Source organism: Nocardioides astragali (genome assembly GCF_024436375.1).
Lineage (GTDB): Bacteria > Actinomycetota > Actinomycetes > Propionibacteriales > Nocardioidaceae > Nocardioides > Nocardioides astragali.
In genome coordinates this window covers 532,013-587,555 of record NZ_JAFMZM010000003.1, presented here as the reverse complement: position 1 = coordinate 587,555, position 55,543 = coordinate 532,013, and the positions used below count along the sequence as shown (strand labels likewise).

Sequence of the window (55,543 nt, the reverse complement as noted above, 5' to 3'; positions counted from 1 at the left end):
CGAAGGTGTTGTCCACCAGGACGGGTACGTCGCCTGCGGCCGCTGCGACGGCAGCGATGTCGACGAGCTCGAGCGTCGGGTTGGCCGGGGTCTCCAGCACCACCAGGCACGTGTCGGCCCGCACCGCGTCGGCGACCTCCGCCGGGGAGCAGTAGGTCGTCTCGACCCCGAGCATCCCGGAGGCGAGCAGGTGGTCGGTGCCGCCGTACAGCGGCCGGACGGCGACGACGTGCCGCCCCCCGCCCTCCGCGGTGGCGGCCAGCACAGCGGCCGTGACCGCCGCCATCCCGGTGGAGAACGCCACGGCCGCGGCGGTGTGCTCGAGCGTCGCCATCGCCTCCTCGAAGCGGGCGACCGTCGGGTTCCAGAGCCGCTGGTAGACCAGGCCGCCCTCGGTCGGGTGGCCACCGGTCGCCATCGACTCGTACGACGCCCCGCCGACATCGATCGTGGGCAGCGGGTTGGTGGTCGACAGGTCGAGCGGCAGGGCGTGGACGCCCAGCCCGGAGAGGTCGGCGCGACCCGCGTGGACGGCGAGGGTGTCGAGACTGGTCATGCGCTCACCGTGGTGGAATCCTCGTCCCACCACAACTGTCACCGAAGAACTGCCGGGCGATGAGCGACCACGCCGAAGAACACGGAGTCCGCACCATGACGAAGTCACCGCCAACGAGCGATCCTGCAGCCCTCGACGCGCTCGACCGCCGGCTCCTCACCGAGCTGGCCGTCGACGGGCGGATCACCAACTCCGCCCTGGCGCGGCGCCTCGGGGTCGCCGAGTCGACCTGCCTCCAGCGGGTCCGGGCGCTGCGCGAGCGCGGCGTGATCCGCGGGGTGCACGCCGACATCGACCTCGCCGCCGTCGGCTATCCCATCCAGGCCGTGGTCAAGGTGCGCCTCGGCAGCCACAACCGCGACCACGTGGCGAGCTTCCACGAGGTCATCGCCCAGGTGCCGGGCGCGCTGCGGATCCTCCACGTCGGCGGCGAGGACGACTACCTCATCCACGTGGCCGTCGCCTCGACCCAGGAGCTCCGCGACCTCGTCCTCGAGCACGTCAACGTCCATCCGGTCGTGCGGCACACCGAGACGCAGATCGTCTTCGAGGAGATCCCGGGCGTCGGCGTCCTGTGATCCTGGCCACCTTGCAACTCGTTGCATAGGTGCGGCACCATGTCCGCATGGCCCTCGAGCACGCCCTCCTCGTCGCACTGAGCGAGCGACCCGCGAGCGGCCTCGAGCTCACCCGCCGCTTCGAGAAGTCGCTCGGGTTCTTCTGGCACGCGACCCACCAGCAGATCTACCGCGTCCTCGCCCGCATGGAGTCCGACGGGTGGGTCACCGTCGAGGTGGTCGAGCAGGACGGCCGCCCCGACAAGCGCGTCCACACCCCGTCCGCCGAGGGGAGCCGGGTCCTGGCCGAGTGGCTGGCCACGCCGATGCCCGTCGAGGCGTTCCGCAGCGAGGTCGCCGTCAAGCTCCGCGGGGCGGCGTACGGCGATCGCGCCCAGCTGACCCGCAACCTCCTCGCCGCCCGGGCCGACCACGCGACGCGGCTGGCGCAGTACGAGCAGATGGAGCGCGAGCAGTTCCCCGATCCCGCCGGCCTCGACGCCGCGCTGCGCGACCGCTGGTTGGTGCTGCGCGGCGGCATCCGGATGGAGCGCTTCTGGATCGAGTGGATCACCGAGTACCTGGACGCCCACGCCAAGGGCAACGATGGAGAGGCACCCGCATGACGCACCCCCGCTATCCCCACCTCCTCGAGCCGATGACGCTCGGCGCCGGACCCGGCGCGCTGACGCTGCGCAACCGCGTGGTGATGGGGTCGATGCACACCGGGCTCGAGGACCACCCGTGGGACATCGGCAAGCTCAGCGAGTTCTTCGCCGAGCGGGCGCGGGGCGGGGTCGGCCTGATCATCACCGGCGGCTACGCCCCCACCAAGCGCGGCTGGCTCAAGCCGTTCGCCTCCGAGATGACCAACCGGCTCCACGCCATGCGCCACCAGCGCGTGACCGGCGCGGTGCACGACGCGGGGGGCGCGATCGCGCTGCAGGTGCTGCACGCCGGGCGCTACGGCTACCACCCGCTGTCGCAGAGCGCGTCCGACAAGAAGTCGCCGATCACGCCCTTCAAGCCGCATGCAATGTCGACCAAGGAGGTCGACGCCACGGCGACTGCCTTCGCCAAGAGCGTCGCCCTGGCTCGCAAGGCCGGCTACGACGCGGTCGAGATCATGGGGTCCGAGGGCTACCTCATCAACCAGTTCCTCGCCGCCCGCACCAACGACCGCGACGACGAGTGGGGCGGGTCGCCCGCGCGCCGCATGCACTTCCCCGTCGAGGTCGTACGCCGCTCGCGCGAGCTGGTCGGCGACGACTTCCCCATCGTCTACCGGATCTCCCTGCTCGACCTGGTGGAGGGCGGGCAGACCTGGGAGGAGACCGCCGAGCTGGCGCTGCACCTGCAGGCCGCCGGCGTCACCGTCTTCAACACGGGCATCGGCTGGCACGAGGCACGCGTGCCGACGATCATCACGCAGGTGCCGCGCGGTGCGTGGCGCTCCTACACCGCACGGCTCAAAGAGGTCGTCGACGTCCCAGTGTGCGCGTCCAACCGGATCAACACCCCGGAGCTCGCCGAGGAGATCCTCGCCGCCGGCGAGGCCGACCTGGTCTCGATGGCGCGACCCCTGCTCGCCGACCCGGCCTTCGTCGCCAAGGCGATGGACGAGCGCGCCGACGAGATCAACACCTGCATCGCCTGCAACCAGGCCTGCCTCGACCACGTGTTCGTCAACCAGCGCGCTTCCTGCCTGGTCAACCCGCGCGCCTGCCACGAGACCGAGCTGGTGCTCACTCCCACGATGCGCAAGCGGGCCGTCGCGGTCGTCGGCGCCGGCCCGGCCGGACTGGCCGCGGCCACCAGCGCGGCCGAGCGCGGCTTCGCGGTGACCCTCTTCGAGAAGTCGACCGAGCTCGGCGGCCAGTTCCGTCTCGCGATGGCGGTGCCCGGCAAGGAGGACTTCGCCGACACGCTGCGCTACTTCACCCGCCGCCTCGAGGTCCTCGGCGTCGACGTACGCCTCGGGACCGCCGCCACCCCGGACGACCTGGCCGGCTTCGACGAGGTGATCGTCGCGACCGGCGTCGAGCCGCGGATGCCGGCGATCCCGGGCATAGACCACGCATCCGTCGCGTCGTACGCCGACGTGCTGAGCGGCGCGGTCGTGCCGGGCAAGCGGGTCGCGGTGATCGGCGCCGGCGGCATCGGCGTCGACGTCAGCGTCTTCCTCACCCACGAGCACGAGGACCTCGATGACTGGATGGCGCACTGGGGCGTCGGCGACCCCGCCCTGCACGAGGGAGGGCTGACCGAGGCCAAGCCGCGTACGCCGTCGCGCGAGGTCACGCTGATCCAGCGGAAGACCACGCCGATCGGCATCGCCCTCGGAAAGACGTCAGGCTGGGCGCACCGCGCGGTGCTCAAGCAGTCGAGGGTGACCCAGATCAGCGGCGCGAGCTATGACCGCATCGACGACGAGGGCCTGCACCTCACCGTGGACGGCGTCTCACACGTGGTGGAGGCCGACACGATCGTGGTGTGCGCCGGCCAGGACTCGGTACGGGACCTGTACGACGAGCTGGGGCGTGGGCACCTGATCGGTGGCGCCGACCTCGCCGCCGAGCTCGACGCGAAGCGGGCGATCAAGCAGGGGACCGAGGTCGTCGCGGGGCTGTGAGGTGAGGGCGGCCGGCCGAGCGCGGTAGGCCCACTCGCACGACGCCGCCCCTTCCCGATGGGAAGGGGCGGCGCCACGTCGACCTCAGCTGGCGATCTTCTTGGTCCGGCGCGTCGTGACGGTGACGGGCGTGCGCCCTTCAGCCGTGGCCACGATGCGCACGGAGATCCTCTTGCCGAGGAGCTTGCTGGTGAGGAGCAGACGGTTCTTCGTCGCGTGCTTGATCTTCTTGCCGTTCGCGAGCCACTGGATCTTGAGCTTGACCGAGGTGGGGTTCCAGGTCCCCTTCGTGACTCGCAGACGCTGGCCGACCTTCAGCAGTCCCTTGATCCGCGGCATCTTCAGCACGGTCACCGCAGCGGCTGCTGGAACCGCTCCTGCGGAGGCTGCCGTCACCGTCTGCGCAACGGTGGGGGCGGGGACCGGAGTCGCGGTCGTGGTGGGCGTCGGGTCCGGCGTGGGGTTCGGGTTCGGGGTGAGGTTCGGGTCCGGCGTGAGGTTCGGGTCCGGGGTGGGGTCGGGGTCCGGGGTGGGAGCCGGGGTCGCCAGCTCCACGTCGTACCGCTCGACGGTCGGGACCGTCACCGTGTCGGCGTCGACGATCGCTGCGTGGTCGTTCCAGTACTCGGTGACCCCGGAGACAGGGTCGCGGAAACCGAGCGTGTAGTCGCCTGCGGGGAGACCGCGGACGTCGAAGGTGCCATCGGCCGCGGTCACGACCATGTTGTAGGACGTCCACCCGGCAGCCTCGTCGACGTACGCCGTCACCTCGGCACCAGCGAGGGGCTTGTCGTCACTGCCCGTCACGGTGCCCAGCAGGTGAGCACCGCCTTCCAGGGCGACCGTCGCGAGCGTGGGCATGCCGCCGCCAGTGAGGTCCACGGGGATGGCGTCCTCGACCCGGGAGGCGTCGTTGTAGAACTCCGTGGTGAAGGCGCCCGTGGGGTCGTCGAACCGGACCCGGTACCAGCCGTCGTCGAGCTTGCCGACGTTGTACTTCCCGTCGATGCCGCTGACCGCGTCATCCACCGGGACCCACTGGCCGGTGCCGGAGGGGTCGGCCAGGGTCGTCACCACGATGCCGGCGAGACCGACGCCGTCCACGTTGGTCACGACACCCTTGATGCGGGTCGGCTTGGCAGCTTGCGCCGGACCGGCAGCGAGCATGGTGGACGTGATGCCCAAGGCGACAGCGAGAGCGGCTCCCCCCAGCTTCTTGTACATGTGCATGGTTCCTCCGAAGTATGTGAGGCATCGCTTGACGATGCGTATGCCGCACACTGGATCGGCAGGAGGCTTGAGGAGGACGAACGGATTCCTTGTGAACGTTCAGTGGCTTGCGCTTACCCTCGCGTCACCCAGCAGTTGACAACTGGACCAGACCAGGCGAGCTGGAAAGCTTCCCGTGTCCTCACGCGGGCACGTCGCTTCGGGGCACGATCGGTCCGTCATGCCCAGGGATCCGTTGTCTCGCGCAACATCCTCATCGTCTCCTCCAGGTCCCGCATCCGCGCGGCACCAACGTGTTGCTCCCACTCCTGCAGCGCCCGTGCGACCTCGGCGTCTGCGACGTCCCCGAACGCGCGACCACGCGGACTGAGCCGCACCAGCTTGGCTCTGCCGTCGCGCGGATCAGCGACGCGAACGACGTAGCCCGCGCGCTCGAGCTGGTCCACCAGGAAGGCCGCCGACTGCTTGGCGATGCGGGCGCGCGCCGCCAACGTCACCACTCGGCTTCCGTGGGGGTCGATCTGGGCCATCAGCCGGGCCTGGGTCGGCGTCAGGTCGGTCGCGCCGGCCGCGACCACGGCGTCGTACGCCCGGGCCTCCAAGGACCGGGCGGCCACGTACATCAGCACGCCGACGTTCAACTGCGGATCACCTGTTGACGTCTCGTCCACCATGCGCTCATATTAGACAGAGAATATGACTACTTTGGGAGGCGCGCGGTGGACAGCGACACGATCTGGCGTCACATCGACACGCAACGCACAGTGCTGGCCGACGTCTTGGAGACGCTCCCGGACGGCGCTTGGCGAACCCCGTCGCTGTGCGCCGCATGGACGGTCCGCGACGTCGCGGCACATCTCGCCCTCTCGCATGCCGGCCTCCGCGAGCTGCTCGGCGCGGCCGCCAGGTCCGGTTTCCGCTACAACGCAACGGTGCGCGACGCCGCCCTTCGAAGCCCGTTGAGTCACGAGCAGATCATCGACCGGTTGCGCAGCTTCGTCGGATCCAGGCGCACCGTGCCGCTCGTGTCCGAGAAGGAGCCGCTGCTCGACGTCTTGGTCCACACCCAGGACATCTGCCTCCCGCTGGACATTGACCGTCCGATGCCGACCGACGCCGCTGTGGTCGCCCTCGAACGGGTGCTGTGGTGGTCCCGGCGCTTCCCCATCGGCCCCCGACTCCGCGACGTCCACCTGGTCGCGACCGATGTGGCGTGGGAGACGGGAGCGGGCCGCCGGGTGGAAGGTCCGGTGCAGTGGCTGCTCCTCGCGGCCGCCGGCCGCGTCGTGGCCCACGATCACCTCCGAGGCGAGCTACGCAGCTTGGCCTAGATCCTGCCCCTCAACGGGCACGAGGATCGAAGGCTTCGCTCACGTCGCCGGGTGATCCGGGGAGGTCCCACCAGCCGGCACAGCGCGATCGAGCAGACCTTCAGCGATGAGGTCAGTCAGCTGCTGGATGCGAAGCGGCTTCTGCACCAGGGTGTCGACCCCGAGCTCCTGGAGGACGCCTCGCTGCTCGCCCGTCCAGGCGCTGACCACGACGATCCTCATGTCCGGGGCGACGTCCGGATGGTCGCGCAGCCAGCGCACCACCTCGACCCCGTTCATCCGCGGCATGCTGAGGTCCAGCAGCATCACGTCGAACGATTCCCGCTGGAGGCTGTCGAGAGCTTCCAGGCCATCCTTCGCAATGGATGCGCGGTGTCCCGCCCGCTGCACGAGGCGGCAGAACACGTCGCGGATCTCCTCGCTGTCGTCGACGACGAGGAAGTGCAGCGTGTGTGCCTCGGTGCTCACGGGTCGAGCCCCCCATAGATGTCCCGGATCTTCTGCTCCTTCGCGCCAGCTGCACGGTGGTCGCCAGCCGGACGGCACCCGCCGACGGTTCGATCTGGTGAGTCGACGGGCCTGCCCGCGGTCCGCTGATGCACACCGCGGGCAACCCTCCGTGGCACACCTGACCCTGGGGGTCAGGTCATGCTCGCTCCTGAGCCTAAGGAGGGTCCGAACGGTTGTCAGACGAACGAGGGAAGTGATGGCGGGCAGGGCGCACCGGCAGCGACTTAGGCTGGCTTGATGGAAGCGGATAACGGCGACATCCGCCGCGAGGAGTTCGTCCACCTCGTCGACCTCTCCCACGACCGCGTCCTGATCGCGTGGGGAGCCTTCTGGTTCCGCCGTGACCAGTCGGCCGCGCGGTGGAACATCCTGGACGACTCCGAGCTGCGCGGCGTCGTCGGTCGACAGACGTCCATCGGGCACGACGCCGAGCCGTTCGGCGATGCCACTGTCGAGGTGCTCGACGCCGGTGGCATGGTCGTCGCCGAGGCTCGGACGGCCGACCGGACGTGGGTGTGGGTGGATGGCCTCGATCCCGACACGACGTACCGCTACCGGATCCACGTCGGCGGTCGCGAATGGGCGCCGGGCTCTCGTTGGGACTGGGTGCCCAACGCGTCGGGCGGCTACGACCTCGGCCCGGGCAAGGCGTACGACCTGCAGTTCCGCACCTTCCCCGCCCCGGGCACCGCGACCCCGCTCATGCGCTTCGTCGCCATGGGCGACTACGGCGTGGGGATCAAGTCGGACAGCGAGTGCAGCCGCCGGCAGCGCCGGATCGCCGAGGTGCTGGAGGAGCTGGTGCGGCACCACGACGTCCGCTTCGTGCTGTCGCTGGGCGACAACATCTATCAGGGCGAGCAGGGTCAGGTGGACGACGAGAGCGGCGGGGAGGACGACGACTGGTACTCCAGCTTCTTCCAGCCCTACCGCTACGTCATCTCCCGGGTCCCGGTGTTCCCGGCCATCGGCAATCACGACACCACGGACACCGAGGGCAGCGACGACCGTGCGCAGATGGAGGACAACTTCCACGTCCACGAGCGCTTCGGCAAGCAGCAGGACCGCGCGTCGGTGGGGCCGGGGCTGTTCTACCGCTTCGGCTATGGCAAGGACCTCGAGCTGATCTGCATGGACACGTCCCAGGACAGCGAGGACCCGGAGTACCACCGCTTCTTCCAGGTGCCCGACCACGAGCAGTGGCTGGAGGACGCGCTGGCCGTCGCCGACCCCGGCTGGCGGATTCCGTTCTCGCACCACCCGCTGTTCTGCGCCGGTCCCGAGCACGGGAACGACCAGGAGATGATCGATGCCTTGCTGCCACTGTTCGAGCGCGGCGGAGTCCGGCTCGTGCTCGCCGGCCACGAGCACAACTTCCAGGTCTCCGAGGTGGACGGCCGCACGTACGTCGTCTCCGGGGCGGGCGGCAAGCTGCGGGAGGAGGTCCCCGAAGGCTTCGACGACGCCCACACCACCGCGTGGGCGGCCCAGGCGCACCTGCTGGTCGTCGAGATCGACGGGGACGAAGCACGCCTGACGCCGATCTCGGGCCTGTTGCCTGACGGATCGCTGCATCCGATGACCGCGCTCACGAAGGACAACGAGGTCGTACGCCCGCCGTTCGTCGTACGAGCGCCGTGAGGGGCGGGCTCCAAAGCTCTCTGGCGCCGGGAGCTAGTTCGGACCTGCACCTTCCCGTGACAGCTCCGCCCGCCACCAAGCGCCGCCATCGATCCGCTCGAGCTGGCGCAGGACGAGGTCGCTGTTCGCAAACATCTCGACCTCCGCTCGCGTCAGCGGCCATGGCGGTCCGGTCACCTCGGAGCCCTCCTCCCGAGCGGTCGCCAGGACCAACAGCGTGCCTTCCGGAGCCACCAGCGCGGCGATGCTCCGCGCGGCGACGGAGTGCTGCGCAGGCGGCATCGACTGCACGGTGAGACTCTCGACCACCAGATCGAACCTGCCCTCCCACTCGCGAGGAAGGTCCAAGACATCGGCGACGAGGTAGGTCACCCCGGTGGCCGGATGCTTCCGCCGCGCCCCTGCGATCGCCGTCGGCGCGAAGTCGAACGCCGTGGTCCGGAATCCCCGGAGCGCAAGGAACTCGGCGTCGGCTCCGTAGCCACAACCGACCACCAGGGCCTCGCGGCCGTCTCCCGCGAGCTCACGCGTCTCAGCCCATTCCACGAGCTGTGGTCGAGGGCCGCCGTAGTCCCAGGGCGGTGTGGCGGCACCACCCTCCGCGCCCGCATAGATCGCCTCGAACATGTCCGATGGCCCGCCCGCCGTCACAGCTCGAGATTACCCACCGCGCGTGTCCCGCGGTACCGGCCAGCAGGACTCCGGGAGTGCCTGATGAGCGGCCCTGCTCCCAACCCACGATCCGGTCGCGCCGCCAGTCCCAGTCCTGATCGTCGTCAAGGGTCAACGTATCGCCTATGGACCTCAGCTGGTGAGCACACCCGCTGCGGTGCTCGACTACTGAAGTGCTCCGCAGACTGACTTGATGGCGGGAACCAGGACGCGGTAGCCGGTCCCGTTGAGGTGGACCCCGTCCTCCGCGAAGGCCTGCGCGCCCAACGATTCGAGCAAGAGGTCCGTACGCACGAGGTGGCCGCCGACAGCTTCACAAACCTCGATCACGGCCAGCCGATACTCATCGATCACCGCGTTGGTGCGGTCTCGTGCCCTTGTCGAACGTCCCTCAACCACTCCCGGCGGAGCGACAAACACCCAGCCGCGCGGCGAATGCGATGCCACGAACATCGAGAGGGTCTGCACGAACTCGGACACCGGAACTCGCTTCCACGGAGCAGCGTCATTCGTGCCCACCGACATCACCACGGAGTCTGAGCCATGCAGACCGACCGCATCTGCCTGCCGCAGCAGATCGCGCGCGGATGCGCCACCCTCGGCCACATTGCGAACCTCGCCAGGAAGCGTCTGGAGCTCCCGACGCAACCTCGCCAAGTGGCTGTCCCCGATCAACACCGTGCGCACGGATGCCACCGTAGAAGAATGCGTCAGGGCAAGCTCCCGAGGACTCGCGTCGGTCGCCAAGCAGCTGTCCGGGACGTGCCGCGATGCGGGGCGTCAGTCAGGCATCGAGCGGCGTTCTCCGACGCGTACGTCAGTGAGCGGGAAGGCGAGCGAACCTGCGCCCACCCACCACTCCATCACGTCGTAGGTGAGCCTCCCCGCTACGACAGAAGGGTCGCCGTCCGACAGCCGTGCGGCCTCGGCCATGCCGCAGGTGAAGATCGACATCCCCCGGTAGGACGGGTCGCTCTGCTCGTCGAACGGCCCGTTCGCGACAACCAGTCCTCGCCTCACCAGGTCGGCGCGATAAGCCAGATGGCTGGCCTGCAGGTCGTCGAGCTCCTCGTCCGACATCTCCGGTGCATCGGCCGGCCGTCGCAAGACGACCACCGTGTAGACGTCGAACGACTCGGGGATGTTGCTGTCGCTTGGCATCCGTTCGCTCCTCCCCGACCATCAGGCCGATCCGGTGGCCCACGCCCGCGCCACGCGTTCCTCCAGCGGACGCGGGTAGCGCTGCACGCCGTTCGGCAGGTCTGCCGTCTGCCCGTTCAGGATGGCATCGAGCCCGAGCAGCATGATCGCCGCGAACGGATCGAACAACTGGGGAGCCCCGATCCCGAGCCCGGCTGCGAGGTTGACCAGGCTGCCCCGATTGAGCAGGTACAGCGCTCGACCGTCGATCTCATAGCGCTGGAGATGTCGTCGGATCGGGGTGCTCGGATGACGGTCCAGCCAGTCGACATCGATCTCGCGGTCGCTGTGGCCGACATTGACGAGGATCGCGCCGTCGGCGACCTGCGACAGCTGGGGCTCGCCCAGCACGCCGTCGAACCCGGTGGCGGTGACGATCACGCTCGCGGAGCGGAGAGCGTCGGGCATCTCGGCGACACGACACCCGTCGTGCTGGGCCTGGACGAGCCGCACTGGATCGAGATCGACGACCGTCACGAGCGCGCCGAGGTCCCGGGCGCGGGCAGCGACCCCCTGACCCACCGGCCCGAACCCGACCACGACCACCTCGCGCCCGTACAGAGCAAGCCCCGTGATCGCCGTGAAGGCGGGCCACGTCTCGACACCGACGTGGTGACGGTTGTGGATCAGGTCCTTGAGCGCGATCCCGTTCCAGTCGAGCACCGGGAACGGGATCTGCAGTCCGTCGAGTCGATGCAGTCCGGTGGTCGTCGCCTCGAGAGCTCCCGCCGGCCGATGGCCGGCAGCAGCCGTTGCGACGATCAGGTCTCCGCCCATGTCGCACAGCGCATCGGCCGGTTCGCTGACGAGCCAGGCCAGCGACTCGTCGAGCTCACCGGCGCTCATCCCGGCACGCGCCCGCACCTCCACCCCGATGGAGGCCAAGTGGGCCGCGGTGCGATCGTCGGTGCTGTCGGGGTTGCACGGCGCCAGCCGCACCCGCGCGCCAGCCTCGACGAATGGAGTCATGATGGGAATCGTGTCGGCCAGGATGTGCTGGCGGCAGGCCACCGTACGGCCGCTGAGGTCGGACGTCGCCACGGCTGCACCCAACGAGCTCGTGATCGGCGTGGTCCACTCGATCCACTCCAGCTCGGCGGCGTCCATCACCCAAGTACACCAGTTCACGGGCAGGGCAGCCGTGCCGATGTCAGCACACTCGCTAGCGAAGTGCCTGTCGTGCGCTCGCGACCGATCGAGGATCCAGCCACCGTGGCACCGACGCTCGGTAGGCGTCGTACTCGGCGCCGAAGTTGGCGAGCAGCGCAGGCTCCTCGGCGGCGATCTGCACGCGGTCGATGACGACCGTGAAGGCCGCGACCGGGAGCAGGGCCGCCCAGGACCCGAGGCGCATCGCGTTCGCGACGAGCAGGCCGGCCATGCCGACGTACATCGGGTTCCGGCTGACCGCGTTGACGCCTGTCGTCACCAGTGCGGTCGCTCGAGAGGGATCGAACGGCTCGACCGTGGTGCCCAGGCGACGGAACTGTCGCGCCGACGCAGCCGCCATGCCGATCGAGGCACCTGCGATCGCCGTGGCAACCACGGCGCGGGCGGCCGAGGGCGGCGGCTGCGCGCTCGTGGCCAACGGTCGCTGGGCGAAGCCCGCGGCCAGCGCCAGGAGCGGAGGGGGTGGACGCTTCACGTCACCCACCCTGCCACCGGACCAGGCCGTCGTCGACGTCTCCGGCGCGAGCAGTCCGGGGGCGTTGACACCCCACCCACGCTGCGTATCTTCAGAGCTACCACCGCGACGCTGGAGACTTCCTCATGCCGGGCCGACGCTACGCATCACCGTGATAGGCGACGTGATCCTTCTCGGTTCCACCTCGTGCGTGTTCATCGGCACCGTGTTGAGGATGTGGGACTCGATGGCTGAGGCCGACAAGGATGTCGAGTTCCTCCCGCGCACGTCTGGCGAAGAGCTGCACTACTTCTTCAGGTTCTTCACGCTGCTCGACAGGCTGGAGCACGCGGTGGCCCCGGATCGGTACGCGTACTACCTGAGGACAGCGCAGGGCTGGTTCTTCCTGGCGGTGGGTTCCTTCGGAGCCGTGCTTCTCGCCATCGGCCACGTCTTCTTCTCCTGAGTGCGTAGCGCACACCAAAATGTGGCATTGACTTTGCGGCGGTCGCGGGCGCACCGTGACAGGTGGGGGAATCCCGACCGGAGGATGCCATGCGCCTGATCACCCCACTCATCTCAGCGGTCCTGGTGTCGGTGCTCGTGGCCCCCGCGATCGCCGCTCCCCGACCTTCGTCAATCCCGATCCCCGACGACTTCCAGCCGGAAGGGGTCGCGGTCGGCGAGGGCAACACCTTCTACGTCGGCTCGTTGCGCGACGGCGACATCTATCGCGGGGACCTGCGCAGCGGCGACGGCGCACGGTGGGTCGATCACGACGCCGAGGACGGCCGGGTGACCGTGGGCATGCGGGTCGACAAGGCACGGGACTGGCTCGTCGTGGCCGGCGGCCCGACCGGCCACGCGTGGGTGTACGACACCGACAACGGGACGACCGTCGCCGACCTGGTGCTCGGTCCGCCCGGCACCACCTTCTCCAACGACGTCGCGATCACCAGTGACGCGCTCTACTTCACCGACACGTTCGCGCCAAGGATCTACAAGGTGCCCATCGCGGCGAACGGCACGTTCGGCGCCACGCAACCGATCACGGTGACCGGACCCGCCGCTGCGACCGGTGGCTTCGGGCTCAACGGCATCGACTCGACGCACCGCGGCTGGCTGCTGGTCAATCACACTGGCCTCGGCATCCTCGCCTTGATCGACCCGGCGACCGGAGTGAGCAGGCAGATCCCCTTGACCGGCCCGGCCCTGGTCGCGGGCACGCTCGACGGCCTGCAGCTCGAGGGCCGCACGGCCTGGGTGGTGCAGAACTTCGAGAACTCGGTCGCGCGGGTGGAGCTGTCGCCGGACCTCACCAGCGGGCGGGTCGTCGAGGTGATCACCTCGGACCTGTTCCGGGTGCCCACCACGATCGCGCGACACGGGAGCACGCTGGTGCTGGTCAACGGGCGGTTCGATCTAGGCTTCCCGCCGCCCTTCGGGCCGGGGGCGCCTCCGGGCACCGACTTCGACGTGGTGCAGATCCGCCCCTGACACACGCCTCGGGACCCGTCTTGGCAGAGACTGTTGCTACGACGCAGCCAACGTCCCCAGCCGTGCGAGCAGCCCGGCCTTCTCCTCGGGGGTGAGCGGGACCTCGAGAGTCACCAGCCACTCCTCGAGCTCACCATCGTGGAGCGGCCGGTGCTCGGTGGGCTGGCCGGGCGTGCGGATGGTCAGCGACTCGTGGGTCACGGTGACGTGGCGACCGGGGAGGTGCTTGGTGAGGATCAGGCCGGTGCTGAAGTGCGAACCAGGGAAGGTGCTCGTGTAGTGGTGCCCGATGACGACGTCGACCGGCTTCACCTCCAGCTCGTCGGTCGTGTGGGCGACCTCCCAGCCCTGGTCGCGGAGCCGGAGCAGCGCCCAGTCGCCCGCATCCGTGCGGCGCAGCCGGTGGCGCCAGCCCGGGAGGTAGTCGTCCTCCGCGCCGTCGACCATCGGGATGGGACGCAGCAGACTCATCCCGAAGCCGGGGTCGCACAGCAGCCGCTGACCGTCGAGGACCACTTCGACGACCATGTGGGTCCGCCCCTGCTGGGCGCCCGCGTCGGGGTCACCGACCCGGCCCAGGTGACGCCGCACCTCGTAGCCCAGCCGTTCCAGGGCGGCGGCGAGGATCGTGGAGTGCTCGAAGCAGTAGCCGCCGCGGCCGCGGACGACGAACTTCTGCTGGAGCTCGTCGAGGGAGACGCCCGGATGACGGCCGAGCAGGACGTCGATGTTGTCGAAGGTGTAGGTGCGCACGTGCGCCTCGTGCAGCTCGGCCAGCGCCTCCGGACCCGGCTCCCGCGCGGCGATGCCGAGCCGCGCCAGGTAGCCGTCGAGGTCGAGCCGGTCGATCTGCCATGGGTCGGACGACATGGCCCCAGTCAACCGCATCCGCGGTGAACGCCCGGCGCGAGAGCTGGAAACCCGATGGCCCTTCCTCCGACCGACGCGCCCCGTTCATCGCGCCGTCACCGACCTCGGATGAGGTGTCGGCCATGACCGCCCTCAGGACCCTCGCCGCAGCAGCCGCACTCGCCCCGCTCGTCATCGGCCCGGGCGTCAACGCGAACCCGTACGCCGAACCCGATCCTGCTCGCGCCACGCTGGTCGGCTGGTCGGCGCTGCCGACGGAGACGTACGTCCCGGGCAGTGCAAGCAGCGGCTACTGGACCACAGGCAGTGCAACGGTGCCTGCTCCCTACCCCGGCCAGCCGGTGCAGGGCTTCTCGGCGACCCATGCGCTCGGCGGCGGCGACTACCTGGTGATGAGCGACAACGGGTTCGGCACCAAGGCCAACAGCGCCGACTTCGAGCTCGCGGTGCACAGGATCCGCCCGGACCTCCGGACCGGCAGGACGGCGTACAAGAGTCTTGAATTCAACCTGCGCGACCCGGCCCGCCACATCCCCTGGACGATCTGGCGCGACGGCGGGTGCAGCTCGTCCGGGTCGCTCCCCTCGGGCTACGTCTGCCCCGCCCCTGACCGGATCCTGACCGGGTGGGACTTCGACCCGGAGTCGATGCAGATCGCCAAGGACGGGACCTTCTGGTTCGGCGAGGAGTTCGGGCCCTACCTCCTGCACACCAACGACCGCGGTGAGCTGCTGGAGCCGCCGATCGCCACACCGGGGGTGACCTCGCCGTCGAACCCGGCCCCGGGTGGCGCGACACCCAACCTGCCCAACAGCAAGGGCTACGAGGGCATGGCGATCGAGCCCAACGGTCGCGTGCTGCACCCGATGCTGGAAGGCGTGGTGGACGAGGACCGTGCCGCCGACCTCGGCGCCGACCTGCGGATCTACACCGTGGCGAACGGAGCGTTCGAGGAAGGCTTCCTCCGGTATCGGATGGAGTCCGCCGCGCACGCCTTGGGCGACTTCATCATGATCAACGGCCACCAGGCCCTGGTGATCGAGCGCGACAACCTCCAGGGCTCGGCCGCAGCGTTCAAGCGGATCTACCTGGCGGACCTGTCGGACCAGGACGACGACGGCTACGTCGAGAAGACGTTGCTGGTGGACCTCATGGACGTGCGCAACCCGCGTCGGCTCGGGGGCAACGGCTCGACCTTCACCTTCCCCTACGTCACGATCGAGGACGTCGAGATCATCGACCAGCAGACCATCGCGGTCATGAACGACAACAACTTCCCGGCCATGGGTGGCCGCGGAGCCGACGTACCGGATGTCAACGAGCTCCTCCAGATCCGGCTCGACGAGCCGCTCAAGGTGCATCCCCGCCTGCTGCCCCGCGGCTGACTCATCACGTCAGTCACAGACGGCCTTGGCGATACTGACCGCCATGCCCCTTCGCCTGCACCACATCGTGATCGATGCCCACGACCTGCCCTCGCTTGCTCGATTCTGGGCTGATGCTCTCAGATGGCGGATCCTGTCCGTCCGCGACAAGGAAGTGGTCGTCGGGGCGGACGTCGATGCCCCGGTTGGCCTCTGCTTCATGCCTGCCGGGTCGACTCGCAAGACCGTCAAGAACCGGGTGCACATGGACCTCACGACGACGGCAGACGATCGCGACTCAGAGATCGCGAGGCTGATCGCGCTCGGTGCTCGTCGGGTCGACGTGGGGCAGACCGGTCGCGAGTCCTGGGATGTGCTCGCCGACCCGGAAGGCAACGAGTTCTGCGTCGTGAGGCCCAAGAGCACCTTGGTGAGCTGACGAGCCGTCCGCTCAGGCAGCCGCCGGGACCGCCACCCGCCGCCCCTCCCTGGTCGGCAGCCACCGCACCTCACCGGCGGTCTCCACCGACGATCCGTAGACCAGCAGCGCGAGGAAGACGCCGTACACCGGCAGGTGACCCACCATCTCGGTCTGCCCGAAGAGCAGGAGCGTGGCGTTGAACGGCACCATCGCGACCAGCACGGCGACCTGCGGGAAGGCGCCCGAGATCACCAGCAGGCCGAAGAGCAACTCGGTCGCTCCGGCGATCGCGACGAACGTCTCCGGGGACACGTGGATGCCGACGAGCGCGAAGACGTCCAGCGCCGGGTAGTGCTCGAGGGTGTCGATGGCCATGCCCGGGTTGGTCAGCTTCTCCGAGAAGGCGAGCACGATCAGGGCCGTGCCCACGCCCAGGCGCAGCCACAGGAGTGCCAGCCGCAGCTGCGCACGCGACGGGTGGGCCGCGCCGTGGGCGTCGGGCCCGGGCGGTACGACGACGAGGAAGGCGGCGACCGCGGCGAGGTTCGCGCACTCCCCCAGCGCGGTGAGGCCGGCGACCAGCGCGAGGGCGGGCGCCAACGCCAGCACCAGGGCGGCGGCCGTGCGCAGCTGCCAACCGGTCACCAGCCAGATCCCGAGGGCTGCCTCGACGAGCAGCAGCGCGTTGCCGCCGGCGCCCTCGAGGTGGTCGTTGGAGGGCGTGATGAACGCGCCCGTCGCCGCGAGGGCGAGGAGCGCGACGCCGAGGTGGATGCCCAGCAGGCGCGGGATCCACGGCATCAGCCGCCCCAATGGCCGCAGGAACGGCAGCTCCGGGCGGTCCAAGCGCAGCGCCGCGAGCCGCCACAGGACCGTGACCGCGACGACCGCGCCGGTGAGGACGAGGGGAAGGGGCGAGAAGAAGAAGGACCAGTCACCCGCCTGCTGCGACTCGACGAACCAGCGTTCGTGGGTGGGCAGGACAGGCGTCAGGGCCGGGAGAGCGAGGGTCATGCCCCAAGCCTGATCGGGGCGACTCCCGCGCGGGAGCGGCGAAGGTCCGGACCTCGACGGGACCTTGGTCCTGTGTGGACGCACGTACGGTTTCCCCATGCTCAACCGCCTCTCCGCCGACTCCCTCCTGGCCGCCGCCGGCGTGCGCACTCGCGCCAGCGAGCGCACGGACGCAGGGTCCCTGGCGCGACCGAGCGGTCCGCCCACGACGCGCACCGCACTGGGCGAGCTCGGCTCGGCGCTCGATGCCGTACGCCTGGCCGGTGCCCTGCCCCGCCTCTCCGCGGCTCCTCGCGGCGACGGCCACCTGGTCGTCGACATCCCCGGCTGGAGGGCGCCCGAGCTCACCGGACTGCCGCTGCGGCGCTACCTGAAGCGATTGGGGCACGACGCCCGCGGCTGGGGCTTCGGCACCAACACCGGCGACCCCCTCCGCGACGTCGAGCGGCTGGGCGCGCGCGTGCTCGAGCTCGTCGAGGAGAAGGGGACGCCCGCCTCCCTGGTCGGCTGGAGCCTCGGCGGGGTGATCGCCCGCGAGGTGGCGCGCCGCCACCCGGAGGCGGTGCGCCGGGTGATCACGTACGGCACCCCGGTGACGGGTGGGGCGGCATACACGACGATCGCGCGTGCCTACGGTGGCGGGGTCGACCCCGACGCGGACCGGGTGGCCCGACGGCTCGATGCGACCTCGCCGATCCGGGTGCCGCTCACGGTCCTGTTCTCGAGGCGCGACGGGGTGGTGTCGTGGCAGGCCTGCATCGACCGCCGGTCGCCGTCGGTGGAGCACGTCGAGGTCTCCTCGACCCACCTCGGCATGGGCTTCGACCCCGACGTGTGGGCGATCGTTGCGGACCGGTTGGCTGCCGGACCCGAGTCGCGCTAAGTCACTCCGTCGTTGCGAGCTCGATGTAGCCGCTCGCCATGTGGCCGGTCACCGTCTCCCCTGTCAGCCCGGCGCTGCGCAGGAGCCGGAGGACGGCCTCGTTGTCCGCCATCATCTCGGCCCGGAACCGCTTCACCCCCACGTCACGTGCGCGCCCGCCCAGTTCGCGCACGAGAACGGTGGCCAGCCCGCGGTTGTGCCAGGAGTCCGCGACCGTGATCGCCAGCTCGGCGTCGTCGGGAGCCGTCGGATAGCGGATGAAGCGGGCGACGCCGATGATGTGGGTCTCGTCCTTCGGGGAGAGGGCGACGTACGCCTCATGGTCGACGTGGTCGACCTGGCTGAAGTAGGCCGCCTGGCTGTCGGTCAGTCGCGGCGTCCCCGTGAGGAAACGCTGGTACTGCGACTTATCGCTCATGAGCGCGAAAGCACGCTGCAGCTCGGAGGCGTCCGTGCTGCGGACGGGTCGGATCCACACCGTGTCGCCGCTGCGCAGGTGCACTTGGCGCGGAGCCTCGTCCATCGGGGAGCGCCTAGCCGAGCGGCGGCAGCGTGACGACCTGCCCCGCATAGCTCAGGCCCGCCCCGAAGGCGATCAGCAGCGCGAGGTCACCGGGCTCCGCCTCCTCGTGCCGCAGCATCGCCTCCATGGCGAGCGGCACCGATGCGGCCGACGTGTTGCCGGCGTCCACGATGTCGGTCGCGACGGCGACGGAGTCGGGGAGCGAGATGTTCTTCGCCAGCGTCTGCGTGATGCGCAGGTTGGCCTGGTGCGGGATGAACGCGTCGAGGTCGTCGACCTTGACCCCGGCCAGGCGGAGCGCCTCGTGGGCGACCTCGGCCATCGCGAACGGCGCCCACCGGAAGACGGCCGTGCCCTCCATCTGCACCACCGGGTGGTCCGCAGTCGACGTGGTGGGACCGCCGAGGCAGCTCGGGGTCTGGGTGATCACGTGCGCCTGCGAGCCGTCCGAGCCCCACGCCGTCGGGCCGATCCCGGCCGCGTCCGACGGTCCCACCACGACGGCGCCGGCACCGTCGGCGAAGATGAACGCCGTGCCGCGGTCGGTCGGGTCCATGAATCGGCTGAGCTGCTCGACGCCGATGACCAGGACGTGATGCTCCGCTCCTGAGCGGACCATCGAGGACGCGAGGTTGAGGGCGTGGCAGAAGCCGGCGCACCCGGCGGAGATGTCGAATGCGGCCACCTTGAGGCCCAGCGCGGTGGCGACCTGAGGGGCTGATGCGGGGGTGTGCTCGGGGTGGGTCGAGGTGGCGACGATGACGCAGCCGACCTGGTCGGCACGTACCCCGGCGGCCTCCAACGCCCGCTCCGCCGCGACGGTCGACATGCCGATGAGGGTCTCGTCGTCCCCTGCGAAGCGCCGCGTCCGGATTCCCGACCGGGTCTGGATCCACTCGTCCGAGGAGTCCAGGACCTCGCAGATCTCGTCGTTGGTGACGACCCGCTCAGGCCGGTAGACGCCCAGCCCGAGCATGGCCGCGTGGGTGAGGTCGGTGGGCTGCTGGATCGTCATGCGGCGAGGACAGGGCAGGACGGTCCGGGGGCTACCGGTCGCCGTCGGGCTGGGTCTCGGGGATGGGCGAGTCCGGGACCTGGCCCGGGTCGATCGGGTCGATGCTGGGGTCTCCGGACGGCACGACCTGGGGGTCTGACTCGGGTTCGATCGGGGTGGTGGTCATCCCCCAGTCCTACGCCGCCGCGGCAGCAGTGGCAATGGTTTCCACCCCTAGTGATGGGGCCCCGAGGAGACGGCGTGGGTCGGCCCCGCCCCAGGGAGGGACGGGGCCGACGGGCCGCTCAGCGGTGACGGGTCAGCGCAGGACGCCGCACAGGGCCGGGTCGGTGGCCTCGGCGGGCAGGCTCGGGTCGAGCTCGCTGGCGCCGGCGCCCTCGAAGTCGTAGACGCCGTTGCCGTTGTGGTCCACCCCGTGGATCACAATGACGCCCTTGCCGCTCTTGATCGCGCGGAGAACGGCGCCCGGAGCGAAGTTGACGACCCGCTCGTACTTCTCGATCCCCTTGGGCGTGGTCGGGAAGCGGTCGACGGCCAGCCCGCTCTTGGGGCTGGTGTCGCCGGACGTCGTCAGGGACTTGAGGATCGGCCCGTAGTCCGGGACGCCCTCGACCACGTTGAGGCGGTGGTCGTTGTTGGCATCGTCGAAGACGTTGGGGCACTCGTTGCGCGCCTCGGCACCGAAGTGCAGGTGCTGGGCGTGCGGGAGGTTCTTGGCCAGGCGACGGGCGTCGATGCGTACGTGTGCCTTGCGGCCCCTGAACTCGACGTGGGCGTGACCGCGCGCACCGGAGTCGTTGAGGGACTTCAGCTGGGCGTCGAGCTGGACCGTACGCGCTGCGGCGGCGGGCCTGGAGGACACGGAGGCGCTGCTGGCCTGGACGCCGGCGACGCCGACCGTGCCGGCAAGGACGAGACCGCCGATTCCGGCGTAGAGCTTGCGATGCTGCATGGGAACTCCTGGGGGTGGCGGGAGAGCGATGGTTCGACCCTCGACCGGCGTGTTCGTCACCCCAAGCAGTGCGGATTGGTCGGCGGTGCAGCTCCGCCGACGTCGACGCTCGTAGGCGTCGGTGCGATCAGGTGTGCCTGCCGCCCCGGCGGCGCTCCTGCACCTTGCGCGCCGCCTCCCTGATCTTGGCCTGGTTGTGGGGCTTGCGCGCCTCGTCGTACACCTTCTTGGCGATGCCGAGGGCAGCGACCTTCTTCACGATTCCCATGAATCGAACGTAGCCCGATCCGGCAAACCGCACTCGTCCCGCCGAGGGGGCCGGTTTGGGGCTCGCTGCCGCGGGAACCCTCTCCTCGACTCACGAAAGGGGTTCAATTGACGGTCCTGAGGGCACCCCTGGCCGCCCTGCTGGGCGCATCCCTGGCCGCGTCGCTGGCCGCTTGCAGCGACGCCACGCCCGGTGCGCTCGACTCCGACGCCACCGACCTGGCGGCCGCGAGCGGCGTGTGGCGTGACCCCTGGGTCGCCCCCACCACGGCCATGGCGCCCGGCCCCGGCCTCGGCACCAACGGCCGGGTGACCCGGGTCGTCGGCGCGCGCACCACCTCGTACGACGTCCCGGCGGAGGCCGCGGCGTCCGCTGAGCTCGCCGTCGCCACTGCGTCCGGATGGGCTCCCACGTCCAGCTCGTGCAGCGGCTCGGTGTCCGTCGCGCTCGCCGGCCCGGACGGTGCCCTCGCCTCGCTCGTCGTCACTCCGTCCGGGGGCAGCGCGGCGGCTAGCGTGGTGGCACTCACCCGCCACCACCTCGACGACGACTGGTCCGTGCCCGACACGATCGACCGCACCTGCCTCGACGGCGGCCCCTCCGACCTGGCCGAGCTGCCCGAGTCGTCCGAGCCCGTGCGGGCGGCGGAGCTGCCCGACGTCGACAGCGCCGGATGGCAGACCGACGGGCTCGACGACGACGACGCCGCCCTGCTCAACGAGGTCAACGCCGACCTGGCGGCGAAGGGCCTCCCCGAGCTCCCGCCGATGCAGCTCCACACGGGGGAGAACTGGCGGCGAGCCCCGGCCGCGCAGGCGAGCGTCGCGGCCGACGGGCTGGACGCCGTCGGGCGCACGCTCGAGGGCTGGACCCTGACCTGGACGGCCTGTGGGGGTGGGGCGCCGACGCGAGCGACGTACGTCAGGTCGTTCGACCACGGACCTGCCGTGGCCTACGTGACCGTCGCCGACACACGCGCCTCGCTGCGGTTCACGCTGCCGATCCCGGAGGCGCCGGTCGACGACTCGGTCGCCGGACTCGCGCAGCTTGCCGACACCCCGTGCCGGGGCGAGGTCGAGGAGCTCACCGTCGTCGGCACGCCCGCGGTCCTCCCCACCGAGCTGACCCCGGTCGCCGACTGACCTCGCCGCAGCCGCGCGACCGTCGCCGCGGAGGCTCCCCTGTCAGGGAGCGACCGCGAGACCGGTCAACCGGCGGGTCATGGTGAGGATGTCGTCGCGGACGACGGGCAGGTCCCGGTTGGCGCCGACCAACCGGTCGTAGACGATCCCGTCGATGCACGCCACAAGCCAGTCGGCGCGCTCGCGGGCGTCCGGGGCGCCGAGGCCCGCCAGGACGTCGGCGACCCTCGCCCGGATCGCGCGCCCGCCCACCCGCAGGACCTCCGCCACGTCGGGACGCCGGAGCGACTCCAGCGAGAGCTCGTAGCGGGCCAGGTGTCGCTCGCGCCCGGCGGTCAACCAGTGGCACACGAGGTCGCCGACCGCCTCGGCGAGCACCTCGGCGTCGACCGCCGCGAGCAGCGGCTGCATGAGGTCGAGCTCGGCATGGTCCTGCTCGACGAGGTCCGCCAGGCACGCCGACAGGAGCGCGGAACGGGTCCGGAAGTAGTACGACGTCGAGCCGGGCGGCACCTCGGCCGCGGCATCCACCGCGCGATGGGTGAGGCCCCGTCCCCCGGCGGTCGCCAGGACGTGCAACGCCGTCCGGGCGATGTGTCGGCGTCGGTCGAGCTCCACGGCGCGGACTCTACCGTCGTAGAGTTCCCACCAAGGCTCTACGTCTGTAGAGTCACCGCCATGAGTGCAGACACACGGGGTCCCGTGGTCGTCGTCGGCGGTGGCATCGGTGGCCTGGCGACGGCCCTCGCCCTCCAGCGGGCGGGCCGTCCCGTCCGGGTGCTCGAGCGCGGCGCGCGCCTCGACGGAGGCGGGGCCGGGCTGGTGCTCTCACCCAACGCCCAGCGCTCACTGCGAGCCCTGGGCGTCGAGGAGGCGACCAGGTCCCGCGCCACCGTCCTGACGCGGACCGTCGTGTGCCAGCCGGACGGCAGGGCGCTGGCACGCGTCGACCTCGACGGACGTGGCGCGAGCGGCGCACTCCTCGGCGTCCACCGAGCCGACCTCGTAGAGGTGCTCGCTGCGGCACTGGACCCCGGGACCGTCGAGCTGGGCCACGAGGTCGCCGACGTGATGGGCGTGGAGGCCGATCTGGTCGTCGGCGCGGACGGCATCCGCTCCGTGGTGCGCGCGGCGATGGACGTCGACGTCCGACCCACCCACCGCGGCTACACGGTCTGGCGGGCGTTGGTGCCCTCCGGCCAAGACCTGGCCGAGCCGGCCACCCTCGTCGAGACCTGGGGACGAGGAGAGCGCTTCGGCGTCGTGCCGGTCGCCGACGGCTGGACCTACGTCTATGCCTGCGTCAACGCCGACGAGGGTGAGCCGGTCGCCGACGACCTCGCGGATCTGCGACGGCGCTTCGCGGGATGGCACGCGCCCCTCCCTGCCCTGCTCGCCGCGGTCGAACCAGGCACGCTCCTGCGCCACGACATCCGCGACCTCCCGCCAGGACGTACGCCACTGCACCGCGGCCGGCTCGCCCTGGTCGGCGACGCGGCCCATGCCATGGAGCCCAACCTGGGCCAGGGAGCCGGCCTGGCCCTGGAGGACGCGGTGGTGCTCGCCCACGCCCTCGCGACCGCGCCCTCCCTCGACGCGGCGCTGGCGGGCTACGCCCGAGCCCGGGCGCCGAGGGTCGCGGCGCTGGCGCGCCAGTCCCGCCGCGTCGGCCGCCTGGCCCAGCACGGCCACCCGGCCCTGGTCGCCCTGCGGGACCTCACGCTGCTGGCCACGCCGCCCGGCCTGGCCCGGCGCGCGTCCGGCCGGGCCACGACCTGGCAGCCCCCGATCCCATCCGCAACCGCACCCAGCCCTCAGGAGATCCGTTGACCACCCAGGTGCCGCCGCAGCGCACGATCCGTACGCTCGCCCCCGCCGTCGCCGGCTGGCTGCTCGTCCTCACCGGCTCGGGCCACACCGCCCCGGTCGTGGTGGGGTCCGGCTCGCCCACCGCGAGCGAGAGTCGCGCGCACGAGACGATGGCCGCCACGTCCGTCGTCATCGGGGGCTCGAGCGCAGCTACTGGGACCTGTTCCAGGGGTTCAGCCTGATGATGGCCCTGATGATCGTCGGCCTCGGCGCCCTGCTGCTGCTCGTGCTGCGGCGGGCCCCGCAGCTGGTGCTCGAGTCGCGCGGGCTGCTCCTACTGGTCGTGGCCGTGCTGCTCCCGGCGCTGCTGATCAGCGTGGTGCTGCTCCCGCCGCCGCCCATCGTGCTCCTCGGCATCGCGACGCTCGTCGCCCTCGCGGCGCTGCTCACCCCGGGTCGTACGGCGACGACACCGCAGTGCGGCACAATCGCAGCGTGACCACCATCTCCGTCGCCGGCCTCGGCTATGTCGGCCTGTCCATGGCAGTGCTGCTGGCGCGCCACAACACTGTCGTGGGGCTCGACCTCGACGAGGCCCGGATCGAGCGGCTCACGCGCGGCGAGAGCCCCATCCACGACGACGACATCTCGCGCTTCCTCGTCGAGGAGGACCTCGACGTCACGTTCACGACCGACCCCGCGGAGGCGCACGTCGGTGCCGACTTCGTGGTGATCGCGACGCCGACCAACTACGACCCGGTCACCAACTACTTCGACACCCGCTCGATCGAAGCCGTCATGCAGGACGTGCACCGGCTCAACCCCGACGCCACGATGGTCGTGAAGTCGACGGTCCCGGTGGGCTACATCGAGGACGTACGCACTCGCGCAGGGATCGACAACATCATCTTCTCCCCCGAGTTCCTGCGCGAGGGGCGAGCGCTGCACGACAACCTCCACCCGGCGCGGATCGTCGTCGGCGAGGACTCCGAGCGGGCCCGCGCCTTCGCCGAGCTGCTGGTGAAGGGCGCCGACGCCGACGACGTACCGGTGCTGTTCACCGAGCCGACCGAGGCGGAGGCGATCAAGCTGTTCGCCAACACCTACCTCGCGATGCGGGTGGCCTTCTTCAACGAGCTCGACTCGTTCGCGCTGTCGCACGGGCTCGACTCGCGCCAGATCATCGACGGCGTCGGGCTCGACCCGCGGATCGGCACGCACTACAACAACCCGTCGTTCGGCTACGGCGGCTACTGCCTCCCCAAGGACACCAAGCAGCTGCTCGCCAACTACTCCGACGTCCCGCAGACCCTGATCTCCGCGATCGTGGAGGCCAACACCACGCGCAAGGACTTCATCGCCTTCGACATCATCGACCGCGCGCCGAAGGTGGTGGGCATCCACCGCCTGCTCATGAAGGCCGGCTCCGACAACTTCCGCGAGTCATCGGTGCAGGGGATCATGAAGCGGATCAAGGGCAAGGGCATCGAGGTGATCGTCTACGAGCCCGAGCTCGGCACCGACTCGTGGTTCGGTTCGGAGGTCACCGACGACCTGGCGTCCTTCAAGGAGCGCGCCGACCTGATCGTCGCCAACCGCATGGTCGACGAGCTGCGCGACGTGGCGGACAGGGTCTACACGCGCGACCTCTTCGGCTCCGACTAGGGGTTTGCATCCACGGCGCGCCCGGGAGTGCAGGAGGAGGGCTGCGTCCGGAGGAGCGAAGCGGGGGAGGGCGCGGCAACGACGACGAACGAGCGGGCTTCGGCGCCGCGGACACGCGCCGAAGCGAAGCGGAGGCGCCAAAAGGCACTGCCCGGGCGCTTCCCGAGCCGTCTGTTCATCACGGTATGCAGGCGAACAGGCACTTCCCACGGTCAATTGACGCAGGAAAGTGCCCATAGAGCGACATACCGTGATGAAACCTCAGCGGCGGCGGAAGAGCCCGCGCTTGCCGTGCTCCGACTCGCCGAGGTCGTCGGGAGTGGCGGGGCTGTGGCCATCGGCTCTGGTGCTCCCTCGCGCGCCATCGTCGCCCCGGCGCAGCGCCTTCATCAGCCGGTTCTCCGACTTGGCCGGGTCCATCGGCGGACGGGCGCCGAGAGTGAAGCGCTCGACGTCGCGCTCGCCGACGGGCACGAACCCCACCGCCGCCGCGCGATAGGTCTTCACCCCGAAAGTCTCGTCGAGCAGCGCCTCGGGGTCGTCGCCGTCACCCACCAGGCGCGCGACCCGGGCCAGTGCCGCGGTCCGCTCCAGACGCGCGACCGCGCCCGAGTCGTACGTCAGCAGGCGGGCGCCGTGATGGGTCCGTTCGAGGTCGTCGAGGAGGGCCGACAGCGTGGCCGGCAGCGGCGCGAGCGACACGTCGGGCAGGGTCAGCACGAACTCGGCGTCGCTGGTCGCGGGTGCTGACTCGACCAGCCGGACCCTCGGCTCGTGGACGTAGGACCGGTGCACCAGGCGGGTCTCCAGCACCGGGTCCTCGACCGGCTGGACGCGGTCCTCGTGGACGCCTCCCCACGGTCCGACGACAGAGACCCGCAGGTCTGGCACGTCGCCGTCGAGCAGCGAGTCGACGACGTGGATCGTCTCGTCCGCCGAGCCGGCCGGGACGACCACCTCGAGATAGGGCACCTGGTAGGCGCGACCGCGCCGGTTGCGCTTGGGTCGCATCGTCGGCACGAGGTCGGCGAGGTAGGGGTCGTTGTAGCGGTTGACCTGCTCGGCACGCCGCAGCACCTGCGACCGGCCGAGGTGCCAGCTCCTGGCCTCGCGGTCGACGACGAACACGCCACCGGCCTGGGCGAGCTCGTGGCCGAGCGCCATGTCCTCGCCGAGCCGCAGCGAGCGGTCGAAGCCCTGGGAGTCGAAGTAGAGCGCCTTCGACACCGAGCCGGTCATGCCGATGTGGAAGCGCTGCGCGCGGGGACCGGCGGTGCGCAGGTCGTCGGTCTTGGCCCAGTAGTCCTCGACCCACTGGTGCGGCTCGTGGTCCTGGTCGGGGAAGAGGTCGGCCGCCTCGCCCGCCGCCACCCGCTCGCGTACGACGGCGGGGTCGACGTCGAGCAGCGAGCTCGGGTCGACGAAGCGCTTGTCGCCGCCCGGCACGGCGTAGTCGATGAGGTGGTGCCACCGCGCATGGGCCTCGACCTCCTCGCGGTAGGGCAGCATGTCGGCGTCGTACCAGTGCAGGACGTCGCCCTCCGCGGCGAGCGCGCCCAGGTGGCAGGCGTTGGCGCGGCCCCAGCCCTCCTCCACCCGGACCAGCCGGGTGTTGTCGGGGCGGACGTCGGGCAGCTCCTGCGGCGGGGTGCTCTGGTCGTCGACGACGACGACCTCGAGCAGGTGCGCGGGATAGCTCTGCGCGGCGAGGCCGGCCAGGACGTAGGGCAGCGTGTGCTGGTAGTTGAACGTCGGGATGACGACGGTCACCGACAGCCTGGGCTCCCAGTCACCGAGCGCCGGCGGGGTCAGCACGCCCCAGTCGTTGTGGCGCACCACTGGCTGCCGAGACACTCATCCACCCCCGTTCGTGCCGGTCGCGTCTGGCCGGTCGAGTGGATCGACCTCCAGCGCCAGGCTCGGCTGGAAGCCCTCCCGCTCCGAGGCCACGATGTCAGGTCGGCGGAACTCCTCGTCGTCGCGCACCCAGGTGTGCCCCTCGCCGGTCCGCCGCAGGATGTAGCCGAGCCCGTGCGTGCGGTAGATGCGGCCGCCCGCCGCCTCCACGCCGGCCAGCAGCTGCGCGTCGACGAACTTGCGCACCCGGCGGAAGTCGCCGAGCGAGCGGAGCAGGCCGCGGTCCATCAGCAGCGTCCCGCCGGCGACGAAGCGGGCGAAGATCTCGGACGGGTGGTTGCGCCGGACGGTGACGTCGCCGCGATGGAGGTAGACGAACTCCGACGGCATCCCGACCACGTCGGCACCCGAGAAGCGGCGCGCCATGAGCAGGTCGTGGACCGCGTCGGGGGCATACCAGTCGTCGTCGTCGATCTTGAGCAGCACCTCGCTGGACGCCGCACGCGCCGCGCCGGTGAGCACGTCGCCGAAGAAGTCCGTGGCGTCGAAGGTCAGCACCTGGTGGGGCCGGTCGCCCAGCGCCCGTCGTACGGCGTCGCGGTCGGGCTCGAAGCCGTGGGCGGCCAGCACCAGCTCGACCTCCGCCCCCCGCTGCCGGGCGACCTGGCGCAGCGCGAAGTCGAGCATCTCCGGCCGCCTGGTGGCCAGCAGCGCGCTGACCGGCGGCAGCCCGACGTGGCGTACGCCGGCGCGCGAGGCCAGCGCCGAGCGCCACGCGAGCGTGGAGTGGTGGTCGAAGGCAGCCCGCCGCACGGCGAGGCTGTGCTCCTCGCGTCGCAGCGGGTCGTCGAGGTCGACCTCCGCGTCGAGGGCCGCAGCCAGCGGCGGGGCCACGTCGAGCACGCCCTGGGTCACCAGGGGCACCCCGGAGATCGCGAGCGCCAGCAGGTCAGCCGTCGGCGTGTCGGACAAGAGCCGCACTCCCTGGAACCCGCGTGCCGCCGCGACGACACCCTCGGTGACGGGTCCGGGGCTGATGCGGGCCAGGTCGACGACCGGGTGGTCCCAGTCCTTGCGGAACCCGATCGGGTTGAAGACCCGCTCGTCGACCGGCTCGGGCCCCGGGTCGGTGACCACGGTCGGCGCCCGGTCGATGACGTGGTGCTCCGCGACCTCACCGCCACGGCGGGCGATCACGACGTCGGGCGGGACGTCGCGCTCGGCGTCGCCGGCTCCGGAGACGTCGGCCAGCAGCACGCTGCGGGCGTCGAGCCCGGGCGCCGCGGGACGTCCGGCGTAGGAGACGACGAGCCCGCCGTGGGTGGTGTCGCCCCGTCCTGCCGCTTGGCGCGCCATCTCCATCACGACGAGCTGGGCGCGGGCACCGGAGGCGAACCGCGCCACCGTCAGGACGCCCCGGTCCCCCGCCTCGCGCGCGGCGAAGTGCACCAGCCGGGGCCACTCGGGCCGCGGGACCAGCACCCAGGGGGTGGGCGCGTCGGTGAGCCAGCAGGCGACGACCTTGCACTGCCCCAGCAGGGGTACGGCGCTCGCCATCCGCCGCAGCCTGGACCGGTCGGCGGCCACGACGAGCACCGAGCCCCAGCCCTTGAGCGGGCTGCCGAGCGCGGACAGCGTGACGACCCGTGGCTCGAGGCCGGGGACGTCCTCGATGCCCTGCAGCGCGTCGAGCGCCAGGCTGTCGGAGTCGTCGACCAGGACCAGCGTCGGTCCGGGCATCCGGAGGTCGTGCAGCGGATGCTGGGCAGGTGGGGTGTTCACGGTCGCACGCGCTCCTTCAGTGAGGCAGGCAGCGAGTGCTGCACGAGCGGACGCGGCTGGCGCCAGAGCCAGTCGCGGCTGACGTGGTCGATGACGTGCACGCCGGGTGGCGCGGTCACCTTCACGAGACCACCGAGCGCGTCGGGGTCTCCGTTGCGGATCGCCTCGTCGACCTCGAACTCGCGCAGCTTGCGGTAGAGGCGGGTGTTGGTGAAGTCGACGCCGTCGCGCCGCCAGTGGGCGTACTCGTCGGCGTCGAGCCACTTCACCTCGACGCACAACCCCTGCTGCAGCACGATCCGCTCCACCCCCGGTGGGAACTCGCGCAGCTCCCAGTCGAAGGCCTTCACGAAGGTGAACTCCGGGCCCATGGGGTAGACCCACGGCTCGAGGAAGCGCAGCGAAAGGTCGAGCCAGCCGGTGGACTCGTCGACGACCGTCAACGGGTGGCGCGGCATCGCGACGATCGCGGAGGTCGACTGCAGCTGCCACGACAGGTCGCGCAGGATCCCGGCGCCCTCAGGCGTCAGGACCATGTCGCCGTCCCACTTCATCGAGTAGGTCGTGCGGACGTGGGAGAAGCACCAGTTGTAGAAGTGCGTCAGCGAGTGGACGCTCGTCGCGGGGGTGGCGAGGTGCTCACCTCCGGCCCGGGCCACGCGGTGGGGGTAGTCCATGACCGTCAACCGGTCGGCCGCCCCGCACTGCTCGGCGGTCCGTCTCGCGACGTCGGAGGTGCCGTCGTCGGAGCCGTTGTCGACGAGGAGCACGTGCTGCACCGCGGAGAGGATCGGCGGCAGCACCCACGGCAGGTTGCGGGCCTCGTTGCGGACCCGGAAGACGCAGGTCAGACCGGGCGTCAGCGGCTCGCCTGACGTCCAGGGCCACGTGACGTCGTAGTCGTGCTCGCCCTCGAGCGAGGCGATGTCCGGCATCAGGCGGATCCCTGGGGGCGCTCCCGGCCCATCGCCTTGCGCAGCTTCTGGCGGGCGGCCGGGGGGACCATCGCGCGCACGGCATGGGGTACGCGGTCGGCGCCGCTCCGCTGGGGCGCGTGCTCGGCCGCCTCGCGGCGTGCCTGCGCGGCAGCCGTACGCCGCTGGGCCACGACCGTCGAGTGGGCGAACGCCTCCGCGTCGGCGTACTGCGCGGCGTAGGCGGTGCGCAGCCGGTCGCACCACTCCTGGTTCTTGGTGGAGTCGTCGTCGGCGATGGCGTCCAGTGCCTGCCAGGTCTCGTCGGCGAGCTCGCGCAGCCGGTCGGGCACGCCGATGTCGTCCCACGTCATCGTGACGCGTCGTAGCGAGGGGTCGATGAAGCGGTGGACCTCGGCGATGTCGACGGCCATCGCGGTCTTCACGCCGGTCAGGTCGAAGGCCTCGCCGAGGGCGAACACCGCCTGGGTCCAGTCGTCGAGGAGGTCCCCGTAGCGCACGAAGGCGCGCTGCTGGCCACGGGTGGCGCGCTCGGTGTGCAGCATCATGTTGACCCAGGCGGCCGTACGGGTGACGGCGCCCTGGTCTGAGCCGGCGCCCATGCGTCCGTAGTACATCTGCTTGGAGCCCACCACTTCGGTCACCGGCCGCAGCATCGTGACGTAGGACGGCGTGGCGTCGCAGCGCTCGGCCGCGGCGCGCCAGAGGCCCAGGAACCAGGAGGCCCGCGGGTCCTTGATGACGAGCTCGTCGGCGACGGCGAACTGCTCCTCGAGCCAGGCGGCCACCCGCTCGCGGGTCGCGTGGTCGCCGCTGGTGGTGCCGGTGTCGAGCCAGGCACGCGGACGGGCGTCGGAGACCTGCACGTTGCTGCGCGCGAGCAGCTCGGTGTGGAGGTCGACCACCCATCGCGGCTCCCCGAAGCCCTTGGGGTTGGTGGCGTCGGCGACGACCTCGGGCTGGGGGACGTGCAGCCCCAGGGTGCGCAGCGTCCCGGCCATCGTGCTCGTGCCGCTGCGGCCGGAGCCGACGACGAGGACGACACGACGGTTGGTCATGCGTCGAACACTATCGGGGGCCCCAGGGCGCCCTCAGCGGTCGGGGGTGACGCGCCGCTCAGAGGTGCTGGGGCGGCGCGGCGAGCAGGTCGGCGTACCAGTAGAAGGACTTCTTCCGGGTGCGCTGGAGCGTCTCGAAGTCGATGTGCACCAGGCCGAAGCGCTGGGTGTAGCCCTCGGCCCACTCGAAGTTGTCCATGAGGGACCAGCGCAGGCGCCGGTGTGTCAGCCTCGGGATGAGATGGCGGACGGGCGCCGGGCACCACGTACTCGGAACACGGTCCGGGACAGGAAACGACGCACAGTCGCACCGTGCCGCCGCCAGAACACGACCAGGAAGAGCCCCTGGAGGCAAATCTCCACGAGCAGGACAAGCAGTCCATCGATGACACCGACGGGTGAGCCCGCGGAGATCGACTCCCATGCGTTGCCGACCAGACCCACCAGGATCGGGCCGCCGAAGAGGGCGAACGAGGCCAACGTGGCTCCGGACCCGAGCAGCATGAACCATGCGTAGACCCGGACCTTGGCCTGCTCGCGCTCGGGCAGGAGGACTGTCGGGTCTGGCCGCCCCGCCCGGACGTCCGCCGGCGTGAACACGTGTCGGAGGTACGCCCAGGCGTCTCCGTACAGGTTGCGGCACCGCAGCAGTTCCTGGGCGACGAAGTACATGTCGGTGCGCATGTAGAGAGCGAACTGGGTCACGAGTGACACGAGAATGGCCAATCGGAGCGACTCCATCAACCCGTAGGCGAGCCCATTCGCATCAACAGTCTCCTGAGCCAGCGCCAGAGCCGCGAAGACTGTGAGATCGAAGCGCATTCCCGCCAGGTAGACGCGGAACCTGGCGCGTCGCGGTGCGGCCCACATCCCCGGCACCGTGGTCGTCGCGGCGAGCATGTTCAGCCGGGTGCCGAGGCCGATCGTCGCGTGGACGCCGTCCGCCCTGGCCGCTGCCAGGTGGTTCATCTCGTGGCCGGCGACCACCAGGAGGAACATGCCCGTGTTGAGGGCGATGTTGACGCCGTCGAGCGGAGTGACGAAGAACGCGTGGTAGGACGGCACCAGATGTGCCGAGCTGCTCGCCACGAGGGCGCCGGCCAGCCCGGTCAGGAGAACGCAGACGGAGCTGAAAGGGGAGAACATCCACGCGACGTGGGGCGGGCGAAGGGCCGGGAAGCTCGCGGGGCGCGCGTCGTCGGGTTGCGTCTCACCGTCGATGCTGGCGATGTATCCCAGCTCGAGCAAGGTCGCGATGAAGTCCTCGGAGTCGATGTCGGCTGCGTGTGCGTCGAGCACGCACTGCTCGGCGACTGCCACGTCCGACTCGCGCCTGAGGGCTTCGAGGAAGGTGACCGCCGCACCCGGAAGGGCCACGAAGTCGCCCGCGTCCGGCCGCCCCACGATCCAGGCGTCGGTGTCCTCCACCATCACCAGCGGGCGGAGCACAACGTGGGTGGCCGTGGAGTGCGCCATCAAGACACCGGAACGAGCGCGTCGGAGCAGACGAGGCAGTCCGCGCGACGCGGAGCCTCGGTGTAGTAGTGGTGGTCGAAATCGACGAAGCTCCGATGCAGTTGGCGGCCGGCGGTCTGCACCGGCAGTCCTGTGAGGTACTTGATGATCTCGAAGGCTCCGAAGTGTCCGCTGATCTGCGCGGTCGCGGCCATCACCGGGTTGAAGTCAGCGAGCGGACCGTGCTGGAGGAGGTCCTCGTCCCCAGCCGCGCGGAGTCGCTCGACCTGCGCCTCGAGCATGCACGAGCGGCACCCGGTGACCCCGGGAATGAACAGCACCGCAGTCATCATCGGGCCGTTGTAGGACGCGGACGACCACGGGATGCCTAGACGCCAGGCCACGGAATTGGACCAATCCTGCACTCCGACGGGCTTGTCTATGGCATGGACGAAGACGTCCGAACCTCGGACCGCATCCTCGATCTCGGCCTCGCTGGTGATCATGCCATGCGACCCGGTGACCTCGATGTCCGAGTTCATCGCTCGCAGCCGATCAACGGCAGCGTCGACCTTGGGGCGACCCAGGTCTCTCTCGTCGAACAGAACCTGCCGGTTGAGGTTGGACAGCTCGACGATGTCGCCGTCGACGCAGTGCAGTTGGCCGACTCCCGATGCGGCGAGTCCGGTGGCTACGGCCGAGCCGATACCGCCGACGCCGAGAATCGTGACCCGGCTCTGCTTGAGTCGAGCCTGCAACTCGAAGCGGCTGGGTCGTGGGGTCAGGTCCATCCACGCGAGGAGGTCGGCGCTGCGGCTGTACCGCTCCAGCTCCCGCTCGCTCAGCACGGCCGGCCGTGCTCCGGCTGCGTCCTCAACCCAGCCCGACTCGACGAGGAACTCCACGACCCTTACCCCATCGTCACTGGACCAGGAGGTCCCTCGGACCAGCTCCCGGACCACGTCGTCGACGCTGCGGCTGCCGTCCATGAGTCGGCAACAACGTTGGACCAGTCCGGACGCATCGTCCACCTCGCAGCCGAGGCCGTACTGGAGGCTGCCGATCCACAGCGTCCCGTTGGGGCGAGCCAGCGGCTGGTGGGGCGGCTTGAGCCGCGGTCGGGACATACGTGACATGGGTGCTCCTAGGTACGGCCGAGCGGCGTGGGACCCCGGGGCGAGCCCGAGGTCCCACGGCCAGCTCAGGTGCGAATCGACTCAGTAGGCGCCTTCGGTCTGGCGGACCATCGTGGTCTCGAGCTTGTCGAGGGTGCGCACGTTGATGACCAGGCGGGTCGCGTCCTTGGCGGTGTTCTCGTTCATCGCGTTCTCCTTACGTAGAGCACCGCCGAGTGCGGTGCGGGACAACTCTGACCCGCACTGGCTATGCGCGATCTATGCGCCGTCTACACACGGCGTGCCCGACCGTCGGCGGAGGTGCTCCGCGAAGAGCGGGAGCACAGTGAGCCCACCCTCTCGGAATCTTGCCAAGCCCGAGCTCAACAGCTCCGGCAGCACCCTGACCAGCTCCTCTGCCCGGTGTTCGAGACCGTCGAGTCCGTGCTCGCGGTCCCGGTTGGGCTTCGAGCCCGACCCAATCTGGTTGATGGCCTCGCGGGCCTCAACGGACAACAGTTCGACAGTGCTCTCCAATGCGTCGTTGAGGGAGTACCTGTCGCCTCGCAAGCGGAGGCTGTCGAGCGCCGCCGCGGGATCCGCCATCTCATCGACCAGGCCAGCGACGGTGAGCCCCGGCTCGCAGGACATGCGCGCCGCCGCGATCCGCAGTGCCAGGGGCCAGTGGTCGCAGCGTTCGGCCAAGGCGAAGGTGGAGGCCCGGTCCGCGAAACGGCCAGCGTGGACGACTGTTGCTTCGATCAGCGCGACGGCGTCCTCTGCCTCCATCGGCCCCACGAAGACCGGGTGAGCAGCCTCGTGCAGCACCAGCCCGTCCAGCCGACGCGTGCTGGTCACGACAACCGTCGCCCTGACCGAGCTCGGCAACCGCGAGCGTACGGCCGCGGAGGAGCGCTCGCCGTCGATCACGAGCAGAAAGTCGGCCTCCGGATCGGTGAGCCTGGGGTCATCGGTCCGCTCCCTCGAACCGGCGTCCACGTAGAGCGTCCCGTCGGGGAACTCCCCGCGGTGGCGGTACGCCCACTCCGTGGCCAGGGCCGACTTCCCCGAACCGGCCGGGCCGTGCAGGAGCACCATCGCCCCACGTCGGCGTTCGCGGGCATGGGTCCACGCGGCATCGAGCTCGGCGAGCTCGTGGTGCCTGCCTACGAACAACGGCCGGTAGGGCAGGTCCCGGAGGGGACCGGCGACGGGGTCAGTGGGCGCCGGACCCTGCCCAACGGTCGCTTCTATGGTGGCTGCGCCTCTGAAGGGTTGCCAGTCCAGGGCCGGGTCGTGACGCAGCATGGCTGAGATCAGCTCACTGGTCTGTTCCGTCGGGTCGATCCCGAACTCCTCGGCGAGCCGACCCGCCAGCTCCCTGCCCACCTGAAGGGCCTCCGGCTCGCGAGCGCAGCGGTAGAGGGCCAGCATGTAGGGTCGAAACAGGCTCTCGCGGTAGGGATATCGTGCGAGCAGCCCAGGAATCTCGGCGGCCAGTTCCCCATGTTTGCCCATCGCCAGCCACACGTGCGCCAGGCTCTCCTGGGCCAACAAGCGCTTCTCGTCGAGCTGTGCCTGCCACAGGTCGACGTACGCACCGGTCGCATCCTTCAGTGCCGAGCCACGCCAGAGATCGAGCGCGAGAATCAGCAGCTTCTCGGCGGTGGCGAGGTCGCGCTCGCGCTCGGCCCTGGCGGCGTCCACCCGGAGTCCGTCGAACACGTCGGCGTCCAGCTCGCCCGGTCCTACGGTGATCTGGTAGCCCGACTGCCCAGCCTGGAGGCGCTCGGGCTCGCCCATGTCACGGAACTGGCGACGCAGGTTGGCGATCATCGTGTAGATCTGCGCCCGCGCCGTCGCCGGCGGGGCGCCGCCCCACACGGCATCGATGAGCTCCAGCACCGAGATGCTGGTGTTGGCGTGCGTCAACAAGTAGCCGAGCACGCCGCGCTGCTGCGCGCGCGGGGTCGGCATCGCACGCCCGTCCAGCTCCACCTCGACCGGGCCGAGGATGGCGAAATGCATCGCTACCACAGGTGCGGAGTGAGGGTGTGAAGCGTCGAGACGAGCCTGGCCCGCACCGCCGCTGCGTGGCGCAGAGGGGTGGTGGGTAGGTTGTCCGACCTGACGCCCGTCCACGTCAGCACCACGACCATCCGCAGAGTCCGCGCGGCGTTGGACACCCATGCGGGCGGGGGTCCGGGCTCACGGGAGGCCCAGCTGGTCGCCACCGCGTCGATCCAGCCGACAGCGTCCGTCTCCGTCAGGCGGGGGTGCGTGAGCGTCAGCGCGATGGCGTGACCGAGGCGCTCGTCCTCGCCGTCACCCCAGAGGAAGTCGGTCGGGAGGGTGAGGCGCCGAGCCGCCAGCTCGAGCATGTCGGAGGGTCGTACGTCGAGATGGTGGCCCAACGTGCCGAGCAGGTCCGCGCCGTGGGCGACGGCGTGGAGCCAGCCGAGCTCGGGGTCCGAGCCTCGCAGGTCCGTCTCGGACGCGTACCACCGGGCGAACGGCTCCAGCCAGCGTGCCTCGAAGGTGCCGTAGGTGACGAGCGCGTCGAGCACGAGGGGCGCGAAGCAGCGCACCCAGATGTCGTCGGACTCCAGACGCCGTGCCATCTCATCACCGAGCTGAAGCCTCAGCTCGGGCGGGACCAGGCCTCGTCCCAGCCAGGTCGCCACGAAGCCGTAACCCCACTCGTCGCGCTTCACCGGGTCTGGCGATGCCAGCAGTGCCTCCAGCTCCCCGACGAGCGTGGTCATCTCCGTGTCCGCCGGCACCGCGAAATCCTCGCTGCGCAAGGCATGCCAATTCGTCATTGCCACTCCCCTACCCGAGTCGCGGAGTCCCCCAGCGGTCCGCGAGCAAGGAGCATGCTTACACATCACCACGACGCAAGACGTGGTTTCACCCGCACTACAGGTGCTGGGGCTGCGCGGCGAGCAGGTCGGCGTACCAGTGGAAGGACTTCTTCCGGGTGCGCCGGAGCGTCTCGAAGTCGATGTGCACCAGGCCGAAGCGCTGGGTGTAGCCCTCGGCCCACTCGAAGTTGTCCATGAGCGACCAGCAGTAGTAGCCGCGTACGTCGACGCCGCGGACGATCGCCTCGGAGACCGCGCCGATGTGGGACCGGAGGTAGTCGATGCGCGGCTGGTCGTCGACGACGCCGTGCTCGTCGGGACCCATGTTGTAGCTGCACCCGGACTCGGTGATGTAGATCGGCGGGAGGGCCGCGCGGAAGCGGGCGCGGAACATGACGAGCCACTCGCGCAGCGCGTCGGGCACGATCGGCCAGCCGAAGTCGGTGGTCGGGTAGCCGACGACCTCGCGGAAGTCGAAGGGGAGCTCCGAGTCCTCGTCGGCGGCCGCGATCCTGATCGGGTTGTAGTAGTTGACGCCGTAGAAGTCGAGGGGCTGCCGGATCGTCGCCAGGTCGCCGTCGCGCATGACCCCCTCGAACAGAGGCATCAGGTCGACGGGATAGCGGCCCAGCAGCATCGGCTCGAGGAACATGCCGTTCCACAGCGCGTCGAAGATCTTGCTCATCCCCACGTCGGCGTCGTCGTCGGTGGCGGGCCAGATGGGTGCGTGGTTGTTGGCGCAGCCGATCGAGGTCGCGCCGGCCCGGCGCAGCTCGATCGCGGCGCGGCCGTGCGCCAGCAGCAGGTGGTGGGCAGCAGGCAGGCAGTCGAACAGCATCGCCTTGCCCGGTGCGTGCGTCCCCATGCCGTAGCCCTGCATCGAGGCGACGTTGGGCTCGTTGACCGGGATCCAGTGCTCCACGCGGTCCGCGAACCTCTCGCCGACGATCGCGGCGTACTCCGCGAACCGCTCGACGGTCTCGCGGTTGAGCCAGCCGCCGTCGTCCTCGAGTGCCTGAGGCAGGTCCCAGTGGTAGAGCGTGACCATAGGCTGCTGGCCGTTGGCGAGCAGCTTGTCGATGAGCCGGTCGTAGAACGCCAGTCCTTTCGTGTTGGCCCGCCCACGCCCGGTGGGCTGGATCCGCGGCCAGGCGATCGAGAAGCGGTAGCCCCCGGTGCCGAGCTCCTTCATCAGCGCGACGTCCTCGTCGACCCGGTGGTAGTGGTCGCAGGCGACCTCGCCGGTGCTGCCGTCCACCACCCGGCCGGGCTCGGCGGTGAAGGTGTCCCAGATGCTCGGCCCCCTGCCGTCGGCCGTCACCGCCCCCTCGATCTGGTAGCTCGCCGTGCTGGTCCCGAAGCGGAAACCGGGCGGGAGCATGGGGAAGTCTTGCGGGGGAGGCACATCCGCGAAGATATCGGCATGTCCATGGCCCTGTACGCCGCTTCGCAGAGGTCGTCCTCGACCGACGAGGGCCGGGTGACGCAGCACTCGTTCTCCTTCGGTCCGCACTACGACCCCGCCAACCTCGGCTTCGGGCCTCTGGTCTGCCACAACGACGACGTCCTGGACCGCGGGGCGGGCTATCCGGAGCATCCGCACTCCGAGCTCGAGATCGTCACGTGGGTGCTCGAGGGGGCGCTGGTACACACCGACTCGACCGGAGCCCGCCACGTCGTGGAGGCCGGCCGGGCACAGGTGCTCTCGGCCGGGTCGGGCATCCGGCACAGCGAGGTCGCCGACGCGTCGTCGGGGCGCTGCCGGTTCCTCCAGGCATGGCTGGTGCCGACCGAGCCGGGCGCCGAGCCGTCGTACGTCCTGGGCGAGGCGCCGGCCCCGGTCTCCGGACCGGCCGAGGTGGTGGGCGGGACCGGCCTGCCGATCGGCACCCGCGGCGCCCGTCTGCTGGTGGCCAGGCTCGCGCCCGGCCAGTCGGTCGCGCTGCCCGAGGACCCGCGCCAGCACGTGTTCGCCGCCACCGGTGCGGTCTCTGTAGGCGGGAGGTCGCTGCGGGCCGGCGACGCCGTACGCATCACGGACGAGCCGGGCCACGTCGTGCGGGCGAGCGAGGAGACCGAGCTGCTGGTGTGGTCCTTCGACGACATCTCCGCGAGTTGAGTGCTCGGGTCGGCGTGGAACACGACGGGTTGAGCACTCGACTCGAGCGGATCAACGTCTCCTGCTCCTGCGCGGCCGCGAGGCGTGGGAGGACCGGCCTCGAGATGCTGCCTCCGGGTCGGGCGGTCTGGACACGAAAGGCGCGCTACGACTACTCCGGTCGCAGCTACGACGTGCATGAGACGTGGCTCCACCACCACGTCCCGCACTTCGTTCCAGCGCCCATGATGCTGAGCGACCACGAGAACCAGAGCATCGTCGGCTTCCGCCGGTGGACATCTCGCCCAGTTGAGTGCGCTGGTCCGCCTGGAACACGACGGGCTGAGCACTCGACTCAGGCCGATCGCGGTCAAGGGATCAGCACGCCCGGGTTGAGGATCCCCGCCGGGTCGACCTCGGCCTTGACCGCGCGCAGCATCCGCACCCCGACCTCCCCGATCTCCTGGGCGAACCACGGCTTGTGGTCCGTGCCGACGGCGTGGTGGTGGGTGATGGTCGCGCCCGCGGCGATCATCGCGTCGCTCGCCGCGACCTTCGCGGCCTGCCACTGGGCGAGCGGGTCCTCGGCCTGGCGGGCGGCGACGGTGAAGTAGAGCGAGCAGCCGGTCTCGTAGACGTGGGAGATGTGGCACAGGACCAGGGAGCCGTCGCCGAGCGACGACTGCAGTGCCTCCCTGACCTCGGCGTGGAGCCGCCGGCGGTTGGACCAGAACGTCGCGGTCTCGAGGGTCTCGACGAGGACGCCCTGGTCGAGCAGCGCGTCGCGGAGGTAGGGAGCGTCGAAGCGCCCGCGCGACCACTTCTCCCCCGGTTCGGTGCCGAGCCCGGTGCCACCGAGTCCCTCGAGGACGGTGGACACCGCCGCCCGCGTGACCGCGACCTGCTCGGCGGTGCCCTCGTAGCCGGTGATCATCAGGCAGCCGGGATCGTCGGCGCCGCCGATCGACGACGGGTCGGCCAGGTTGATCGCGGTCTCGGACTCGTCGGAGAGCCGGAGGACCGTGGGCATCAGCCCGGCCTGGGCGAGGGTGCGCATCGCGTCGGAGCCGGCGTCGAAGGACGGCCAGCGCCACCCCTCGTACGTCGTGACCTCGGGCGCGCGACGTACCCGGACGGTCACCGAGGTGATGACGCCGAAGGCCCCCTCGGAGCCGAGGAGCAGCTGGCGCAGGTCGGGACCGGCTGCGTTGGCCGGAGAGGAGCCGAGGTCGAGCGACCCGGTCGGCGTCGCTGCGGTGAGACCGACGACCATCGCGTCGAAGCGGCCGTAGCCGGCGCTCGACTGCCCGCTGGACCGGGTGGCCGCGAAGCCGCCGATCGAGGCGTGCAGATACGACTGGGGGTAGTGACCGAGCGTGAGGCCGTGCGCGGCGAGGAGCGCCTCGGCCTCGGGACCGCGGAGCCCCGGCTGCAGGGTCGCGGTCATCGAGACCTCGTCGACGGCGAGCAGGCGCTTCATCCGGACCAGGTCCAGGCTGACGAGGCCGGCGAAGCCGTCGCGCCGGGCCGCGAGACCACCGGTCACACAGGTGCCGCCGCCGAACGGCACGACCGCCACGCGGTGCTCGTGCGCCCACGCCAGCACGTCCGCCACCTCGACGTGCCCGTCGGGACGCACCACCGCGTCGGGAGCGTCGGTGAAGTCGCCCGCACGCGCGCGCAACAGGTCAGGGGTGGACTTGCCGCGCGTACGAAGGGTGCGGGTCGCGTCGTCGACGAGGACGTGCTCGGGCCCGACGATCTCCCGCAACCCCTCCAGCAGGCGCGCGGGGAGCGCGGACGCGGGCGGCGTGGCCCCGCTCGTCGCGGGACGGTCCTGGCGGCCGAACGCCAGCTCGACGAGGCCGAGCGCGGACTCGGGGAGGTCGGTCGCGGCAGCCGGGTCTCCCCAGCGCTGGGGGTGCATCTCGGCAGTGGGTGACGGGCGCATGCGTTACAGTGTGACACATGCCGTCACTTCGTCACACCCCTGATCCTCGGCTCGACGCCTACCTCGACGCCGCCCGGGACTGCATCCTCGACGTCGGGTGGCGACGTACGACCCTCACCGAGGTCGCGAAGCGCGCCGGCGTCTCCCGGATGACGATCTACCGCGCCTGGTCCGACATGGGCTCGCTGCTCGGGGACCTGATGACCCGCGAGTGGGTGGGGATCGCCGCCGCCACCCGGGTCGCCGCGGCTGACACCACCACTCCTGCGGGCATCGCGGCGGCCGCGCTGTCCACCGTGCGGGCCCTGCGCGACAACGAGCTGTTCGTCCGCATCGTCGAGCTCGACCCCGACCTGATGCTCCCCTACCTCCTGTCCCGTCGCGGCCGCTCCCAGGAGGCGTTGATCGAGATCCTGGCCGCCGAGATCGAGAGCGGTCAGACGTCCGGCGCCATCCGCGCGGGCGACGCCCTCCTGATGGCGCGTTCGCTCACCCTGGCCGCGCACGGCTTCGTGTTCTCGGCGATGACGATGACCGACCACGGCATCTCACTCGCGGACCTCGATGCGGAGTACGCCCGACTGGTCACTGCCTCCCTCGAGCCGGGGCCGACCTCGTGACCGGGACCCGGATCACTCCCGGCCTGGCCGGGGTCCCCGACGAGGTCGACGTCGTGGTCGTCGGCCTCGGCGTCACCGGGGCAGGGGTGGCGCTCGACGCGGTGACCCGGGGCCTGAGCGTGCTCGCCGTGGACGCCCACGACCTGGCCTTCGGGACCTCGCGCTGGTCGTCCAAGCTCGTGCACGGGGGCCTGCGCTACCTCGCCCAGGGACAGCTCTCGATCGCCCGCGAGAGCGCGATCGAGCGGGGCATCCTGATGGACGTCACCGCGCCCCATCTGACCCGTCCGCTGCCGATGCTGACGCCGGTCAACGACGCGATGTCGCGCACTCGAACGGCGATGACATGGGCGGGCCTGCACGCCGGCGACGTGCTCCGGCGCACCGCGCACACGACCGCCCGCACCCTCCCCCACCCGCGGCGGCTCAACGCCACCGAGACCCTCAGCCTCGCGCCGTCGCTGCGCGCCGACACCCTCCGTGGAGGACTGCTCGCCTGGGACGGGCAGCTCGAGGACGACGCGCGCCTCGTCGTCACCGTCGCCCGCACCGCGGCGTCGTACGGCGCCCACGTGCGTACGCGTGCCAGGGTGCGCAGCGCCACGGGGTCGAGCGTCGACCTGCGCGACGAGCTCACCGGCGAGACCCGCGTCGTGCGCGCCGGCGCGGTCGTCAACGCGACGGGCGTGTGGGCCGGCGACCTGGACGAGCAGGTGAGGCTCCGGCCGAGCCGCGGCACGCACCTGGTGCTGCGCGGCTCGACGCTGCCGCACACCAGGGTCGCGGTGATGGTGCCGATCCCGGGGACGACCGCTCGCTTCGCGATGGTGCTCCCGCAGCCCGACGGCACCATCTACGTCGGCCTCACCGACGAGCCCGTCACCGGTCCCGTGCCAGACGTGCCGACGCCGAGCGAGGCCGAGATCGGGTTCCTGCTCGACGTGGTGGCCTCGGCCTTCTCCTCACCCCCGGCGCGCTCGGACGTGGTCGGCGCTTATGCCGGGCTCCGGCCGCTGCTGGAGGTCGCGGGCACGGACACGACGGCCGACCTCTCCCGCCGGCACGCCATCCTCACCTCGCCGACCGGGGTGACCACGGTCGTCGGCGGCAAGCTCACGACCTACCGGCGGATGGCCGAGGACACCCTCGACGCGATCGTTGCCGCCGGCCGGCTGCCCGCCGGGCCGTGCCGGACCGCCTCACTGCCACTGCTCGGCGCCGCCGCCCCGGTGGCGCTGCGCCGATCGACCGCCCCCGCCCGGCTCGTACGACGCTTCGGCACCGACGCCGACCTGGTCCTGGGCACGGCCAGCGAGGTCACCGGGCTGCCCGCCGACGAGCTGCTCGAGCCCGCCTCGGACGACGTCGCGGTGACCCTCGCCGAGCTGGTCTTCGCGGTCACCGACGAGGGCGCGCACGACGTCGACGACCTCCTCGACCGGCGGGTGCGCGTGGGCCTGGTGCCGGCCGATCGCACGGTCGCCGAACCGCTCGCGACCCGAGCCCTGGAGCTCGTGGCAACCTCCCGGCAGACCACGGCCTGAAAGCCTTTTCGTAGGCCCGGTCAAGGTGGGGAGCAAAAACGCCCGGCACTTCAGGTGAACCTCGGACACCGGATGGGCGAGGTGGGATGGTTCTCCACGGCGCGCCCCTTGCCGACCCCATGCGGCGAGGGGCGCCCAGTCCATTTTGATGGGGCTCGCTCCGCTTCGCCCGTGTCCGCGCGCTCGTGACCCGGTCGCCGACCTGCAGGTCGACCGTCAGGGGTTTCGTCCGCGGCGCGCCCGGGAGTGCAGGAGGAGGGCTGTGCCCGGAGGAGCGAAGCGGGGGAGGGCGCGGCAACGACGACGAACGAGCGGGCTAACAGCGCCGCGGACACGCGCCGAAGCGAAGCGGAGGCGCAAGAAGGCACAGCTCATTCCACCGTGACCGACTTCGCCAGGTTGCGCGGCTTGTCGATGTCGTGACCCAGGTGCTGGGCCGCGTGGTAGGCCAGCAGCTGGAGCGGGATGGTGAGCAGGATCGGGTCCAGCTCGGGCTCGTTGCGGGGTACGTCGATGCGGCGAGCGCCGATGGCCCCGAGGTCGACCTCATCGTGGGTGATCACGACCAGCGGGCCGTGCCGTGCGTCGATCTCGTGCAGGGCGCCGATGTTGCGCTCGGTCAGCTCGTCGCGGGGCACCAGCGCCACCGTCGGCACCTCGGGGTCGATCAGCGCGAGCGGGCCGTGCTTGAGCTCGGACGTCGGGTAGGCCTCGGCGTGGCGGTAGCTGATCTCCTTGAACTTCTGGGCGCCCTCGCGTGCCACCGGGAAGCCGCGCACGCGGCCGATGAAGAACAGGCTGCGAGCCTCGGCCAGCTCCTTCGCGACCTCGACCAGGTCGGCCTCGCCGGCCAGGATCTCCTCGATCTGGCCGGGCAGCCTCTCCAGTCCCGCGACCAGCCGCTTGCCGTCGGCGATCGAGAGGTCGCGGACGCGTCCCAGCTGGAGCGCCAGGAGGGCGAAGCCGAGGAACATGTTGGTGAGCGCCTTGGTGCTGGCCACCGCCACCTCGGGGCCGGCGTGCAGGTAGATGCCGCCGTCGCACTCGCGGGCAATCGCGGAGCCGACCACGTTGACCAGACCGACGCAGCGCCCGCCCTTGCGGCGTACCTCCTGCACGGCGAGCAGGGTGTCGATGGTCTCCCCGGACTGGCTCACCGCGACGTAGAGGGTGTCGGGCTCGATGACCGGGTCCCGGTAGCGGAACTCGCTGGCGGCCTCGGCGTCGGCGGGGATCCGAGCGAGCTCCTCGATGAGCCCCGCTCCCATCTGTCCGACGTAGTAGGCAGATCCGCAGCCCAGGATCTTCACGCGGCGCACCGCCCGGAGGTCGCGAGCGTCCATCTCGAGGCCGCCCAGGTGCGCGGTGCCGAAGCGCTCGTCGAGCCGGCCGCGCAGCACCGCCTGGGCGGTGGTCGGCTGCTCGAGGATCTCCTTGCGCATGTAGGACTCGTGGTCGCCGGCCTCGTACGCCGCCGCGTCGATGTCGACCTGCGTCGCGGTCTTGCCGGTCGAGGAGAGGTCCGTGTGCCGCATCGTGCTGAAGCCGGACGCGGTCACGGTGGCCATCTCGCCGTCGTCGAGCATCGCGACGGTCGTCGTGTGCCGCACCAGTGCGGCGAGGTCGGAGGCGACGTACATCTCCTTGTCACCCACGCCCACCACCAGCGGACTGCCGTTGCGCGCGACGACGATGCGGTCGGGGAAGTCGGCGTGCAGCACGGCCAGCCCGTAGGTGCCGACGACGACGCGGAGCGCGTCACGCACCTTGCCCTCGAGGGTGTCGGCCTCGCTCCGCGCGACCAGGTGGGCCACCACCTCGGTGTCGGTGTCGCTGGCCAGCGTCACCCCCGCGTCGGTGAGCTGGGCACGCAGCGCGGCGGAGTTGTCGATGATGCCGTTGTGCACGACGGCCACGCGCCCGGTCTCGTCGACGTGCGGGTGGGCGTTGGCGTCGGTCGCCGGGCCGTGCGTGGCCCAGCGGGTGTGGCCGATGGCGGTGGTGCCGGCGAAGCGCTTGGGCAGCACGTCGGTCAGCTCGCGCACCCGGCCGGCCTGCTTGGCCACCCGGAGCCCCCGGCCACCCAGGACGGCGACGCCGGCCGAGTCGTAGCCGCGGTGCTCGAGCCGGGTCAGGCCTTCGAGCACGACGGGAGCCGCGTCCTGGCGCCCGATGTAGCCGACGATTCCACACATGGTCTCTCCTGTCCGTAGTCGTTATCCGTAGACGATCCGGCGCAGCTGCCGCTCCGAGAGCTCAGGGGCAGCCACCACCCGCTCGCGCAGCTCCTCGGCGATGACCGCGAAGATCTCGGGGTTCTTGGCGCCGTACGTCTTGAGGCGCGCATGCCGGTCCCGGACGTACTCCTCCACCGACTGGGCGTGGAAGGCGATCACGTCCTCGACCACCCGGGCGGCCTCTCCGGGCGTCAACGACGTGGTGGCGACGACGTGGGAGACGAGAGCGGGGTCGGGCACGGTTCGATCATGTCCCCGGACGTCGTCAACAGCAACTTCCTGCCCGAAATCGGGCAAGAACGCGACTCGGAACCGCCGTGGCGGTCCGTCGACATCGTCACAGCAGTCCCAGGTGGGGCATCCGGACCCAGGGTGGGCAGACATAGGGGCCCAAGTGGGGCATGGCCGCGCATTTCCCGCGAAACGATGGTGCGCTGGTGGGGAGGTGCTATCTTGGGTGAACAGTAAGTGAACGGGAGGTGTCACATGAGCAAGCAAGAGATGACCGGGGCGCCGGTCTGCACCTGGGTGACGGTCACGGATGCGTCGGGTCGCACCCACATGGAGGCACGCTGGTCGGTCCCCGCGACCGCCCGCACCCAGGCCGCCTGAGCGATCAGCCAGGCCCCGAGCCACGTCCCTCAGGGGGCGTGGCTCGATGCATGTGGCGGAGAAGCTCGGAGAAATCTCCGGGGTTCGGGAATGAAGTCCAGGTGCGCCTCGTTCTATTGGTTGAATCTTCTACCAACCAAGCCAGGAGGCTTTCATGACCACCTCGTTCGACGCTCCCACCACCGCCATCGACGACATCACCGGTGACTACGCCCTCGACGTCAGCCACAGCCGCCTCGGCTTCGTGGCCCGCCACGCCATGGTGACCAAGGTACGCGGCCAGTTCGGCGCCTTCACCGGCACCGCCCGCATCGACGAGGCGAACCCGTCCTCCTCCAAGGTCGACCTCTCCATCGACGTCACCTCCGTCGAGACCGGCAGCGCCGACCGTGACGGCCACCTCAAGTCCGGCGACTTCTTCGACGTCGAGCAGTACCCGTCCATCACCTTCACCTCGACCGACGTGAAGCGCGACGGCAGCGACTGGACGATCACCGGCGACCTCACCATCAAGGACGTCACCAAGCCGGTCACGATCGAGTTCGAGCAGACCGGCTCGGCCCGCGACCCCTTCGGCAACCTGCGTGTCGGCTTCGAGGGCGAGACCACCATCAACCGCAAGGACTGGGGCCTCACCTGGAACGCGGCGCTCGAGACCGGCGGCGTCCTCGTCTCCGAGAAGATCAAGCTCGAGTTCGACGTCTCGGCGATCAAGTCCGCCTGAGCTTCTCCCCCGTTTCCTGCCAGGAGCCCCGTCGCCTCTCCGGTGGCGGGGCTTCTGCGTGCTCTCAGGAAGCGCTCAGTTCCGGCCCCTAGCGTGGGTAGTTCAAGTGTCAATCAACTCGGAGGTAGACCTGTGAAGCTCCCGTTCGGCAACCGCTCCACCACTCCTGCGCAGGACGTCGTACTCCTGCTCGCGCGACTCGCCCTCGGGGCGGTGATGATCGCCCACGGCTGGCAGAAGCTCGACCAAGGTGGCTCCGGCGGCACCGCCGACGGGTTCGCGGCCATGGGCATTCCGGTAGCACCCGCGGCCGCCGCCTTCGCCATCGCGATCGAGGTCGGCGGCGGGGTCCTGATCCTGCTGGGTGCCCTCACCCCGGTCGTCGGCGTGCTCTGGGCGCTCAACATGGCCGGCGCCTGGTGGTTCGTGCACCGGGACGCCTTCTTCGTCGCCGAGGGCGGGTACGAGCTGGTGCTGGTCCTGGGCGTTCTCGGCCTCGTCCTGGCGAGCACCGGTGCGGGTCGGCTGTCGGTCGACCACCTGCTCACCCGGCAGGTCACCGGCCAGCGCGACGAGGAGCGACAGCCCGAGGCCGTCGCCGCCTGACCGACCGGGCACTTCCTCGTCCTGGACGACGCCGACCGGTCACTTCCTCGCCGAGGAAGTGACCGGTCGGCGCATTTCAGCGCGAGGGATCGTCAGGTCAGCGGGGGTTCTTGCCCTTGTAGCCGCCGCTGTGACCACCGGCGCGCTGGCGCTGCGGGCCCTTGTCGAGCTCGAGCTCGATCAGCTTGCCGGAGATGCGTGTGCCGGCGAGACGGTCGAGCGTGCCGGGGGGCAGGGCGGCCGGGAGCTCGACGAGCGAGAACTCCGGCTTGATGGCGATGTAGCCGAAGTCCCCGCGCGAGAGGCCGCCCTCGTTGGCCAGGGCACCCACGATCTGGCGGGGCTCGACCTTGTGCCGCTTGCCCACGGAGATGCGGTACGTCGCCATCGGGGCGCCGCTGCGCGACTCCCGGGCGGGACCACGGTCGGCCTTGCCGGCGTGGCTGGAGCGCTCCTCGAAGGAGCGGGTCCGCTGCTCGGGCTCGGGGTCGAGCAGCAGCGGCTGCTCGCCGTGCATCACCGCGGCCAATGCGGCGGCGACGTCGACCTCGGCCACGTCGTGCTCACTGACGTAGTGGGAGACCACGTCGCGGAAGAAGTCGATCCGCTCGGGCTGGGCCAGCGCCTGCGTGATCTGGTCGTCGAAGCGCGAGAGCCGGGTGGCGTTGACGTCGTCGACCGTCGGCAGCTGCATCTGGGTGAGCGGCTGGCGGGTGGCCTTCTCGATCGCGCGCAGCAGGTGGCGCTCACGCGGCGTGACGAAGGCGATCGAGTCACCGGTCCGGCCCGCGCGGCCCGTACGCCCGATGCGGTGGACGTAGGACTCGGTGTCGGTGGGGATGTCGTAGTTGACGACGTGGCTGATCCGCTCGACGTCGAGGCCCCGGGCGGCGACGTCCGTGGCGACGAGGATGTCGAGCTTGCCGGCCTTGAGCTGGTTGATGGTGCGCTCGCGCTGCACCTGAGCGACGTCGCCGTTGATCGCCATCGCGGAGTAGCCGCGGGCGCGGAGCTTCTCGGCCAGCATCTCGGTCTCGTTCTTGGTGCGGACGAAGACGATCATGCCCTCGAAGTTCTCGACCTCGAGGATGCGCGTGAGGGCGTCGACCTTCTGCGGGTAGGACACGATCAGGTAGCGCTGGGTGATGGACGAGACCGTCGACGTCTTGTTCTTGACGGTGATCTCGACGGGGTTCTCCAGGTACTTCTTGGAGATGCGACGGATCTGGGCAGGCATCGTGGCCGAGAACAGCGCCACGTGCTTGTCCGCGGGCGTGTCGGCGAGGATGGTCTCGACGTCCTCGGCGAAGCCCATCTTGAGCATCTCGTCAGCCTCGTCCAGGACGAGGAAGCGCAGCTCCGACAGGTCGAGCGTGCCCTTCTCCAGGTGGTCCATGATGCGCCCGGGCGTGCCGACGACGACATGCACGCCGCGACGCAGCGCCGAGAGCTGTACGCCGTAGCCCTGGCCGCCGTAGATGGGCAGCACGCGCACGCCCTTCATGTGCGCGGCGTACTTCTCGAAGGCCTCCGAGACCTGGAGCGCGAGCTCGCGGGTCGGGGCGAGGACGAGGGCCTGCGGCGTCTTCTGGGAGAAGTCGAGCTGCGAGAGGATCGGCAGCGCGAACGCGGCCGTCTTGCCGGTGCCGGTCTGCGCGAGGCCCACGACGTGGCGTCCCTCCAGCAGCGGCGGGATCGTCTGGGCCTGGATCTGCGAGGGGGTCTCGTAGCCGACGTCGGCCAGCGCCTTGAGGACCTCAGGCGAGAGGCCGAGGTCGGCGAAGGTCTGCTCAGGGGCTGCTGGCTGCTCGTCACTCACCCGACAACGGTAGGGCCTCACGGGGGAATCTGGCATTCCACACCAGGCACCCCGGCCGAGGATAAGCGCGCGACAGGGCGCCACGTGAGGCATCACACTCGTCCCATGCCCGGCCAGCACGACCCCAGCGACCCGACCGCACCACCGGTGCTTCCTCCCGGTCTGACGACCCGACCGCTCCGGACGAGCGACGCGCGGGCGGTCTTCGAGCTGATGGCGGCCCAGGAGCTCGAGGACATCGGCGAGGTCGCCATCGAGGAGGCCGACATCGTGAGCGACTGGGCCAAGCCCAGCCACGACGTCGGCGCCCGGTCGATCGGCGTGTTCGACGGCGACACCCTCGTGGCGTACGCCGAGCTGATGGGCGCCGACCGCGCCGACACGTCCGTGCTGCCCTCCCACCGCGGCCGCGGGATCGGCACCTGGCTGGCGCACTGGCTCCAGGAGCTTGGCCGCCGCCTCGGGTCGACGGTGATCGGGATGCCGGTCCCCCAGGGTTCGCCTGGCGACCGGTTGCTGGAGGAGCTCGGTTTCCGGGTGCGGTGGACGAGCTGGGTCCTCAAGCTGCCCGAGGGGGCGAGGATCCCCGACCGCGAGCTGCCGCCGGGATACGTCGTACGCGCGGCGCAGGCGGAGGAGCTGCGGGCCGCGCACGACGTGCTGGAGGACGCGTTCCTCGAGTGGTCGGTGCGCGGGCGGGAGAGCTTCGAGGACTTCGACGCCGCCACCCGCGGCCGGCCCGGCTTCGAGCCGTGGAACCTGCGGGTGGCCGTGGACGCCCACGGGACGGTGGCCGGCGTCTCCCTGGTGCTCGTGTCGGACGACGGGTCCACCGGCTATGTCGACCGGCTCGCCGTGCGCCGCGACCAGCGCAACCGCGGCCTGGCCCAGGCACTGCTGGTCGACTCCTTCGCCCAGGCGCGGGCCCATGGCACGTCCACCTCCGAGCTGAGCACCGACTCGCGCACCGGCGCCCTGGGTCTCTACGAGCGGGTGGGAATGGTCGCCACCAGCACTTGGGTCAATCGTGGGATCGACCTGACAGCGACCACGGAAAACGCAGTCTGAATCCCCATCGGCCAAAGATTCCGTCAAAGAGTATGGTCTAGACATCTAGGCAAAGCCCTGAAACAACCCTGACGCTCGGCGTACTCCTGCGCATACCATCGAATCGGCGTCGGATTCGGGCGGAGCCGCGGCGGGGACGTGGGGTCCCTAGCCTTTGCATTTTGGGTGGGGGTAGAAACGTGCAAGATCTTCATGCTTTGGTCGTCGAGGACGATCCGGACATCTCCTCGGCACTGGTCGAGACGCTGGAGGGCGCCGGTTTCCGGGTGACGTCAGCGCGCGACGGACGGGCGGCGGTGGACGTCGCGGCAGCCGATCCGCCCGACCTGGTCACCCTGGACCTGACGCTTCCGCACATGGACGGCATCGAGGTGTGCCGTCGCATCCGGGAGGCCAGCGACTGCTACATCGTGATCGTGTCCGCGCGGTCCGACGAGGTGGACAAGCTCATCGGCCTGGAGGTCGGCGCCGATGACTTCGTGCTCAAGCCGTTCTCCCCGCGCGAGCTGCGTGCCCGCGTGGCCGCGCTGTTCCGGCGTCCGCGCTCGGCCCTGATGGACGAGGCCGCTGCCCAGGCCCCGCACGTGCCCAGCCCGTCACAGCCTGCCGACGAGCCGAGCACGATCTCGTGCGGAGCCGGCCTGGTCATCAACTCCGCCCGGCGCGAGGTCCAGATCAACGGAACGATCGTCGACCTGACCCGCATCGAGTACGACGTGCTCGAGTACCTCGCCACCCACCTCTCGCGGGTCTGCACCCGTGAGGAGATGGTCCTCGCGATCTGGAGCAGCGCGCTCACCCACGACCACCACCTGGTGGACGTGCACGTGGCCAACCTGCGGGGCAAGCTCCGTCGGCACTCCGACGCCACGTGGATCCACACGATCCGCGGCATCGGCTACCGGATGGACCGCGAGGGCGAGCCCGAGGACCGGCGTACGGGCGGCGGCCCCTACCTGGTGGCGCGCATCGACTCGGAGGACTGGGCCCGAGGCCTCGACTTCTGACGCAGGGACCACCACGACCCCTGTCTGTGCATTCCGAGCCGTCCCAGCCCTTTGCCGCATACGATCGAGGGGCTGGGAACCATGCGTCGAGTGCGACGCGCGCCGGTTGACAGCGCGAAGCATGACCACACATGGGGGAACCACACATGATCGACCAACGCATCGCCGTGGTCGTCGAGGACGACCGCGACGCCGGCGACGCGATCTCCGCACTGCTGACCCAGGCGGGGTTCGACGTCACGATCGCACAGACCGGCACTGCCGCCCTCGCCGTGATCCGGGAGACGGCACCTGACCTCGTCACGCTCGATCTGACCCTGCCCGACATCGACGGTGTCGAGGTGTGCCGCCAGATCCGCATGGTCAGCGACTGCTACGTCATCGTCCTCAGCGGCCGCACGGCCGAGGTCGACCGGCTCATCGGGCTCGAGGTCGGCGCCGACGACTACCTGGTCAAGCCGTTCTCCCTGCGTGAGCTGCAGGCGCGCGTGGCGGCGCTGTTCCGCCGACCCCGCAGCGCGGAGATGCCAGCGACCGAGCCCCTCCCCGTTCCCGTCAGTGCCGACGGCGCCGCCGACCAGGACAGCCAGATCGGTTGCGAGGACCTGAGCCTCAACCCCGAGGCTCGGGAGGTGCTCGTCGCCGGCGAGGAGATCGACCTGACCCGCACCGAGTTCGACCTGCTCGCCCACCTCGTGAGCAACCCCGGCATCGTGGTCGCCCGCGAGGCGCTCCTCCGCGCGGTCTGGGCCACCGAGTTCGTCCCCGACAGCACCCACGTGGTCGACGTCCACCTGGCCAACCTGCGCCGCAAGCTCCGCGCTGCTGCGTCGGACAACGAGTGGATCCGCACCATCCGCGGCGTCGGGTTCCGGTTCGACCCCTGCTGCGACTGACCGGACCGCGCCCACTCGCCTCGGGTCAGCGGGCCGACTCGCGCAAAGTGGCGCCGCGGGCACCCTTCACCGTCATCGACGCGCTGATCAGCGCGACGGCGCCGAAGACCGCCACAGCGAGCAGCGCCAGCACCACCAGGCGCAGGGGTGAGATGGCCGCCACCAGTGCGGGTGTGCTCGGGTCGTCGGCGTAGCCCAGGGTGATCGTGCGCAGCACCACCCACTGGGCCAGGGATCCCGCGAGGATGCCGGCCAGTGCGGCACTGCCCAGCACGACCGCCAGCTCGCGCACCACGGCCACCATCACCGAGGTCCGGGGTACGCCGACCACGCGCAGGGCCGCCGCGTCGCGCCGACGCGCCGGCAGCTGGACGGCCGCGCTGACGAAGAGTCCCGCCAGCGCCATCAGCAGCACCAGCACGGCGACGACTCCGTAGAGCCGAAGGGCGAGGGCGTACGCGCTCTGGTCGAGGACGTGGCGCTCCTTGGCGAGGGTCGTCCCCACACTCAGGCCGGCCTCGGACAGCGCCTCGGTGATCGATGCAGGCGTGCCCTCACGCGCCAGCACGTGGACGGTCATCAGGTTGTCGAAGACCGGGCGGTCGGTGAGGAAGGAGGAGTAGTCGACCAGGAGCCCCGTGGGGCCGGTGAAGGGCATGCCCTCGATCTCGCCGACCGGCTCGACCGGGATCAGCCCGTAGCCCTCGTCGAGCTTCTCGATCGCGCGCTGCTGCACCTTCGGGCCCGCCATCGCGGGCCGGTCTCGGGTGATGCCGCCGGCGGTGATGCGGGCCATGCCCACGGAGTCTCCGGTGTCGACCGTCATCTCGAGCGCACCGTCCGTCTCCCGCATCTCCACGATCGAGGTCCGTACGGCCGGGTCGGGGGTCGGCGTCCAGCCGGCTCCCTGGATCGCTCCGTCGACCGGGACGCCGTCCATCTCGACGTCGCTCAGGCGCAGCGACCCGGACATGCGCGTGTTGGTGCCGGCCCCGCCCCCGAGGGTCATGCCCTCGAGCTGGCAGCTCTCCCGGCAGAACGGGACCCGTGCCGACCGGGTGGACTCCCCGGACGGGAATGGCCCGAGGTAGGCCTTCAGCGGCAGTCCGTTGCGGGTGCCGAAGCGGACCTCGACAGCCAGGTCACGGTCCATGTCGGCCTGGTTGTCGATCGTGAGGGAGAACCGCTTGCCCGTCAGGGTGGGGACGAGGCCGCCGGGGGCGATGCGGTCGACCACCTGGTCGACGTCGAGGCCCGGGCTCCAGGTGGGCGGCCAGGTGGCGACCCGCGCCAGGCGGCTGCTGTCGACGACGGAGAAGTTCGCCCCCGGGTTGGGGACACTGGCCGCGGCCATGACCCAGTCGCCCTCGGGGTCGACCTCCCGCGTGAGCTCGATCCCCTCGGTGAGGGTGAGCGTCGTGGACCAGGTGGTGTGGGCCGGCGACTCGGTCGCCGCCACGCTCGTGCGCCACGTCGCCGCGGAGTCGTAGACACCCGCCCCGAACACCGCCACCGCGATCGCGGCGGTGATCGGCAGGATGACCAGGGTGCCCTCCTGGCGGCGCGAGATCGCCCGCATGGACACGAACCCGCTGAGCGAGCGGCCGCGCGAGCGACGCGTCCACCACGTGGCCAGCGCGGCGATGAGCCTCGTGGCGGCGAGGCCCGCCACCACCGCCAGCAGCACCGGCAGGACGAGGTCGGTGGCGTCCGGCTCACCGGGCCCACCGGCCGTCAGCTTGCTCGCGAGCGTGGCCGCCGCGAGGGCCACCAGGGTGAGCTGGGCGATGACCGACCAGCGGCGAGCGGCGACCGGACGTCGTACGCCGCTGAGCTGGGAGGCGAGCGACTCCCGGACGACGAGGCCCACCGCCACGCACGCCACCACGAAGGCCGCGACGAGCACCAGCGCCGCAGCGACCCAGCTGGCCCAGGGCAGCGGAAGCGGGAGCCCGGGCGCCAGCCAGCTGCGCACCAGCAGGATCGACAGACCCAGGCCGAAGGCGACACCGAGCGGGATGGCGATCACCAGCACGACGACCGGCTCGGCGAGGCCCAGTCCCCAGAGCCGGCGCGCGGTCACGCCCCGAAGGGACGCCAGGGCGAGCTCGGGCACGCGGAGCTCGCTGGCCGCGTTGAGCAACCGCATCAGCAGCGCCAGCGCGACCAGGACGAGTGAGAGCACGGCGGGCGCGATGGAGCCCCGGGCCGTGGACTGCTGGAACCGTACGTCCGCGACCACGGAGGCAAGGTCGTTGGTGTCGTCGGCGCGCAGCGTGCCGCCGTCCACCTCGACCTCGGCGTCGCTCGGGACCGCCTTCGCAGAGGTCGCCGCGTCGTCGAGCTGCTCGGGGGTCAGGTCGGAGGGGACGTCGAGGTGCGTGTCGACCCGGATGTTCCAGGCGCCCATGGCCGTGATCGTGTCGCCGGTCGTGATGAGGGGTGCGGGGGCGAAGGGCTGGTAGCCGCCCCTGATCGAGGTCTGCTCGTTGGTGCTGGTGAGCCGTCCGGGGATCAGCCAGTCGTCGCCGCCGGCGGGCGTGACGTAGGAGCCGACGACGACGACCTCGTCGAGGGCCGGCCGTGGCAGGCCGAGCGCGGCGACGCCACCCGTCTCGAAGATCGGCAGCTCCAGGGGCTCGCCGAGCACGGCGCCGGTCTTCTCCATGTCGGCGGCGAGCATCAGCACCTCGCCCTGCTTCTCGGGGCAGCGACCCTCGATCTCGAGGATCTCGCACGCGTCGGAGCGCGACCAGAACGTCACCATGCCCCGAAGGGCACTGAAACGCTCGGACTGCACGATCGCGTAGGGCTCCTGCCAGGGGCCGGCGAGCGTCGCCTCGGAGGCTGCCACGGCATCGCGCTCGGCCTGTTGCAGCGACACCCCGGGGTCGGGCGTGAAGACCCGGCTCAGGCCGGTGAGGCCCGGGGAGGTCTCCTGGAGCCGGGTCACGACGTAGGAGTTGGTCACGGCCTCGGAGAAGACGGGCCCGAGGATCGCGGACCCGATCGCGAGGGCGGTCAGGAGCACCGACCCCGCCGAGAGCAGGGCCCGGGCACGCAGGCCGCGGACGATGGCGCCGAGAAGCTGGATCACCTGACCTCCTCCTCGCGCAGCAGGCTGGGTCGGGTGGTGGCGGCGCGCACGGCGCGGGCCCGGCCGCCGACCAGCACCACCGCGGCCGCCGACAGGAGCGCCGGAAGGGCCAGCGGCCAGGCGTTCGGAGTGGTGTCGAGCGGGAGTCCGGCCGTGGGGATCGCGAGGAGCGGAAGGCCCTCGAGCAGCAGGGTGGTCGCCAGCCACCCGCCCGCGACCACGCTCGCCACCACGAGCACGGTCAGGCTGACCAGCTCGGCGCGACCGGCCTTGCGCGCGGTGCTCATGGAGATCCCGAGCACCCGCAGTGACGCCACGTCGCGACGGTAGTCGCGCAGGTGCCGGGCGACGCCTGCTCCCAGCGCGAGCAGGGCGACGAGGGCGCAGGCGATGGCGGTGAGGGCGTACGCCACGGACTGGGCGCCGCCGTGCCGCTCGCCGAGCTCCTCGCGCACCGTCTCGAAGGTGCGCCACGAGGAGCCGGTGGCCGCGGCCACGTCGTCGAGCACGGCCTGCGGCGTGCCTGCGGCCGCGACGATCTGAACCTCGGCGGACGGCACCGTCGGACCGGAGCCGACAGCCGAGGTGCGGATGTCGGACAGGAGGCCGACGCTGCCGATGAGCGGCATCGACCGCGCGACGCCGATCACGTCGGTCGTGCGCTCGTCACCGCCGAGGTCGAGGGCGACCGGCTCGTCCTGGTCGGCCACGAGCACGGGCACGGCCGCCTCCGCGAGCTCCAGGTCGAGCGCGAGGGGGACCGATGGCAGCATCGCGACCTGCAGGCCGTCCGGCCGGTTCACCGTCATGACGGCGGGGGGC

The 55,543-nt window shown here is 70.8% G+C and carries 57 protein-coding genes (2 of these 57 cut by a window edge); 24 read left to right on the top strand and 33 right to left on the bottom strand.

The genetic code is table 11. The features are described from left to right. On the bottom strand, positions 1-556 hold the 5' end (the start) of the coding sequence (locus tag J3P44_RS12035) for a trans-sulfuration enzyme family protein (protein WP_255890600.1). 611 nt of this gene lie to the left of the window's left edge; 556 of the gene's 1,167 nt are visible here — the first part of the coding sequence; its start codon is at positions 554-556; its stop codon lies beyond the left edge, outside the window. 95 nt (positions 557-651) lie between these two features. Here J3P44_RS12035 and J3P44_RS12030 point away from each other — a divergent pair, with 95 nt between their 5' ends. The 3 genes from J3P44_RS12030 to J3P44_RS12020 are packed head-to-tail and all read left to right on the top strand — an operon-like array spanning position 652 to position 3,745. Then, the gene (locus J3P44_RS12030; protein ID WP_255890599.1) at positions 652-1,134 is read left to right on the top strand and encodes an Lrp/AsnC family transcriptional regulator; all 483 of its coding nucleotides are present in this window, start codon (positions 652-654) and stop codon (positions 1,132-1,134) included. Between the two features lie 47 nt (positions 1,135-1,181). After that, positions 1,182-1,739: a PadR family transcriptional regulator gene (locus tag J3P44_RS12025; RefSeq protein WP_255890598.1), complete on the top strand. Its 558-nt coding sequence runs from the start codon at positions 1,182-1,184 to the stop codon at positions 1,737-1,739. Next, entirely contained in the window at positions 1,736-3,745 is a 2,010-nt protein-coding gene (locus tag J3P44_RS12020; protein WP_305122283.1) for an NADPH-dependent 2,4-dienoyl-CoA reductase, read from the top strand. Before J3P44_RS12025 ends, J3P44_RS12020 begins: the two co-directional genes overlap by 4 nt. 84 nt (positions 3,746-3,829) lie before the next feature. On the opposite strand, the gene J3P44_RS12015 is transcribed toward J3P44_RS12020, so the two are convergent. Both J3P44_RS12015 and J3P44_RS12010 read right to left on the bottom strand, forming a co-directional pair. Beyond that, on the bottom strand, positions 3,830-4,969 hold the full coding sequence (locus J3P44_RS12015) for a carboxypeptidase regulatory-like domain-containing protein (RefSeq protein ID WP_255890597.1): 1,140 nt from the start codon (positions 4,967-4,969) through the stop codon (positions 3,830-3,832). 224 nt (positions 4,970-5,193) lie between these two features. Continuing rightward, positions 5,194-5,649, bottom strand: coding sequence for a MarR family winged helix-turn-helix transcriptional regulator (locus J3P44_RS12010; RefSeq protein WP_255890595.1), 456 nt, complete (start codon positions 5,647-5,649; stop codon positions 5,194-5,196). A gap of 45 nt (positions 5,650-5,694) precedes the next feature. On the opposite strand from J3P44_RS12010, the gene J3P44_RS12005 reads away from it, so the two are divergent. Then, the gene (locus tag J3P44_RS12005; RefSeq protein WP_255890594.1) at positions 5,695-6,306 is read left to right on the top strand and encodes a maleylpyruvate isomerase family mycothiol-dependent enzyme; all 612 of its coding nucleotides are present in this window, start codon (positions 5,695-5,697) and stop codon (positions 6,304-6,306) included. Between the two features lie 39 nt (positions 6,307-6,345). On the opposite strand, the gene J3P44_RS12000 is transcribed toward J3P44_RS12005, so the two are convergent. Continuing rightward, positions 6,346-6,774 (bottom strand): response regulator, encoded by a 429-nt coding sequence (locus J3P44_RS12000; RefSeq protein WP_255890593.1) that lies wholly within the window; start codon positions 6,772-6,774, stop codon positions 6,346-6,348. A 279-nt stretch (positions 6,775-7,053) separates the two neighbouring features. Here J3P44_RS12000 and J3P44_RS11995 point away from each other — a divergent pair, with 279 nt between their 5' ends. After that, the gene (locus J3P44_RS11995; RefSeq protein ID WP_255890592.1) at positions 7,054-8,457 is read left to right on the top strand and encodes a metallophosphoesterase; all 1,404 of its coding nucleotides are present in this window, start codon (positions 7,054-7,056) and stop codon (positions 8,455-8,457) included. 33 nt (positions 8,458-8,490) lie between these two features. Here the strand turns inward: J3P44_RS11995 and J3P44_RS11990 are convergent, their stop codons facing one another. The 5 genes from J3P44_RS11990 to J3P44_RS11970 form a co-directional block, all read right to left on the bottom strand. Beyond that, positions 8,491-9,108, bottom strand: coding sequence for a class I SAM-dependent methyltransferase (locus tag J3P44_RS11990; protein ID WP_255890591.1), 618 nt, complete (start codon positions 9,106-9,108; stop codon positions 8,491-8,493). Positions 9,109-9,294: 186 nt separating this feature from the next. Further along, on the bottom strand, positions 9,295-9,816 hold the full coding sequence (locus tag J3P44_RS11985; RefSeq protein WP_255890590.1) for an SGNH/GDSL hydrolase family protein: 522 nt from the start codon (positions 9,814-9,816) through the stop codon (positions 9,295-9,297). A gap of 93 nt (positions 9,817-9,909) precedes the next feature. Further along, the gene (locus J3P44_RS11980; RefSeq protein ID WP_255890589.1) at positions 9,910-10,290 is read right to left on the bottom strand and encodes a YciI family protein; all 381 of its coding nucleotides are present in this window, start codon (positions 10,288-10,290) and stop codon (positions 9,910-9,912) included. A 21-nt stretch (positions 10,291-10,311) separates the two neighbouring features. Then, the gene (locus tag J3P44_RS11975; protein ID WP_255890588.1) at positions 10,312-11,436 is read right to left on the bottom strand and encodes an adenosylhomocysteinase; all 1,125 of its coding nucleotides are present in this window, start codon (positions 11,434-11,436) and stop codon (positions 10,312-10,314) included. A 55-nt stretch (positions 11,437-11,491) separates the two neighbouring features. Continuing rightward, positions 11,492-11,974, bottom strand: coding sequence for a methyltransferase family protein (locus J3P44_RS11970; RefSeq protein ID WP_255890587.1), 483 nt, complete (start codon positions 11,972-11,974; stop codon positions 11,492-11,494). A 226-nt stretch (positions 11,975-12,200) separates the two neighbouring features. Between J3P44_RS11970 and J3P44_RS11965 the strand changes: the two genes are divergently transcribed. Beyond that, positions 12,201-12,419: a hypothetical protein gene (locus tag J3P44_RS11965; protein WP_255890586.1), complete on the top strand. Its 219-nt coding sequence runs from the start codon at positions 12,201-12,203 to the stop codon at positions 12,417-12,419. 89 nt (positions 12,420-12,508) lie between these two features. Next, a complete protein-coding gene (locus tag J3P44_RS11960; protein ID WP_255890584.1) occupies positions 12,509-13,450 on the top strand; it encodes an SMP-30/gluconolactonase/LRE family protein in 942 nt (313 codons plus the stop codon). 36 nt (positions 13,451-13,486) lie between these two features. Here the strand turns inward: J3P44_RS11960 and J3P44_RS11955 are convergent, their stop codons facing one another. After that, positions 13,487-14,320, bottom strand: coding sequence for an arylamine N-acetyltransferase family protein (locus tag J3P44_RS11955; protein WP_255890583.1), 834 nt, complete (start codon positions 14,318-14,320; stop codon positions 13,487-13,489). 122 nt (positions 14,321-14,442) lie between these two features. Here J3P44_RS11955 and J3P44_RS11950 point away from each other — a divergent pair, with 122 nt between their 5' ends. Beyond that, positions 14,443-15,705, top strand: a complete 1,263-nt coding sequence (locus J3P44_RS11950; protein ID WP_255890582.1) for an esterase-like activity of phytase family protein — start codon at positions 14,443-14,445, stop codon at positions 15,703-15,705. 43 nt (positions 15,706-15,748) lie between these two features. After that, positions 15,749-16,123 carry a VOC family protein gene (locus J3P44_RS11945; protein ID WP_255890581.1) on the top strand — a complete coding sequence of 125 codons (375 nt, stop codon included), beginning with the start codon at positions 15,749-15,751 and terminating at the stop codon, positions 16,121-16,123. 12 nt (positions 16,124-16,135) lie between these two features. Here the strand turns inward: J3P44_RS11945 and J3P44_RS11940 are convergent, their stop codons facing one another. Continuing rightward, on the bottom strand, positions 16,136-17,119 hold the full coding sequence (locus tag J3P44_RS11940) for a hypothetical protein (protein ID WP_255890579.1): 984 nt from the start codon (positions 17,117-17,119) through the stop codon (positions 16,136-16,138). Between the two features lie 97 nt (positions 17,120-17,216). Here J3P44_RS11940 and J3P44_RS11935 point away from each other — a divergent pair, with 97 nt between their 5' ends. Next, a complete protein-coding gene (locus tag J3P44_RS11935) occupies positions 17,217-18,002 on the top strand; it encodes an alpha/beta fold hydrolase (protein WP_255890577.1) in 786 nt (261 codons plus the stop codon). Between the two features lies 1 nt (position 18,003). On the opposite strand, the gene J3P44_RS11930 is transcribed toward J3P44_RS11935, so the two are convergent. The 5 genes from J3P44_RS11930 to J3P44_RS11910 all read right to left on the bottom strand — a co-directional run bounded on the left by J3P44_RS11930 (position 18,004) and on the right by J3P44_RS11910 (position 20,760). Then, the gene (locus J3P44_RS11930; RefSeq protein ID WP_255890575.1) at positions 18,004-18,525 is read right to left on the bottom strand and encodes a GNAT family N-acetyltransferase; all 522 of its coding nucleotides are present in this window, start codon (positions 18,523-18,525) and stop codon (positions 18,004-18,006) included. 10 nt (positions 18,526-18,535) lie between these two features. Then, positions 18,536-19,540 carry a beta-ketoacyl-ACP synthase III gene (locus J3P44_RS11925; RefSeq protein ID WP_255890573.1) on the bottom strand — a complete coding sequence of 335 codons (1,005 nt, stop codon included), beginning with the start codon at positions 19,538-19,540 and terminating at the stop codon, positions 18,536-18,538. Positions 19,541-19,571: 31 nt separating this feature from the next. Then, positions 19,572-19,706, bottom strand: a complete 135-nt coding sequence (locus J3P44_RS11920; protein ID WP_255890572.1) for a hypothetical protein — start codon at positions 19,704-19,706, stop codon at positions 19,572-19,574. A 132-nt stretch (positions 19,707-19,838) separates the two neighbouring features. Next, on the bottom strand, positions 19,839-20,492 hold the full coding sequence (locus J3P44_RS11915) for a hypothetical protein (RefSeq protein ID WP_255890571.1): 654 nt from the start codon (positions 20,490-20,492) through the stop codon (positions 19,839-19,841). Between the two features lie 127 nt (positions 20,493-20,619). After that, positions 20,620-20,760: a hypothetical protein gene (locus tag J3P44_RS11910; protein ID WP_255890569.1), complete on the bottom strand. Its 141-nt coding sequence runs from the start codon at positions 20,758-20,760 to the stop codon at positions 20,620-20,622. Positions 20,761-20,867: 107 nt separating this feature from the next. On the opposite strand from J3P44_RS11910, the gene J3P44_RS11905 reads away from it, so the two are divergent. After that, complete coding sequence (locus J3P44_RS11905) at positions 20,868-21,902, top strand: hypothetical protein (protein ID WP_255890567.1); 1,035 nt, start codon at positions 20,868-20,870, stop codon at positions 21,900-21,902. Positions 21,903-21,944: 42 nt separating this feature from the next. On the opposite strand, the gene J3P44_RS25515 is transcribed toward J3P44_RS11905, so the two are convergent. Then, positions 21,945-22,520: a TetR/AcrR family transcriptional regulator gene (locus J3P44_RS25515; RefSeq protein ID WP_255890566.1), complete on the bottom strand. Its 576-nt coding sequence runs from the start codon at positions 22,518-22,520 to the stop codon at positions 21,945-21,947. A gap of 60 nt (positions 22,521-22,580) precedes the next feature. Here J3P44_RS25515 and J3P44_RS11895 point away from each other — a divergent pair, with 60 nt between their 5' ends. Genes J3P44_RS11895 through J3P44_RS11880 form a run of 4 tightly spaced genes read left to right on the top strand, consistent with a single transcriptional unit; the run spans position 22,581 to position 25,376 of the window. Further along, positions 22,581-23,732 (top strand): FAD-dependent monooxygenase, encoded by a 1,152-nt coding sequence (locus J3P44_RS11895; protein WP_255890565.1) that lies wholly within the window; start codon positions 22,581-22,583, stop codon positions 23,730-23,732. After that, complete coding sequence (locus tag J3P44_RS11890) at positions 23,729-23,953, top strand: hypothetical protein (protein WP_255890564.1); 225 nt, start codon at positions 23,729-23,731, stop codon at positions 23,951-23,953. Before J3P44_RS11895 ends, J3P44_RS11890 begins: the two co-directional genes overlap by 4 nt. Beyond that, positions 23,953-24,210, top strand: a complete 258-nt coding sequence (locus J3P44_RS11885) for an LIC_13387 family protein (protein WP_255890563.1) — start codon at positions 23,953-23,955, stop codon at positions 24,208-24,210. Before J3P44_RS11890 ends, J3P44_RS11885 begins: the two co-directional genes overlap by 1 nt. A gap of 5 nt (positions 24,211-24,215) precedes the next feature. Then, complete coding sequence (locus tag J3P44_RS11880; RefSeq protein ID WP_255890891.1) at positions 24,216-25,376, top strand: nucleotide sugar dehydrogenase; 1,161 nt, start codon at positions 24,216-24,218, stop codon at positions 25,374-25,376. Positions 25,377-25,637: 261 nt separating this feature from the next. On the opposite strand, the gene J3P44_RS11875 is transcribed toward J3P44_RS11880, so the two are convergent. The 10 genes from J3P44_RS11875 to J3P44_RS11830 all read right to left on the bottom strand — a co-directional run bounded on the left by J3P44_RS11875 (position 25,638) and on the right by J3P44_RS11830 (position 37,823). Then, positions 25,638-27,230, bottom strand: coding sequence for a glycosyltransferase (locus J3P44_RS11875; RefSeq protein ID WP_255890562.1), 1,593 nt, complete (start codon positions 27,228-27,230; stop codon positions 25,638-25,640). Next, positions 27,231-29,015, bottom strand: coding sequence for a glycosyltransferase (locus tag J3P44_RS11870; protein ID WP_255890561.1), 1,785 nt, complete (start codon positions 29,013-29,015; stop codon positions 27,231-27,233). Then, complete coding sequence (locus J3P44_RS11865; protein WP_255890560.1) at positions 29,012-29,950, bottom strand: glycosyltransferase family protein; 939 nt, start codon at positions 29,948-29,950, stop codon at positions 29,012-29,014. Before J3P44_RS11865 ends, J3P44_RS11870 begins: the two co-directional genes overlap by 4 nt. Further along, on the bottom strand, positions 29,950-31,008 hold the full coding sequence (locus J3P44_RS11860; RefSeq protein WP_255890559.1) for a sulfotransferase family protein: 1,059 nt from the start codon (positions 31,006-31,008) through the stop codon (positions 29,950-29,952). The genes J3P44_RS11865 and J3P44_RS11860 overlap by 1 nt, the downstream gene beginning before the upstream one ends. A 58-nt stretch (positions 31,009-31,066) precedes the next feature. Beyond that, positions 31,067-31,207 carry a family 1 glycosylhydrolase gene (locus J3P44_RS11855; RefSeq protein WP_255890558.1) on the bottom strand — a complete coding sequence of 47 codons (141 nt, stop codon included), beginning with the start codon at positions 31,205-31,207 and terminating at the stop codon, positions 31,067-31,069. Between the two features lie 26 nt (positions 31,208-31,233). Beyond that, positions 31,234-32,484, bottom strand: coding sequence for a hypothetical protein (locus J3P44_RS11850; protein WP_255890557.1), 1,251 nt, complete (start codon positions 32,482-32,484; stop codon positions 31,234-31,236). Beyond that, entirely contained in the window at positions 32,484-33,599 is a 1,116-nt protein-coding gene (locus J3P44_RS11845) for a HesA/MoeB/ThiF family protein (protein WP_255890556.1), read from the bottom strand. The genes J3P44_RS11850 and J3P44_RS11845 overlap by 1 nt, the downstream gene beginning before the upstream one ends. Positions 33,600-33,857: 258 nt before the next feature. Continuing rightward, positions 33,858-35,606: an AfsR/SARP family transcriptional regulator gene (locus J3P44_RS11840; RefSeq protein ID WP_255890555.1), complete on the bottom strand. Its 1,749-nt coding sequence runs from the start codon at positions 35,604-35,606 to the stop codon at positions 33,858-33,860. A 2-nt stretch (positions 35,607-35,608) separates the two neighbouring features. Then, positions 35,609-36,361 carry a DUF2785 domain-containing protein gene (locus J3P44_RS11835; protein ID WP_255890554.1) on the bottom strand — a complete coding sequence of 251 codons (753 nt, stop codon included), beginning with the start codon at positions 36,359-36,361 and terminating at the stop codon, positions 35,609-35,611. Positions 36,362-36,497: 136 nt separating this feature from the next. Then, on the bottom strand, positions 36,498-37,823 hold the full coding sequence (locus tag J3P44_RS11830; protein ID WP_255890553.1) for a GH1 family beta-glucosidase: 1,326 nt from the start codon (positions 37,821-37,823) through the stop codon (positions 36,498-36,500). 42 nt (positions 37,824-37,865) lie between these two features. Between J3P44_RS11830 and J3P44_RS11825 the strand changes: the two genes are divergently transcribed. After that, positions 37,866-38,561, top strand: coding sequence for a pirin family protein (locus tag J3P44_RS11825; protein ID WP_255890552.1), 696 nt, complete (start codon positions 37,866-37,868; stop codon positions 38,559-38,561). Between the two features lie 349 nt (positions 38,562-38,910). Here J3P44_RS11825 and J3P44_RS11820 read toward each other — a convergent pair whose 3' ends face one another. Next, a complete protein-coding gene (locus J3P44_RS11820; protein WP_255890551.1) occupies positions 38,911-40,491 on the bottom strand; it encodes an FAD-binding oxidoreductase in 1,581 nt (526 codons plus the stop codon). Between the two features lie 17 nt (positions 40,492-40,508). Here J3P44_RS11820 and J3P44_RS11815 point away from each other — a divergent pair, with 17 nt between their 5' ends. Both J3P44_RS11815 and J3P44_RS11810 read left to right on the top strand, forming a co-directional pair. Continuing rightward, positions 40,509-41,111, top strand: a complete 603-nt coding sequence (locus J3P44_RS11815) for a TetR/AcrR family transcriptional regulator (protein WP_255890550.1) — start codon at positions 40,509-40,511, stop codon at positions 41,109-41,111. Continuing rightward, positions 41,108-42,655: a glycerol-3-phosphate dehydrogenase/oxidase gene (locus J3P44_RS11810; RefSeq protein ID WP_255890549.1), complete on the top strand. Its 1,548-nt coding sequence runs from the start codon at positions 41,108-41,110 to the stop codon at positions 42,653-42,655. Before J3P44_RS11815 ends, J3P44_RS11810 begins: the two co-directional genes overlap by 4 nt. A gap of 371 nt (positions 42,656-43,026) precedes the next feature. Here the strand turns inward: J3P44_RS11810 and glmS are convergent, their stop codons facing one another. Both glmS and J3P44_RS11800 read right to left on the bottom strand, forming a co-directional pair. Next, positions 43,027-44,850, bottom strand: a complete 1,824-nt coding sequence (glmS, locus tag J3P44_RS11805; protein WP_255890548.1) for a glutamine--fructose-6-phosphate transaminase (isomerizing) — start codon at positions 44,848-44,850, stop codon at positions 43,027-43,029. 21 nt (positions 44,851-44,871) lie between these two features. Then, on the bottom strand, positions 44,872-45,132 hold the full coding sequence (locus J3P44_RS11800) for a hypothetical protein (protein ID WP_255890547.1): 261 nt from the start codon (positions 45,130-45,132) through the stop codon (positions 44,872-44,874). A 246-nt stretch (positions 45,133-45,378) separates the two neighbouring features. Here J3P44_RS11800 and J3P44_RS11795 point away from each other — a divergent pair, with 246 nt between their 5' ends. The 3 genes from J3P44_RS11795 to J3P44_RS11785 all read left to right on the top strand — a co-directional run bounded on the left by J3P44_RS11795 (position 45,379) and on the right by J3P44_RS11785 (position 46,834). Then, complete coding sequence (locus J3P44_RS11795; RefSeq protein WP_255890546.1) at positions 45,379-45,504, top strand: hypothetical protein; 126 nt, start codon at positions 45,379-45,381, stop codon at positions 45,502-45,504. 154 nt (positions 45,505-45,658) lie between these two features. Beyond that, positions 45,659-46,228 (top strand): YceI family protein, encoded by a 570-nt coding sequence (locus J3P44_RS11790; RefSeq protein ID WP_255890545.1) that lies wholly within the window; start codon positions 45,659-45,661, stop codon positions 46,226-46,228. A 132-nt stretch (positions 46,229-46,360) separates the two neighbouring features. Further along, positions 46,361-46,834: a DoxX family protein gene (locus tag J3P44_RS11785; protein WP_255890544.1), complete on the top strand. Its 474-nt coding sequence runs from the start codon at positions 46,361-46,363 to the stop codon at positions 46,832-46,834. A gap of 97 nt (positions 46,835-46,931) precedes the next feature. Here J3P44_RS11785 and J3P44_RS11780 read toward each other — a convergent pair whose 3' ends face one another. Then, positions 46,932-48,653: a DEAD/DEAH box helicase gene (locus tag J3P44_RS11780; protein ID WP_255890543.1), complete on the bottom strand. Its 1,722-nt coding sequence runs from the start codon at positions 48,651-48,653 to the stop codon at positions 46,932-46,934. Between the two features lie 105 nt (positions 48,654-48,758). Here J3P44_RS11780 and J3P44_RS11775 point away from each other — a divergent pair, with 105 nt between their 5' ends. The 3 genes from J3P44_RS11775 to J3P44_RS11765 all read left to right on the top strand — a co-directional run bounded on the left by J3P44_RS11775 (position 48,759) and on the right by J3P44_RS11765 (position 51,624). Further along, a complete protein-coding gene (locus tag J3P44_RS11775) occupies positions 48,759-49,721 on the top strand; it encodes a GNAT family N-acetyltransferase (RefSeq protein ID WP_255890542.1) in 963 nt (320 codons plus the stop codon). A 179-nt stretch (positions 49,722-49,900) separates the two neighbouring features. Further along, positions 49,901-50,728, top strand: coding sequence for a response regulator transcription factor (locus J3P44_RS11770; RefSeq protein WP_255890541.1), 828 nt, complete (start codon positions 49,901-49,903; stop codon positions 50,726-50,728). Between the two features lie 146 nt (positions 50,729-50,874). Beyond that, on the top strand, positions 50,875-51,624 hold the full coding sequence (locus tag J3P44_RS11765; RefSeq protein WP_255890540.1) for a response regulator transcription factor: 750 nt from the start codon (positions 50,875-50,877) through the stop codon (positions 51,622-51,624). A 25-nt stretch (positions 51,625-51,649) separates the two neighbouring features. Here the strand turns inward: J3P44_RS11765 and J3P44_RS11760 are convergent, their stop codons facing one another. Further along, complete coding sequence (locus J3P44_RS11760) at positions 51,650-54,721, bottom strand: FtsX-like permease family protein (RefSeq protein ID WP_255890539.1); 3,072 nt, start codon at positions 54,719-54,721, stop codon at positions 51,650-51,652. Next, positions 54,718-55,543: the 3' end of an ABC transporter permease gene (locus J3P44_RS11755; RefSeq protein ID WP_255890538.1), read on the bottom strand. It continues 1,532 nt past the right edge of the window; 826 of the gene's 2,358 nt are visible here — the last part of the coding sequence; its start codon lies beyond the right edge, outside the window; its stop codon occupies positions 54,718-54,720. The genes J3P44_RS11760 and J3P44_RS11755 overlap by 4 nt, the downstream gene beginning before the upstream one ends.

Excerpts from the sequence above, each read along its gene's own strand:
- J3P44_RS11775 (WP_255890542.1), top strand. The coding sequence starts at position 48,759 with ATGCCCGGCCAGCACGACCCCAGCGACCCGACCGCACCACCGGTGCTT.
- J3P44_RS11855 (WP_255890558.1), bottom strand. The coding sequence starts at position 31,207 with ATGGACAACTTCGAGTGGGCCGAGGGCTACACCCAGCGCTTCGGCCTG.
- J3P44_RS11765 (WP_255890540.1), top strand. The coding sequence starts at position 50,875 with ATGATCGACCAACGCATCGCCGTGGTCGTCGAGGACGACCGCGACGCC.
- J3P44_RS11935 (WP_255890577.1), top strand. The coding sequence starts at position 17,217 with ATGCTCAACCGCCTCTCCGCCGACTCCCTCCTGGCCGCCGCCGGCGTG.
- J3P44_RS11955 (WP_255890583.1), bottom strand. The coding sequence starts at position 14,320 with ATGTCGTCCGACCCATGGCAGATCGACCGGCTCGACCTCGACGGCTAC.
- J3P44_RS11975 (WP_255890588.1), bottom strand. The coding sequence starts at position 11,436 with ATGGACGCCGCCGAGCTGGAGTGGATCGAGTGGACCACGCCGATCACG.
- J3P44_RS11845 (WP_255890556.1), bottom strand. The coding sequence starts at position 33,599 with ATGTCACGTATGTCCCGACCGCGGCTCAAGCCGCCCCACCAGCCGCTG.
- J3P44_RS11980 (WP_255890589.1), bottom strand. The coding sequence starts at position 10,290 with ATGCCAAGCGACAGCAACATCCCCGAGTCGTTCGACGTCTACACGGTG.
- J3P44_RS11925 (WP_255890573.1), bottom strand. The coding sequence starts at position 19,540 with ATGACGATCCAGCAGCCCACCGACCTCACCCACGCGGCCATGCTCGGG.
- J3P44_RS11885 (WP_255890563.1), top strand. The coding sequence starts at position 23,953 with ATGATGGCCCTGATGATCGTCGGCCTCGGCGCCCTGCTGCTGCTCGTG.
- J3P44_RS11910 (WP_255890569.1), bottom strand. The coding sequence starts at position 20,760 with ATGGGAATCGTGAAGAAGGTCGCTGCCCTCGGCATCGCCAAGAAGGTG.
- J3P44_RS12020 (WP_305122283.1), top strand. The coding sequence starts at position 1,736 with ATGACGCACCCCCGCTATCCCCACCTCCTCGAGCCGATGACGCTCGGC.
- J3P44_RS11930 (WP_255890575.1), bottom strand. The coding sequence starts at position 18,525 with ATGGACGAGGCTCCGCGCCAAGTGCACCTGCGCAGCGGCGACACGGTG.
- J3P44_RS11995 (WP_255890592.1), top strand. The coding sequence starts at position 7,054 with ATGGAAGCGGATAACGGCGACATCCGCCGCGAGGAGTTCGTCCACCTC.
- J3P44_RS11790 (WP_255890545.1), top strand. The coding sequence starts at position 45,659 with ATGACCACCTCGTTCGACGCTCCCACCACCGCCATCGACGACATCACC.
- J3P44_RS11965 (WP_255890586.1), top strand. The coding sequence starts at position 12,201 with ATGGCTGAGGCCGACAAGGATGTCGAGTTCCTCCCGCGCACGTCTGGC.
- J3P44_RS11950 (WP_255890582.1), top strand. The coding sequence starts at position 14,443 with ATGACCGCCCTCAGGACCCTCGCCGCAGCAGCCGCACTCGCCCCGCTC.
- J3P44_RS11960 (WP_255890584.1), top strand. The coding sequence starts at position 12,509 with ATGCGCCTGATCACCCCACTCATCTCAGCGGTCCTGGTGTCGGTGCTC.
- J3P44_RS11820 (WP_255890551.1), bottom strand. The coding sequence starts at position 40,491 with ATGCGCCCGTCACCCACTGCCGAGATGCACCCCCAGCGCTGGGGAGAC.
- J3P44_RS12015 (WP_255890597.1), bottom strand. The coding sequence starts at position 4,969 with ATGTACAAGAAGCTGGGGGGAGCCGCTCTCGCTGTCGCCTTGGGCATC.
- J3P44_RS11795 (WP_255890546.1), top strand. The coding sequence starts at position 45,379 with ATGAGCAAGCAAGAGATGACCGGGGCGCCGGTCTGCACCTGGGTGACG.
- J3P44_RS11840 (WP_255890555.1), bottom strand. The coding sequence starts at position 35,606 with ATGCATTTCGCCATCCTCGGCCCGGTCGAGGTGGAGCTGGACGGGCGT.
- J3P44_RS12025 (WP_255890598.1), top strand. The coding sequence starts at position 1,182 with ATGGCCCTCGAGCACGCCCTCCTCGTCGCACTGAGCGAGCGACCCGCG.
- J3P44_RS11895 (WP_255890565.1), top strand. The coding sequence starts at position 22,581 with ATGAGTGCAGACACACGGGGTCCCGTGGTCGTCGTCGGCGGTGGCATC.
- J3P44_RS11830 (WP_255890553.1), bottom strand. The coding sequence starts at position 37,823 with ATGCTCCCGCCCGGTTTCCGCTTCGGGACCAGCACGGCGAGCTACCAG.
- J3P44_RS12010 (WP_255890595.1), bottom strand. The coding sequence starts at position 5,649 with ATGGTGGACGAGACGTCAACAGGTGATCCGCAGTTGAACGTCGGCGTG.
- J3P44_RS11920 (WP_255890572.1), bottom strand. The coding sequence starts at position 19,706 with ATGACCACCACCCCGATCGAACCCGAGTCAGACCCCCAGGTCGTGCCG.
- J3P44_RS11865 (WP_255890560.1), bottom strand. The coding sequence starts at position 29,950 with ATGCCGGACATCGCCTCGCTCGAGGGCGAGCACGACTACGACGTCACG.
- J3P44_RS11915 (WP_255890571.1), bottom strand. The coding sequence starts at position 20,492 with ATGCAGCATCGCAAGCTCTACGCCGGAATCGGCGGTCTCGTCCTTGCC.
- J3P44_RS11850 (WP_255890557.1), bottom strand. The coding sequence starts at position 32,484 with ATGGCGCACTCCACGGCCACCCACGTTGTGCTCCGCCCGCTGGTGATG.
- J3P44_RS12030 (WP_255890599.1), top strand. The coding sequence starts at position 652 with ATGACGAAGTCACCGCCAACGAGCGATCCTGCAGCCCTCGACGCGCTC.
- J3P44_RS11825 (WP_255890552.1), top strand. The coding sequence starts at position 37,866 with ATGTCCATGGCCCTGTACGCCGCTTCGCAGAGGTCGTCCTCGACCGAC.
- glmS (WP_255890548.1), bottom strand. The coding sequence starts at position 44,850 with ATGTGTGGAATCGTCGGCTACATCGGGCGCCAGGACGCGGCTCCCGTC.
- J3P44_RS11945 (WP_255890581.1), top strand. The coding sequence starts at position 15,749 with ATGCCCCTTCGCCTGCACCACATCGTGATCGATGCCCACGACCTGCCC.
- J3P44_RS11815 (WP_255890550.1), top strand. The coding sequence starts at position 40,509 with ATGCCGTCACTTCGTCACACCCCTGATCCTCGGCTCGACGCCTACCTC.
- J3P44_RS11860 (WP_255890559.1), bottom strand. The coding sequence starts at position 31,008 with ATGACCAACCGTCGTGTCGTCCTCGTCGTCGGCTCCGGCCGCAGCGGC.
- J3P44_RS11940 (WP_255890579.1), bottom strand. The coding sequence starts at position 17,119 with ATGACCCTCGCTCTCCCGGCCCTGACGCCTGTCCTGCCCACCCACGAA.